This is a genomic window from Burkholderia stagnalis (genome assembly GCF_902830275.1).
Classification (GTDB): Bacteria; Pseudomonadota; Gammaproteobacteria; order Burkholderiales; family Burkholderiaceae; genus Burkholderia; species Burkholderia stagnalis.
This window is the reverse complement of sequence record NZ_CADESW010000018.1, coordinates 1-57671: the sequence shown is the minus strand read 5'-3', so window position 1 is coordinate 57671 and position 57671 is coordinate 1. Positions and strand designations below refer to the sequence as shown.

Here is a 57671-nt window from a genome sequence, read left to right as displayed (position 1 = left end):
AATAATCTTTTAGAGCCGTAGCTGATGAGCGTGCGGACGCGACGTTCAACGCCGGATAAAGGGGATATTCGCTTGCGCCCAATAAAACGACGCATGACTTCACTGACATCGGTGTCATGACTTGTCCGAGTTCCCCCGCCTCGTATCAAGTTGCATCTGAATGATATCTTTAACGTCCTCAGGAGAAACACCTGACACATGAAATCCATTAACGGTCACATCGGCACTATTATTGCGCAACAACCACGCATGCAACGTTTTAGCCATCTCGACAGCAAACTGCGTGCCGATTATTGCGACTATCGTCGTGCCCAAGTCGAGAGAATCACCATCATCTTTCCTCCGCGAAAGCTCAATTCCACGAACGTTGTGATTTAACTGATCCTCGAGATTCGAACACAGGAGATTCGCCTCGCGTGATGTCGCACCCTTTACGGAGATCACCAATGTCGACTTATCCATACCGAACGCTCCTATGACGTGCGGCCTCGGAGACCGCAAGCAAGATCGACCATGCGATTGCGGACAACGTTTAATCGTACCTATCCTAATGGTGCGAGCGCAGCAATATGTGTGTCGGGGCCCATTTGCCCTCCCATATCCGCTCGCGCATCCCACGAGGCGAGGTGCGAACGGATGGATTTGCTGAGTAATCAGGTGAGCATTGAGCAGTATAACCGACTGGCGGATGCGATACAGGGATGTCGAGTATGGTCCATTTACTCTTATCGGTTAGCGGGCGGGTTCCGGAGTGAACTAGATATTGGAGTGACCATTTTCAATGTTGCGCGATCGGCAACTATTGGCCGATTTCCCCAACCGGTCCGGCCATTCGTCAAGCCACATGCTTACCCGTCACGATCCTATACGACCCGCGCTGCCCCCTGACTCACCACCCTCATTTCCCACCCCCACGCCCCGCCATATACCCCAAATACCCCACAATCAAATCAATCTCCCGATCGCTCAACTGATCCTGCGAAAACGCCGGCATGATCCTCCCGGGCCAATCCCGAACCGCCGCCGGATTACGGATATACCGATGCAGCGCCGCAGGCTGAAAATACTCGACCGGATTCATCGGCGAGTTGAGATCCGGTCCGCTATCCGAGCTACCGGCCCCATTGAGCCGATGACAAGCCAGACACTGCGTAATGAACAGCCGCTGCCCCGCCCGAACCGGATCCGTCGCCGACAATTCCGAACCTACAGCAAGCGCCGGCCACCGTGCCACAGGCGACTTCTGCGTCGCGAACTGCACGATCTGGAAAGGCCACTGCTCATTACGCACCGATGACACCTCCTTCCCGACCCACACCAAATAGAACGCCCCCGCGCTGACCGCCTTCCCCGGCAGTTTCGGCCAAGGCTTCGCGGGATCCTCGATCGCGAGCCACGCAACGGCGCCATCAGGATTGCGATTGCGCACGAGGTCCATCGGCAGCTGCGCGGCGAAGCCGTCGGCCGCGCGCGTTTCGAGCACATCGTCCACGGGCAGCGACGCGATGTCGAGCAGGTCGGCCAGCGGCACGGCGCTGAAGGTCATCGGCCTGCCGTATGCGACGTCGCGCGGCAAGTGAACCTCCGCCAGATCCGATCGCGCGAGCAGCGCCTGCCGGGTATACGTCCAAATCTCTCCGCCCGTCCTGAATTCAATCGTGGGCTCGGCGAACGCATGTTGCCCAATCAGACTGACCGTCAACAGCAAAAGCAAAGAAAACGCGCGTTTCAGCATTCATTCTCCATTCATTGTCGTTATCTGCGGCGGCGGCGACATGACTACCGCCGCCTCTGCCGCGCATGAGCAGGCGCCAGTGTATCCGGCTGGCGGATACCCTGGAGCCGACGATGTCCCGGATTTCGCGAAGGGCAGTGCGGTCGCAGGGCGACGGCCGGCGCGTATCTGGCGGTGGTAGGATGCCCGCGCATGGCATGACCCCGCAGCACTGACAGGTAAAACTTCATCAGAAATGCTGCATAATAAATAAGCGTTGCGCCGGAAATAATATGTCTGAATTGATAATTGAATAATGTAATTTGGCCAGCGGATATTGTTTATGTTGGTTGGGTTGCTTGAATAATTTTACGTTGCGCGATTAAGTGTAAATCACGGCATTCCGGTAAATCGTTTATTCCAGAGTGTCGACTGCCGCAGTGAATTTCGGTGGGGCCCCAGCGAGAGTCTGCGATCACAGAATTCTGGCGCGGACGCGGGTCATCCGTCAAACAACCAAAACAACCTAAAACGACCTAAAAGAAATCAGGGAGACATGATGCAACCCAGCATGATGAACGTCGGCCCGACCCGAACGATGGCCGAAACAGTACAAATACTCGAGAAGACAACCTGCGCCGTACCGCCCACCGGCACAATAATGTCCGGACGCGTCATCCTGCTAACCGATCGCGCCCACGACGCCCTGCCTCCCGCCATGCCCCCGGCATGACGCAGCGGAACCCCCTTCGAAACGGAACCGAGCCGCATGTATTCGATCCTGCCCGCGTTTGTGTCCGCGCTCTTTCTCGGCTTCGGCGTCTACGTCTGGCTGACCGAAGGCGTGACGCGCCGCTCGACGCCGTTCGTGATGATGTGCGTCGCCACCTTCTTCTGGCAGGCGACCTGGGCCTTCCTGTTCCAGACCACCCGCCCGGACATCGCCAACGTGCTCGCCAAGGTCGGCTACCTGTCGATCGTGTTCCTGCCGACCACGTTCTATCACTTCGTCACGGAAGTCGCCGGCCGGCCCGATGAGCGCCCGCTGCTGCTCGCGTCATACGGGATGAGCCTCGTGCTGGCGGTGTTGCTGCTGGCCGGCAAGGAAGTCGTCGACGGCGTCGGGCATTTCTATTTCGGCGACTATCCGCGGGCAGGGCGCCTGCACCCGGTGCACGTGGCGCAGACGATCGTCGTCGCCGCGCGCAGCGCGTGGCTGCTGTTCGTCGCGCAGCGCCGCACGCGCACCCCGGACCAGCGCAAGCTGCTGGATTTCTGCCTGCTCAGCCTCGGGCTGTATTCGCTCGCCGCGGTCGATTACGCGGCGAACTACGGCTACCGGTTCTATCCGCCGGGCGCGATCTTCATCGCGATCAGCCTCGGCATTCTCGCGATGACGATCGTGCGCTATCGGCTGATGCGGCCGTTCCTGGCCGCCGCGACGGTCGCGCACGAGGTGGCGACGCCGCTCGCGGCAATCGGCATGTATGTCGGCGAACTCGGCAGCGCGATGCCGGCATTGCTGCGCAGCTACCAGCTCGCCGTGAAGCACCGGCTGATGGACGACACCCTCGATCCCGAGCAGCTCGAACGCCTGCCGTCGCTGGTGTCCGCGATCCATCGCCAGGTGAGCAGCACGCATGCGGTGGTCGACATGTCGCTGGCGATGTTCACGCTTGACCGCGTGGATCGCCAGAGCTTCGCGCCGCATTCGATCCGGCGCTGCATCGACGTCGCGCTCGATTGCTATCCGTTCGCGATCGGCGAGCGCGAGCGCATCGACGTCATGCCGATCGACCCGCGCCTGCAGTTCTACGGGTCCGATTCGCTGATGCTGTTCGTGGTGTTCAACCTGCTGAAGAACGCGCTGCAGGCGACGATGGGCGGCGCGACGAGCCGCGTCGAGATCGTCGCCGATCGCGACGGCGGATGCTGCGTGCTGCGTATTCGCGACACGGGGCCCGGGATTGCCGCCGACGTGCTGCCGTATATCTTCGATCCGTTTTATTCGACCAAATCGCACGGGCGCGGCGCGGGCCTCGGGCTGGTGTTCTGCCGCCGGGTGTGCGAGGTGTTCGGCGGCCATATCGACTGCGAATCGGTGCCCGGCGTGCTGACGACCTTCACGCTCCGGCTGCCAGAGCCGGGCGCGCCGGCGTAGCGCGCCGGGCGGTTTGCCTGCGACGCCCGACACGGGCGTGTCGGGCGAGGCGGTTGCTTAGTTGTCGGACGACGGCAGGTTCAGTTCATATTCCTTGACCCGCTCGACGATGCCGGCCGGGAAACGCCGGATCCGCTTGTCGGTGCCCGCGAAGATGATCTGCTGGTAGCCGAGCGACACCGGCCGCCCGTCGATGCAGAAGCGGAACAGCAGATAGGCCGAGCACTGGCGCACCTGCCACGTATTGAGGTAGCAATCGACGCGCTGGAACGGGAAGGTTTCCTGGATGTATTCCTGGTGCGCGCGCTTCGTGACGAACGAGCCGCCCGCGGCCAGCAGGTTGTCATGAATGCACTCGTGGAACCACCGTTCGCGGGTCACGCCCTGCCATTCGAAATAACGTGCAAAGTAGGTGTTCATGAAAGCATTCGAATCCTTGAGATAAATGTCGATGACGTGGTGAAACGTCTTTTTCGATGTCGCCGCATCGATATCGGACGACAGCAGCAGCGGGTTGCGGGACAGAATTTGCGGAATGGTTTCTCGCGTCAACATGGACGACTCCAGAAAAAACAGCTGCATGCGGCAGCCACGCACGCCCTTTTCATAAGGGCGCGCCTTATTTTGAGATGTCGCTGTTTTTTGCAGGCATCGAGTAAATCCGCACTTGTTTGCGCGAGCGGATTTTTCGTTGGCGCGAAATACCCGGGCAGTTGCCGGCGGTTGCCGGGATGCCCGATAATCGTGCGCTCGTATGCGGGCCACTGCCGGAATGCGGAATGGCCCGAATTTCCGATTCACGTCATTCGGGGCCGCTATGCGCCGTTTTGTCAGCCAGCCGGTGTTTTATCCAGCGCCGATCGTATTCGTCGACGATCACCCGGGGTTTCTCGACGCATTGCGCGGGACCTTTCGGGACGGGCGACTGAACCGCTTTTTCAACACGCCGCATGAAGCATTGCGCTTCGTCAAATCGCACGGCCGGCGCGCAACCCCGGAGCGGCTGGCGGGGGCCGGCTATTCCGATTTCGAAAAGAAGGGCTCCAATGCGCTCGGCCGCGACCCGCTGACCGACGCCGCGCGTTTCGAGGAAGTGGCGGCGGTCGTCGTCGACTACGAGATGGCGCAGATGAACGGCGTCGAATTGCTGACCGCCCTCGACGACATCGCGTGCACGAAAATCCTGCTCACCGGCGTCGCGACCGAGCGGGAGGCCGTCGACGCGTTCAATGCGTCCCTGATCGACCTGTACCTGCGCAAGTCCGCGCCGGACATGACGGCGAAGCTGGGCGCCGCGCTCGCGGAAGCGAAGGCGCGGCACTGCGCGCACCGGGGGCAGGTGAGCGTGCACGGCATCGGCGCGACGTACAGCGACCCGCGCATCCTCGAGGTGATGCAGGCCGTCGTCGAGCGCGAGCGGATCGTCGAGTACTACTGGCGCCCGGAGCAGAACGCGGTGCTGATGTTCGACGCGGCGGGGCAGCCGAGCGTGTTTCTCGCATGGGACGAGGAAGAGTGGACGTTCCAGTGCGACGTGGTGGCGGACGAAGGCGGCGCGGACGAAATACGGCACGCCATGGCGTCGCGCCGCGCGATGCCGCTGTTCTGGCCGTTCCAGGCCTATCGCCCCGGCATGACCGACATCCGCTCGACCGAGCCGCTGCCCGTGCCGGGATGGGACGGCGCGTTCTACGGCTGGAGCCGGCTGGACACCGCGGTGCTCGAGCCCGACATGTGGACCTTCGCGCGCTGGCGCAAGGCGAACGGCGGCGACGCGCGCCAGGCCGGGGCCTGACGCGCGCCCGGCGCGTTCCGCGCAGTCCTGTTAGGATTTCCCGCGTATTCGACATGTGGCGCACGCGGCCGCCACGTCTTGCCTGGCCCAATCCAACAGGAAGGAACCCGACATGAGCTCGACCCTCTACGACATCCCCGTGAACGCCATCGACGGCTCGCCGACGTCGCTGCGCGCGTTCAAGGGCAAAGTGCTGCTGGTGGTGAACGTCGCATCGAAGTGCGGGCTGACGCCGCAATACGAAGGCCTCGAGGCGCTCTATGAAGACAAGCGCGAGCGCGGGCTCGAAGTGCTCGGGTTTCCGGCGAACAACTTCAAGGGCCAGGAGCCGGGCACCGATGCCGAAATCCAGGCGTTCTGCACCGGCACGTTCGGCGTGAAGTTTCCGCTGTTCTCGAAGATCTCGGTGGTCGGCGGCGATCAGCATCCGCTCTATCGCGCGCTCACGCAGGCGCAGCCGGTGACCACGGGCGACGGCCCGTTCCGCGAGCGTCTGAAGGGGTATGGCATCGAACCGAATCCGGCGCCCGACGTGCTGTGGAACTTCGAAAAATTCCTGGTGAGCCGTGACGGCGAGGTGGTGGCCCGCTTCGCGCCGAACACCGGCTCGGACGATCCCGCGCTCGTCGCCGCGATCGACGCGGAACTCGCGAAGGGCGCGTAAGCGTATCGCCGAAGCAGGCCGGCGCGTCGGTGCGGGGCATTGCCCGCCGCCGCCCGGCCTGCGGTCACACCAGCGCGTCAGCGCTTCGACGTGAGCCGGTTGATCATCGCGTTCACGGCCACCATCTGCGAGCCGGATTTCATTGCGTAGTTCTGGCCCGTGTAGCCGAACCAGTCCCAGCACCCCTGCGGGTTGTACGGCACGCTGGACGCATTGACCTGCGGGTACAGCACCACGATGTTGTTCGCATCGGCCCAGCTGTTGTAGCTGGTCTTCTCGTAGAAATCATCCCCGACGACATTGGCCGATTGCTTGCAGCCATGGAACGCGACGTGCACCCGGCACGCGGTGCCCTGCGCGCACGACTGCGGCACGTACGCATAGGCGTCGTCGGCCATCCCGGTCGAGGCGGCGGCGAATTCGCGCTGATTGAACGTGATGATCTTGCCGCCGAGCTGGCTGGCCGGCGGATTCAGCGAACCGTAGATGAACGACAGCAAGGCGCCCGGCTGGTCGTAGCTCTGGTTCGACACCGTGCAATGGCTGATGTACGGGGCGGCATTGGCCGGGCAGTCGTTGCCGAACGACGGCGTGATCAGCGCATGGCCGGCCGGCACCGTGTTCACGTACGAGATGTTGCCGCCCGGCACGCCGGCCTGCTTGAAGAACGACACGGTCGCGTCGACGGCCTGCTGGTACACGATCGTATCCTTGGTGCCGCTGAACACGTAGATGCGGCCGCGCTGCATGCCGTCCAGCGGATCGATCTGGCCGTTCGACGCGAAGCGCTTGGCGGCGCTCACCATCAATGCGGGGTTGGGCGGCACGAACGGCACCTGCCCCATGCAGATGCCGGTGTTGTACAGGCTGCCGGCCGCGCAGTAGTACGGGCCGCCTGCCACGACGCCGGCGCCGACCACGGAGCCCGAATAGGCGACTTGGTACTGGACGGCCATGAAGGCGCCGGACGAAAGGCCCGACACCGACGTCTGGGCCGGATCGGCCCCGAGGGCGGGCAGCGGATCGGCGGCCCAGGCGAGCGGGGAACACAGTGCGGCGCCGAGCACGGCGGCAGCCAGGGTGCGGTGGAATGGCATGGCAAGACTCCTGTTTCGTCGAGGGTTCGAATGCACGAAGCGTCTGTGGACAGGGACAGCGAATGCCTGACTGCGGCGTGTTGCATGGTGCACGTTGCATGCTGCGTATGACGGGCGCACGACGGCCGCGCGCGGACGTCCGCAACATCGCAGCGCGAATGGTCGCGGACGTCCGCAACTGTGCCCGAAGAACGTCCTGAAATGCACCTGCGTCATTTGCTAGGTGCGCGGGCGGCGCGCAGCCCGCGCGCACCGCTTGCGCCGGATCAGTGCGCGCCCGACGCGGCGTCCGGGCTTTCGCCCTTCGCGGGCCGCATCGATCTCCCGCAGCATGCGGCCCATGAACGGCGACAGCGGCACCGTAAAGATGCCGACCGGCGCGGTGACGAGCCCCGCGTCGAGCGCGCGACAGGGAAAAGACCATGACCTGTTCGGCATGCTCCCGGTCAGCGCGGCCCGCGCAGCGTGGGCTGCCGCACGCTTTCGCTCGCGGCGGCGACGCTCGAACGCCCGTCGGTCGCGCCCGTCGGCGCTTCGGCGAGCGACCGGTAACGTTCTGGCCGCCCGCCCGATGCATCGGCCTGCGGCGCGTCGGCCAGCGCGTGGAAGCCGGTGCTGCGCGCGAGCGCGGCTTCGCGCGCCAGCCCGCCCCAGCCGGCCGCCGTCAGTGCGAGCGACACGCCCATCATCGTATGCGATGCCCACGCGGGCACGTCGTCGGCGAAGGTCGACACGAACTGGCCCGCCACGCCCTGCGCGCGGGCGGTCACGTCGATCGCGGTGCGCGCGACGGCGAGGTTGCGGGCCGTCGTCGACACGACGCCTTTCGATGTGCCGGCCACCTTCGATGCCGCGCCCGCCACGCCGTTCGCGGCCGACGCGACGCCGAGCCCGAGCGACACCCAGCCAAGGATGCCCGATGCCTGCTCGTCGCGCTCGGACAGCGCCGCCGCCGCGATCGTCGTCGCGCCTTCCGCGAGCCCCGCCACGCCGGTCGCGACCGACACGACGCCCGACACCGTCATCGACGGCACGGTCGCGATCGCGCCGAGCATGCCCGTCGCAGGCACGACGCCCGCCGCGATCGCCGCGCCCGCGCCCAGCGACACGACGGTGAGCGCGATCGCGACCGCGCCGAGCACGATGCCGAGGATCGCCTGCCAGCTCAGCTGGCCGGTCGGATCGACGCGGTTGATCGGGTCGCCGAGGCAATAGGCGTACGCATTGAGGCCGCCGCCGTCGAACGGGCTCAGCATGTCAGGCCGGTGAAAGCGCATCAGCATCGGGTCGTACAGGCGATGGCCATTGCCGAGCAGATAGCTGCCGGTGAGCGGTTCGAGCGGCTCGCCGTTGAAGCCCGGCAGGCCGGGCCAGTCGGTGCCGGTCGCGCGATACCCGTAGGGCGTATATGCGAGATCGCGGCGTTCGCCGCCGGACGCCGCGAGCAGCACGCTCTGCTGCTGATCGGCGCCGTACAGCACCGTTTGCGCCTGCGTGCCGTCGCGGCGGTGCGCGAGCAGCCGCTCGTCCGCGCGCAGGTAGCCGATGCGGTCGCCGTCGCGCAGCTCGCTCACGATGCGCGCGTCGCGATAGGTGCGCCGCACCGCGACGCCGTCGGCGCCGCGAATCGCGACGAGGCGGTCGAGCGCGTCATACCCGTATTGCGCGCTCACGCTGCGCACGGCATCGGCGATCCGGGTCAGGCGGCCGAGCGGGTCGTACTGGTAGGTCCGGCTGCCGTCGTCCACCAGATTGCCGTCCGCGTCGTAGCGCAGTTCGAGCGTGGGCGGGTAGTCGGCGTGGCTGTGGGTCATGCGCGTGAGCTGGGTCGGATCGGCGGCGTTGTCGTAGGAGAAGCGGGCGACGTTCCGCGAGCCGTCGCCGAATTCGGTCGTCAGTGAAACGATGTTGTCGACGCAGTCGAACGCGTAGTACTGCGACGCGATCGCGCGGCCGTACGGATCGTGCGGCGGCCGCGTGCCGGCGCACTGGTACGCGACGAGCCGGCCGCGGGCGTCGTATTCGCAGGTCTCGTCGCGGACAACCGCGCCGCCGGCCGACAGCGTGCGCCGCGCGAGCTTGTCGGCCGGCGTATGGGTTTGCGCGAGCACGACGGGCGGCGCGCCGTCCTGCTCGATCCGGCGCTCGGTTTCGCGGCCGAAATCGTCGTACGCGAGCGTGACGGTCAGCGCGCGGCCCGCGTTCGTGTCGCGTGTCGTGCATTGCCGCAGCCGGCCGAACGCGTCGTATTGCAGGCTGGCGTCGAGTGCGCCGCCTTGCACGCGCTCAAGGCGGCCGGCCGCATCGTAGCTGTTCGTCTGCGTGTCGCCGAAGCGGTCCGTGTAACGGAGCAGGCGGCCCTCGAGCGACGCGGCGTGCGACGCCTGATGCGCTGCGCCGTCCTCGCGCCATTGCTCGTGTCGCAGCTGGCCGGACGGCAGGTAGTCGAGCGCGTATTCGTCGTCCGTTGCGGCGCTGCGCGCGCGCACGAGCTGCGCGTGCACGGGGTGATACGTGTAGTCGTCGTCGAGGTCCGCCACGCTGCGGCGGATCGGCTGGCGCGTCAGGCTGGGCGCATACGCGTACCGGATCGATGCGCCGGACGGCGTGGTTTCGTGGTCCGGCTGCGGATGGCCGCCCGCATAGGCGAACGTGCGCACGCGCCCGCCGGCCGCGCGGCGCGCGAGCCGGCCCAGGCCATCGAAGCTTTGCTCGCCGGCCACGATCGTCCGGCTACCGCTACCGCTACCGCTGCCGTCGGCCACGCCGATCCGGATCGGCAATGCCTCGCTGTCATGCGCCGCATACGCATGTTCGATTGCGGCGCCGTCCGCCAGCACGTTGCGCGTGAGGCGGCCGAACGCGTCGTAGGCGAACGTCGACACGTTGCCGGCCGCATCCGTGCGGCGCACGCAGCGGCCGAGCCCGTCGTATTCGTTGACGGTCTTGCCGGCCGGCGCGTCGCGGGTATCGAATCGTTCGATCGACACGGGCTTGTCGAACGCGTTGCGCGTCGTCACCGTGCGGCCGGTGCGTGCGCCGGCGCCATCGGCGAGCCACTCGGTTTCGGTGCGCCGGATCGGATCCTGCACGCGATACGCATCGACGCCGTCCGGCCGCGTCGTGCCGTCCCGCTCGCCCCAGTCGTCGTGGCGATGGCGGCTGACGAGCGCGAGCGGTTCGCCGTCGAGCCAATCCGTCTGCGTTTCCTCGACAAGCTGCCCGAGCGCGTCGTAACGCGCACGGTAGGTCGTTCGCATCGGCTCGCCCGCGTGATCGACGTCCGCGGTTTCGGTGCGGACGACGCGATTCAGGCCGTCGTAGGTGGTTCGGGTCGTGACGCCGAGCGCGTCCGTCACGCTCGCGTAGACGGGATCGTCGGCCGTCGCCGCGAGCCCGTACGCATGCCGCCGCGTCGCTTCGTATTCGGTGCCGGGCGCCGTCGTCTCGGCCAGCACGCGGCCCAACGCGTCGTAGGCGTAGCGTAGGGTCACGCCGGATTCATCTTCGACGCGCACGTCCTGGCCGGTCGCGAGCGCGCGCCATGCGTTCGATGTGCGCGACGTGCCGTCGAAGCCGGTCACGGTCGTAGTGGTGCGCAGCGTGTCGTTCTGCAACGCATACGCATACGACGTGGCGGTCGCGCGTCCGTCTAGCGTTTTTGTTTCCGTTGCGATGCGACCGTGCAGCATGGCGTCGGCCGGCGTGTCGAACCATGTGCGGGCGATGCGTTGCAGTTCACGCGATTCGTCTTCCCTGTGTTCCGACAGCACCTCGTCCGCAACGACCACATGCGGCGGGCCGTTCGGCCGCAACGACGGCAGGGCGACGTACGTATGGCGTATCTCGCGCGTCGGCGCCGCGACAGGTGAGGGCGCGGGCGTTACGCGCTTCGTCCTGACGAAGCGGCGAAAGCCGAGCGGGTCCGCCGGGCAGCCCGTGTCGCCTTCGGCCGGATAGTAGTCGTATTGCTCGTCCGTGCCGGTCGCGTCCACTCGTTCGAGCAGGTTGCCCCAGTCGTCGAACCGCGTCGTGACGACTTCCTCGCGCGTCGTGCCGGGCGCGGCGCTCAGGTACCACGATTTCGTCGTGCGCAGCGGCAACTGGCATTGCGGCGATTGCTCGCTGAACGGGCGGCCCGGTTTCTCGTCGTATTCGGTGCGCTGCAGCGCGACGTGTCCGCGCTGGTTCGTTTCCTCGGACACGAGCAGGTGAAAGCGGTTGAAGGTGCGGCGGATCACGCGCACGGCCTCGGTCGCGTCGCCTTCGCCCGTCACGTGCGTTTCGTCGGAGCCGTAGCGATAGTCGTCGAGCACCTTGTACAGGTTGTCCTCGCCGTCCTTCCATACGAGGCCCGTCGCGCCGCGCCCCATGAAATTGTTCGGCGTGTAGCGGTAGAGGCTGCGCAGCGGCGGCTGCTCCGCGCGCGGCATCCGGACGTGCTCGATCGCATACGGCAGGTAACGCAGCGGCGCACCGGCCGGCAATTCGTGCCCTTGCGCCTGATAGCGGACGGTCTCGACGCCCCCCGTCGGCGATTCGACCTGGCTGATCAGCGTCAGGTCGCCCGCGGTCTCGTACTGCAGGCGCCACGACGCGCGATTGTCGACCGGCAGGCGGATTTCCGCGACGCGGTCGTTGCGCAGCACGAGCGTGAAGGTCGCGGCGTCCGGCGCGTCGGGCCGCAGCGTGATCGCGGCCTGCGTGGCCGTGCGTTCGAGCGCGAGCAGGCGCCGGCTGTCGTCGCTGACCTCGCTCAGCAGCCGGTGCCCGCGGAACATCGTATAGCGCAGCGACAGCGCGCGGCCCTCCGGCGAATGGATGGCCGACGGCAGGTACACGTCGTGCGTGCCCGCATTCGACAGCCGCTCGGCGACGCCGCTCTTGTAGACGACGAGCAGGTCGCCGTCGATCTTGTCGACGCGGAAGTTCCGCAGCTTCTGATCCTCGACGACGATGCGCGGCCCCGTGTCGACCGCGCGATACGTCTCGCCGGTCGACAGCCGGAGCTGCTTCGCGACGCGATCGTATTGCGACACGCGCAGCGACCAGCCGATGCCGACGCCGCGATCGTCGGTCTGCAGCGGGTTGAACGCGAGCGACATCGGCAGCGCCGGGCCGGTCAGCGCGTTGGCCATCACGTTCGGCAGCGCGATGCTGAACGTATAGAAACCGGTGCGGGGATCGACGCCCGCATCGACGAAACTGAGGAAGTTGAACGCGTTCGAATGGACGGCAGCGGACGGCGACGCGGCGAGCGAATCGGGCGTACTCATGGACGGACTCCAGCGGGTAGAGGGGCGTGACGGCGAAGCGCGCACACTGCGCGCTTCGGCCGTAAGTGGGAGTGGGGCGACCGACGCCCGCTCAGCGCTCGGTCAGCACGAGCTCGTTTCGGTTCGCGGACGACTTGAAGCTGACGCGCAGCAGGTGATCGGTGCCGAATTCGTCGCGAGCGACGACGTTGATCGGCGGCGGTTTCGTGTCGTTGCCGCTGTCCTGGCGGATGCCTTCGTGACGGACCAGCACGACGACGCCCTGGCCGCGCCTCGGCTCCAGAATCCGCCGATGCGTGCGGCTGGTGAAGCGCGACGGCACGACGTACGTGGCGGCGTCGCTGCCGGGCGCGCCCACGCCGGTGAAGCTGAACAGGTCGCTCGCGGGGTTGCTGCTCTCCCACTGGAAGATGCTCGGCGGCGACGCGTCGAACGTGAGCAGCGCGATGCGGCTGCCGTTGATCGACAGGCCGCAATAGTAGTAGTCGACGGTGGTCAGGTCCCATTCGTTCGAGCCGCCTTCGATGCGGCGCGAATCCCATGGGTAGGTGACCGAGCGCGTGCCGTCGGCGCTCGGCAGCCGCTCCGGAAACAGTTCGACGGACTCCTTGTATGCGTCGTCGTTGGACTTGAACACGACGCCGCCGTCGCGCGTCACCTGGCAGCCGAACCGCTTCGGCGATGCGTCGACGGTCTGTGCATACCGGACGAAGAATTCGTAGCCCGACGCCGCCGTTTGCGACGCCGCGGCGGCGCGATCGCCCGGATAGAACGCGAATTCGTTGCGCTCCGCCGTGGTGCCCCACCCGGTCGTGACCGTGCCCGACGCGGGCACCGGCGCAATTTCGACGCCGCTGTTGTAGTCGATCAGGCGCACGCTCGCGCGTTCGGTCTCGCTCAGCGGCACCGGCCGGTTGTCGACGTCGGTCGCGCGCAGCTTGATCGTGACTTCCGCTTGCTGTCGGCCGTTCCGATAAAGCCGGTTGCTTGGCGATGTCACCTCCATGTCGAACACGAGGGCGGTCCAATGCAGCGGCGTGTCTTTACGTGAATCGTTCATCGCCAAGCTCCTCCGTCACGGAAAATATGTCGATGCAATCGCGAATCGGCGCTTATTTCGGCAATATCTGCATCGCTTCGCTGCTGCGCATGCCCGTGACCTTCAGGCATGACACCTTGCCGTGCAATTGCCCGCCGCCGGAAGCGCCGCCCGAGCGCAGCGAATCGTGGATCAGCGTGCCGCTCGACAGCCCGCGGCTTGCGTCGACGGCCGTGATGCGGATGTTGCCGCTCGCGTCGCCGTTGCCCATCTTGTAGGTCGCGTAGCTCTCGTTGGTGCGGCAATCGGGGTTGTTGTAGATGCCGAATTGAACGCCGTCCTGCGCGCCGGAGACCGAGAAATAGTAGTCGTCGTCATTCGTGCACGCGTTGCTCGAGCTCTTGAAGTTGACGGTGCCGTTGCCCATCGTGATCCGGCAGTCCACGTTCGATTCGCCTTGCTTCTTGTAGAACGTGATGACGGGCGCGGCGAATGCGTGGCCGGCCATCGCGACGCAGACGAACAGTGCAAATACGATTTTTCGCATGATCTCGATCCTTGAAAAAAAGGTTTTTTTGAACAACGAACGAGAAAAACGGAAGCGTTGATCGAATCAAATCGGCATCAATTCACGTAAGCATTGCAAATGAAATGGATATTCCGGAATCTCATTTGCATTGCGGATTATAGGAATCGTATTTCGCAAATTGAATAAATTTCGTTAATCGAAATGCCGGAGAAAATCATTGCGATCACACAATGGGCGCCCGGTGCGGACCGCATCGCGGGCGCGCGTCGTGGCGCCCGGCGGGAGGGGGGGCGATCCGGCCTGTCGTCGCTGCGGATCGCCGTGCCCGGCAGCAGGCTCGCGGCCGGCCCGGGCGTCAGGAAAGCGTGGTCTGTTGCATTCGCCGCGCGCTCGCGTGCGAAACCCGTTTAGTGGTTATGGCCGCTCGGGCCTTGTCGTAGCCGCTTGTCGCGCGGCGCATGCCATCAGTAAATGACGCCGAGCAGCACCGCCTTGACGATGGCCTGCGTCTTGTTGACCGAGTTCAGCTTTTCCATGATGTTCTGCATGTGGAAGGTGATCGTGCGCTCCGAGATCGACAGGATCGACGCGATCTCCAGCGCCGTCTTCCCGTCGGCGGCCCACTGCAGCACCTCCTTCTCGCGCGCGGTGAACTGGCTCATCTGCATGCCGGGCGGCGGCACCGCGGCGAGCCGCGAGCTCGCGGCATGCGCGGCGTGCGCCAGGTAGATCAGCCGGCTCTCCGTCGCGGACAGCTCGAGATCGGAAATCGGCTCGGCGCTGCGCGCGAAGCTCCACATCGCGATGCGCCCGTGCTTGTCGCGAATCGGCTGCGACCAGCCGGTCGCGAGCCCGTGCGCCTTCGCTTCCTCCCAGAACGCCTCGTCGGCGCGCGCATCCACCGGCCACACCAGCGGCGACGTATAGACGAGCCCGTAGCGCACGACGGGGTCGCGGGCGAAATAATTGCCCTCCAGATAACGCCGCTGCCAGGCTTCGGGGTAGGTGTTCCGCGTACTGAACGTGGGCCGGGTGACCGGCAGCGGATCGCGCGCCCCGAACGCGCTCATTTCGAAATTGAGGGATTGTGCGCAGGTGGCGACGATGTTGAAAATCTCGTCGAAATTCCTTGCGCGTGACAACGTCGTCATGACGTCTTCTCTCCATGCGTCCACAACATTCTCCAAGTAGCCCGTAATGTCAAACGCATGCGTGTCATGCCCATGAGGCGGTGCATGCGTCCGCGACATGTTCGCCGCCATGCCGAACGAACGACACACCGGAGTCGAATTCCCGCACGCTCGCGCGTGCGGCCCCTTGTCCGATCGTTCCGCGCGGTGCCCGTGTCGAGACGGGCATGCGCGGTGGACTGTGCCTGCGGCTGAAATGTTGTCGACGACGGCCTTGCGCCCGTGTCGTGCCCGCCGCCCGGGCGTTTGTTGTGTTGGAATTTCGCCTGCAACCCGCGGAAGTCGGGCCACCACCGTTCGGCGGCGCCGCGGGGCGCGCGCCCGGCGCGCGGCATCGCCGCGGCGGGAAGCGGGCTCGCGGCTGCCGTACCCTGCCGTCGGCCTCCCGTTCGGAGGCCGGTCGCGTCGCTACACGTTCGCCGGGCGAAGCGCTTCGTTCGGAGGCTGCCGATGGAGGGGCATTTCAAGCCCTGAGTGGAAGTTGTTCCTCATCGGTCCAGCCGTCGTCACGACCGGCGGCAATGCACGAGGCGATGCCGCTTGTCCGCCCGCTGCGCCAGCCTGCCACGACGACGTGGCCCCGTCGTCGCGTCTCACTTGCAGGCTGGCGCCGGCGCGAACTCAATCCATCCAGATCGGCACGATCGATAACGCGAGCAGGAGCCCGAGCGCGCCGTTCGCGACGCGCCAGTGGAACTCCGTGCGCAACGCGCGGCCGAGCAGCACGCCGGCCGTGCACCACAGCGCCAGCGAGACGATCGCAGCGATGCCGAATGCGCTGCCGAGAATCGCAGCGAGATGCAAGGGGTCGGGCGTCAGCGCGGCGAACGACGCGGCTGCGCCGAGCGCCATGGTCCAGCCCTTCGGATTGAGCCACAGCAGCAGGGCGCCGCCGAAGAAGCTGGTGGGCGACTGCGCGGCGTTCGCGCTGGATTTCGGCGCGCCGCTCGCCGCGATCTTCCACGCGAGCCAGAGCAGGTAGGCCGAGCCGACGAGCTTCATGATCAGCTGCAGCGCGGGAACGGCATGCAGCAGCCCGGCCAGCCCGGCCGCCGCGATCGCGGCGAGCGATGCGAGCCCGAGCGCGATGCCGCCCAGCAGCGGGACGCTGCGCCGGAACCCGAACTGGGTACCCGACGCCGTCGCGAGCGTGGTGGCGCCGCCGGGCGTGATGGTGGCGACGATCACGAACACGATCAGGGAGAGCAGCGTCTGTGACATGACTCGACAACCTCCGGTAGGGCGCCGACATCTGGCGCGTACGTGTCCCGACGGGAATCGGGCCGACATGTGTCAAAACTCTAAAAGTCTTTCGCATGCCAGGGTATGGAATGTTTATAATGGGCGCCATTAGCGACGCTAATGATCTCCATCCCCATGCCCCGTAATCTCGACACGAGCCTGTTGCGTACGTTCGTCACCGTTGCGCGCCGTTCGAGCATGACGGCGGCCGCGCATGCGCTGCATCTCACGCAGGGCGCGATCAGCCAGCAGATCAAGCGCCTCGAGGAGTGTTTCGGCCAGAAGATGTTCGACCGCGCCCAGGGCCGCCTGAAGCTGACCGGCGCGGGCGAGCGCCTGCTCGAACAGGCCGAGCAGCTCGTGCGGCTGAACGACCGGATCTGGACCGACATGAACGGCGCGGCGTTTTCCGGCGTCATTCGCGTCGGCGCGCCGTCCGATCTGGTCGGCACCTACCTGGCCGGCATCTTCAAATCGTTTGCGCAGCGTTTTCCGCACGTCGAGATCGCGCTCGTCAGCCTTCCGTCGATCGAGCTGGCCGCCGCGCTCGCCGACGGCCGGCTCGATCTCGCGGTGATCGAGCAGCCCGCGAGCGAGCCGGGCGGCGAATGCCTGCGCACCGAACGGCTCGTCTGGGTCGGCGCGAGCGGCGGCAGCGCGTACATGAAGCGGCCGCTGGCGGTGTCGATCGTCAGCGACGCATGCGTGTTCCGGCCGGCGCTGTTCGATGCGCTGACGAAGCGCGACATCGCATGGCGCACCGTGTTCGAGAACGGCGATATCGAAGCGACGAAGGCGACGGTGCGCATGGACATGGCCGTGACCGCGTGGCTCGCGTCGACGGTGCCCGCCGATCTGCAGATCGTGCCGTCGCCGATGGGGCTGCCCGGGCTGCCGGATTTCGCGATCACCCTGCACGTTTCGCCGTCCGGCGCCACGCCGCTGGCCGAGGAGATGGCGAACCTCATCCGCCAGGGTTTCCTGGCCGCCACGCCGATCTATGCCGGCGCGCGCGGTGGCCGCGGCGATCGCGCCGCGTGAGTCGCGCGAGTCGCGCGGCCCACGCACGCGCCGCTGCGTTTTTCCAGTGATTTTTGCCTGTAGGTCCTTCCAGTATCGCCGCCTGTGGCCGGGCGATAGGATCGGTGACGACATCCGGTGGGCGAGCGCGTGCCGCGACGGCTGCCCCCACGAACCGGTCCGACTTTTCCGAGGCATTTCATGACTATCTGGTTGCTGCAACTCGTGCTCGTCATCGCGCTATGCAACGTCTGCGGCAGGGTCGCGGAGCGGCTCGGCCAGTGCGCGGTGGTCGGCGAAATCGCGGCCGGCCTGCTGCTCGGGCCGTCGCTGTTCGGTGCGATCGCGCCTGGGTTCTACGACATGCTGTTCGGCCCGCGCGCGCCGGCCGGGATGGGGCAGGTGGGCGAAGTGGGGCTCGTGCTGCTGATGTTCCAGGTCGGCCTGCACCTGGAGTTCGGCGCGACGTTTCGCGACAAGCGGTGGCGCACGCCCGTCGCGGTCGCGGCGTTCGGCCTGTGCCTGCCGGGCGCGCTCGGCATGATCGTCGCGATCGTGTCGAAGAACACGCTCGCGAGCGAAGCGCCGACGCTCGCGTACGTGCTGTTCTGCGGGGTCGCGCTGTCGGTGTCGGCGGTGCCCGTGATGGCGCGCATCGTCGACGATCTGCGCCTCGGCGCGATGGCCGGGGCGCGGCACGCGATGTCGGCCGCGATGCTGACCGACGCGCTCGGCTGGCTGCTGCTCGCGACGATCGCGTCGCTGTCGAGCGGGCCGGGCTGGGCGTTCGTGCGCATGCTCGGCAGCCTGCTTCTCTACCTCGCCGCTACCGCGCTGCTCGCGCGTTTCGTGATCCGCCCGCTGCTCGCGCGGCTGGCGCGATCGGCCCACGCCGCGCGCGACCGGCTGGCCGTGCTGTTCTGCTTCGTGATCGCGTCGGCGCTGGCGACGTCGCTGATCGGGTTCCACAGCGCGTTCGGCGCGCTCGCCGCGGCGCTGTTCGTGCGCAACGTGCCGGGGCTCGCGAAGGAGTGGCACGACAACGTCGAGGGCTTCGTGCGGCTCGTGCTGATGCCGGTGTTCTTCGCGTACGCGGGGCTGCACGCGTCGCTCGGCTCGATCGACGATGCGACCGGCTGGCTGTGGTTCGGCGTGTTCCTCGCCGGCGGCTTCATCGGCAAGTTCGGCGGCAGCTATCTCGGCGCGCGCGCGACCGGCCTCGCGCCGCACGATGCGATGCTCGTCGGCTCGCTGATGAATACGCGCGGGCTGATGGAACTGATCGTGCTGTCGATCGGGCTGCAGATGCAGATCCTGCCGACGCGCGTCTATACGATTCTCGTCGTGTTCGCGCTCGTGACGACGGCGCTGACCGCGCCGCTGGTGCGGTTCACGCTGCGCGTGCAGTCGCGCGCGACGCCGGCGATCTCGGTCGCGAGCAAATAGGCGGCGCCGGCCGGAAGCGGCCGGCGTTGCGTCAGGTCAGTTCCCCGCGATCGCATCCCACGCGCGCTTCAACCGCCGCGCCGCTTCGCCGGCATTCTCGTCGCTGAGCATCGAATACGACACGCGCAGCGTGTCCGGTTCCGGATCGCTCGCATAGAACGCCTTGCCTGGCACGAACACCACCTTCTCGCGAATCGCCGCCTCGAGCACGCGCTCGGCCGGCACCTGCCGGGCGAAGCGGCACCACAGGAACATGCCGCCGTCCGGCTCGTTGAACTGCAGGTCGTCGCCGAACGCATCGCGCAGCGCGTGCGTCAGCGCATCGCGGCGCTTGCGATACGCGGCGCGCAGCACGTCGAGCCGGCCGGCGAGGCGGCCGGACGCGAGATAGCGCGCGACGATGTTCTGCGTGAGCGTCGACGTGTGCAGGTCGAACGCCTGCTTGGCGACGGCGGTCGGCGGCCGCAGCGCCGGCGGCAGCACGATCCAGCCCACGCGCACGCCCGGCGAGAACACTTTCGAAAACGTCGACAGGTAGCAGACGGTGCGATTGCCGCCCGGCTGCGCCGACGCGATTTCGAGCAGGCTCGGGATCGGTTCGCCGCTGAAGCGCAGTTGTCCGTAAGGATCGTCTTCGATGATCGCGCACCCGTGGCGCAGCGACAGCTCGACGAGCGCGATGCGCTGCGCGAGCGGGATCGTGTAGCCGGTCGGGTTCGCGAAGTTCGGGTTGATGTAGATCGCCTTGACGCCGCCGCGCCGCAGTTCGCGCTCGACCTGGTCGAGATCGAGCCCGTCGGGGCCGCCGCGAATGCCGTCGACCTGCGCGCCGACGAACTGGAACACCTGCAGCGCCGCCACGTAGGCCGGCCGTTCGACGAGCACGCGGTCGCCCTGGTCGAACAGCACGCGCGCGACGAGGTCGAGCCCTTGCTGCGACCCGGACGTGATCAGCATCGATTCGGCCGGCGCCGGGATGCCGAGCGTGCCGGCCCACCGGGCGATCTGCTCGCGCAGGTTCACTTCGCCCTCGGTGAGGCCGTACTGGAACAGGTCCCGATGTTCGTCGCGCAGGATCGCTGCCAGCGCTTCGTCGATTCCCTCCATGTCGAACAGGTCGGACGCGGGAATGCCGCCGGCCAGCGAGATCACGCCGGGCATCTTGCTGTATTCCAGCAATTCGCGCACTGCGGAAGACTTGATGCCACGCGCGCGCATGGCGAGCACGATATCGTTCATGTGATTGCCTGTGACTGTGATGGTTGAAGCCGGCGCACGACGGGCCGCCGGATGCGAAAAAGGCCGGCAGGCTCGTGGTGCCTGCCGACCGAAAAAATGGCCGAAAGCGTCGCGCGCCGTGCGCGCGCGCGGTCGTTCAATCGAACAGGCGCCAGCCGTCCTCCTGATGGATCAGGAACAGGCCCATGGTGCGCCGGGTCGACGTGCAGCGCTCGATCGCATGCAGGTTCTTGCTCTGGAACAGCGTGAGCTGGCCGGGCTGCGGCTTCAGCAGGATCTTGCGGGCCTGTTCCAGCTCGGCGATCGCGCCGGTCTCGCGATACTCGGCATGCATCCGGTCGAGCGCGTCGCGCGAGTCGGGCCGGTTGTCCCACATCACCATGCCCGCGTCGTTCGCGGCGCCCTGGATCGTCAGGAAGCCGCCGAGCTGCCGCGAATACGAGCGCTTGAGCGGCCAGTTCACGGTGTCGCGCCCGTAGCTCACGTCGTCGCAGTGCGGCGCGAAGTTGAACGGCGCCTCGAACGGCTCGTACACGCGCCGCGTCGCGAGCAGGAACTCGACCTCGTAGTCATGGCCGATCGTCAGCGGCTTCGCGTCGAGCGCGTCGACGAACAGGCGCACGAAGCGCGTCTGCCGCAGCCCTTCGTTGACCCGGCACGCGACGCCGAAATATTCCGCCGCCTTCGACACGAGCTTCTCGCCCTGTTCGCGCTGCAGCTGCCCGAGCGTCACCGACGTCGCGACGATGCCGGCGTGATGCGCGTTCTTCGTGAACGGCGAGCTCGAGAAGCCCGCATCGTCCCACCACGCTTCGCGTTCGCCTTCGGGCACGATATCCATGACGATCGCGTCGGCATCGTCCGCTTCGAGCGCGCCGATCGCCGCGGCGAGCGTCAGGCGCTCGCCGCGCGGAGCCGCGCCGAAGCGCATCACATGAGCTGAGTAGGTATCCTGCATGATGCCTCCACGAATTCGGGGAAATCAGGGTTGCGGCACAAGGCAGTCGCCTTTGCCGAGCTCCGACAGCGCCGGCTGCCGCAACAGGCGGTAGAGCTCGCCCGGCTTCGGCTCCGCGTCGGAACGTCGATACTTCGGAAACAGCAGCAGGCCGCCCGAGCCGGCCACGATCGGCGCGCCGTCGTGCACGCCGAGGCGCTCGCCGGCCCGGATCGGCTGGAAATTCCGCAGGCCCGCGTCGAGCCTCACGTCGCCGTCGGGGTAGGGCACGATGTGCGCCCACGTGTAGATCGGGTTCGCGCACGCGTGCACCGGCGGCAGCGGCGCGCCGCGCAGCACGCCGTCGATCGCGGCGATGGTCTCCAGGCACACGCGCACGCCCGCGGCGATCTGGTAGAGGCCGAAGCCCTTCTGCCCGAGCTCGATGCTCAGCGCGACGCCGCCGGCCTGCTGGATGAACTCGTCTGACGTGCAGCCGCCCGCCGCCGCGGCCGAGAACGGCCGGCCCCAGTGCGTGACGACGGGCGTGTCCGACGCGATCACGTGGGCGAGCTGCAGGCTCGACGCCATGTAGTTGAAGACGAAGAACGGCGCTTCGGACGGCTCGATCGTCTGGTGCAGGTCGAGGCTGTAGCGGGCGCGCGCCATCACGGGCTCCATGTCGCGCGCGCGCCGGTCGTCGAGCGTATCGCGCTGGCTGCGGCCGAACGTGCGGTTCAGGTCGCGCTCGACGAAGCGCGTGCCTTGCCGCGCGGCGTCGACATTGCCGAGCAGGAAGCCGATCGACGCGGCCGGCGCGAGCACGCCGGCCGCGAAGTAGCGGCACAGCGCGTTGAGCACCGGCAGGCCCGCGTATTCGTTGCCGTGCGTGAGCGCGATGAACAGCAGGTCGATCGGCTGCCCGGCGGCCGGCCGCGCGCCGCGCGGATGCACGACGAAGCCGAAGCGCTCGACGCGTTCGACGCGCGCGCCGCCGATCGCGCTCGACGCAGCGAAGCGTTCGAACGCGGCGAGTTCGGCGTCGAGCCGGCTGCGCGCCGGGTCGGCGCCGTGGGGGGCAACGGGGGTCGTCATCAGTGAAACATCCGCCATTGGCCGTCGTGCCACACGAGGAACGAGCCGAGCGTCCGGCGCACCGTCCTGCATTGCTCGACCGCATGCATCACGCGCGTGTTGAGGATGTTCAGCTGCCCGGGCCGCCCCTTGATGGTGACGCTGCGCACCTGCTCGAGCCGCTCGATGCGGCGGGTGCGGGTGAATTCGCTCATCAGCTCGTCCAGCTCCACGCGTGTCGCGGGCCGGTAGTCCCACATCACGAGGCCCGCGCTGTTTTCCGCGTCCTTCACCGACAGGAAGATCGAGATCTGGTCGTAGCCCTCGTCGTAGCCTTCCTTGATCGGCCAGTTGTGCGGCTCGCGGCCGAAGTGGATCGCATCGCAGTGCGGCGGCACGCTGTACAGCCCGTTCTCGACCGGCTGGTATTCGCGCTTCGACACGAGCGGCAGCTCGCCCCATGCGCCTACCTGAACGGCGCCCGCGCCGAGCTCCCGCGCGCACAGCCTGACGAACTCGGTACGGCGCAGCGCCGCGTTCGCGCGGCCCGCATACGAGAAGTAATCGATCAGGCCGGGAATCAGCTGCTCGTTCACGAGCCGCTGCGTCGGCCCGATCGCCAGCCCGGATTTGCCGGCGCCCGCAAAGCTCTGGTGCTGCGTGATCGGCGGAAACGCGTCGTCGTTCCACCATGTGTCGAGGTCGCGCGGTTCGACGAGATCGACCAGAACGGCGGCCGCCTGGCGATCGCGAATCAGCAGCGTGGCGTCGGCAAGCGTGAGATCGGCGCGTTCGACCTGCTTGTCGAAATCGTAGATTTCGGCGCGATAGTGCTTGTTCAAGGCGATTTCCTCCTGCATGGCATGGCAATGCCGGACCCGCCGCACGGCCTTACTGCGCGGCGACGTTCATCGATTCGGCGAGCTTTTCGCTGAAGATCCGGAGACACGGGTTGTCGAACAGCAGGCGCAGCGGCACTTCGTGTCCGAGCCGCGCTTCCAGCTGCGTGCTGACCAGCGCCGCCGAAATCGACGAGCCGCCGAGCACGAAGAAATCGTCGTCGGGCCCGACGTCGTCCCGGCCGAGCACGGCGGCCACGACGGACGCGACGACGTGGTCGATGCGCTGCACATGAGGTATCTCGAGGGGAGGGTTCATGATGTTCGGATCGCTCGAATGGCGAACGGCGCAGCAGCGCCGTTCGCCGATTGCAGGGGCCGCGGGTGCGGACGGTCAGGGTCAGGCAAACGACGGCTGCTGCGCGAAGCTGAAGCCGCGCGCGTTCTGCTCGACGCGACGGTTGTGCCCGTATTTGTCCTCGCCGGACACGAGCACGACGCCGAACTTCTCGAGCGAGATCTTGCTGCCGTATTCGTCGACCGTATCGGTGCCCGGGTAGACCTGCACGGCGGCCGGCACGTAGCGGCTCGCATAGCCGAGGCGGGTCTTGTCGGTCGTCGAGTTCGGGAACGACGAGTGCATCAGCGTCGACCAGAAGATCACGAACTCGCCGGGCTTCATCACGAGCGACACGGCCTTGCTCTCGTCGGGCTTCCAGTTCGCGTCCTTCTGCAGGCTGCGGTAGTCGTAGCCGAAGAAGCCGCGCTTGATGCCGTCCTTCTCGAGCGCGTTGATGTTGGTCGGGTCGAACGCCATCTTCTTCGACTCGTCGTAGAACATCTCCTCATGCGTGCCGGGCACGAAGCGCAGGCAGCCGTTCTCCTCGGTGGCGTCGGTCAGCGCCGTCCATACCGTGATCGCGCCGCCGAAGCGCTGGTCGCCGGGCCAGATGATCTGCGGCTGGCCGGACGCATGCGCGAACGTGTCCGCCTGGTGCCAGTCGGTGCCTTCGTCGCCCGGATACTTCGGGAACATCTCCGAGCGCCAGCAGATCACGTCGGGCCCGAGGATCGAGTTCACCCGCTGGACGATCTCCGGGCGGCCGATGTGCTCGCTCAGCAGGTTCACGTCGAGATGGCGGTCGTAGTTGGCGATCGGGCTCGTCGGCGGCAGGTCGTACACCGCGAACTCGCGGTCGAACAGCTGCGCGCGGATCGCCTTGTAGCGCTCGCGCGCCTCTTCCGGCGAATAGAGCGTGAACGGGCCGATATAGCCCTGGGCGCGGAAGGTCGCGATCTGCTCGGGCGTCAGTCGAAAGTTCTGCATCGAAATACTCCTGGTCGAATCGACAAGATGGTCCGCTCCGAAGGGACGGAGCGGCGTTCGGTGAATGCCCGCGCGCTCAGACGAGCTCGGCGGCCGCTGCCTCGTAGATGCCGGTCCAGCCGCCGATCGACGGCGCCGCCATCAGCTTGCTGGTCGGCACCCGGATCTGCAGCTTCGTCTCCACCTGGATCTGCAGCTCCACGATCGTCAGCGAGCTCGCGCCGCGGTCGAAGAAATCCTCGTCGGGCGCGAGGTCGGCGAAGCCGAGCGTGTCCCGGCAAGTCGACGCGATCGTGTCGGGGATGGCGATCTTTTCAGTCATGACGTTCTCCACGTGTCAAAGTTGGGCCTGCGAGTCGATTCCGGTCGACCTTGCCGTTCGCGTTCAGCGGCAGCTGCGCGCAGACGGCGATGGTGTCGGGGATCATGAAAGGCGGCGCGAGCTTGCGCAGTTCGCCGCGAATGAAGGCGGGCAGGTCGTCGCGCGGCTCGCGCGCCTGCACCGTGGCCGTGAGGAGCTTGTCGCCGTTCGCATCCTCGCGAACCTGCACGATGCACTCGTCGACGCACGGGATGCGCGACACGAGCAGCTGCACTTCGTCGAGGCTGACGCGGTAGCCGCGGATCTTCGTCAGCCGGTCGCGCCGGCCGACGAATTCGAGCGCGCCGTCCGGGCGGCGGCGCACGACGTCGCCGGTGCGATAGAGCAGGCCGCGCCCGGACGGATCGGGCACGAACGCCGCGCGCGTCGCGTCGGGCCGGTTCAGGTAGCCGAGCGCGACGCCGTCGCCGCCCGCATACAGTTCGCCCTCCTGCCCATCCGCGACGGGCGTCGGATCGTCGGCGGCGCCGTCGAGGATATGGATCGACGTACCGGTGATCGCGACGCCGATCGGCACCGAGCCGGCCGGCCGGTTCGCGCGCGTCATCGCGTGGCAGCAGGTGAACGTGGTGTTCTCGGTCGGGCCGTAGCCGTTCACCACCGTGATGCCGTCGAACGCGTCGAGCACCGTGTTGACCGCCTCCGGCTTCAGCACGTCGCCGCCCGCGAGCAGCACGCGCACGCCGTCGAGCATGCCGAGGTTGCGGCGCACGACGAGGTGGAACAGCGCGGCCGTCAGCCACAGCACGGTGACATGACGTTCGCGGATCAGCGCCGCCACGGCGTTCGGATCGAAGATCGCGTCCTCATACACGACGAGCCGCGCGCCGTTCAGCAGTGCGCCCCAGATCTCGAACGTCGACGCGTCGAAGGTGATCGGCGACAGCAGCAGGAACGCGTCGTCCTCGCGGATCGTGATGTAGTTCGGGCGATCGACGAGCCGCACGACGCCGCGATGCGGCACCACGACGCCCTTCGGCTTGCCGGTGCTGCCCGACGTGAACATGATGTAGGCAGGCGTGTCGCCGTCGTGCGAGGCGGGCGGGGGCGCTGCGTCGTCGGCGCGATCCGCCGCGAGATCGGCGACCTCGACGATTTCCAGACCCGTATCGCGCAGCGACGCGTCGCCGGCCGCGACGAGCGCATGCCGCGCGCCGCTGTCGTCCGCGTACGTGCGTTTGATCGCGTCGGGGTAGTGCGGATCGATCGGCACGAAGGTTGCGCCGAGCTTCACGACGGCGAGCATCGCGATCACGGCGTCGACGCTGCGCGGCAGGCTCAGCAGCACCGCGGCGCGCGGCGCGACGCCTGCGCCGGCGAGCCGCGCGGCCAGCCGGTTCGCGCAGCGGTCGAGCTCGCGATAGGTGAGCGACGCGCCCGCGCCCGCCAGCGCCACATGTTCGGGCGTGCGGCGCACCTGTTCGGCGAAACGGCCATCGATGGTCATCAGGGTCATGACGAAACTCCCGATCGGGCGGACTCTGTCCGGAAGAACTGCAGCAGCGCGTGCGTCATGTCCGGATGCGCGCGGCACAGTTCGTAATGGTCGCCGTCGAATTCGTGCACGCCCGTCGCGTCCGTCAGGTGCGACAGGATGATGTGCGCGCTGTCCGGCGTGACCTGGCGGTCGCTGCGCGTTGCGATCACGAGCGTGGGCTGCGTGACCGCGCGCGCCTCGTTCAGGAAGTCGACCTGCCGGTACGCGACGTAATTCAGCCCGTAGCGATGCAGATGGGCCGCGCTCGAGAACGGCACGGAAATGAAGTCGTGGAACTCGGATTGCGGTGCGCTGCGCCCCGACGAAATCTTGTCGAACAGCACGCTCGCCATATCCTTGCTTGCGGCGGCGGCGGGCAGCAGCACGTCGACTTCGCGCTGGAAGCTGCTCGGCCGGCATACCGACGGCTTCAGCATGAACTCGCCGGACACCAGCGCGAGCCGGCGCACGGTGCCCGGATGGCGCGCGGCGGCCAGCAGGCTGATGCCCGCGCCCGAGCAATAGCCGATCACGTCGGTCGCGCCCGCATGGCCGGCGCGCGCATTCGCGTGCGCGGCGACCTGCACGAGATCGCGCACGTGGTAGTCGACGTCGAAATCGTCTTCGCGCGCATCGTCCTGCAGGTCGAGCACGAAGCGGGATTCCCACGTGACGAGATTGACATGCGGCGCGAGCGCCTCGCACAGGCGTGCGGCCATTGCATGGCGCACGCCGAACGGCAGCACCAGCATCAGGTTGCGCCGCTCGGGCGAGAACCCGGAATGGAAGACATTCAGCGGCCGACCGTCAAAGCCGGGAATGATCTCTCTGTGCATGTGAATGGCCCGGATCGTGTGGGGGGAGAGGGCGCAAACGCAACCTGCGCCGCGATGTGCCGCGATGCGTGCGCGATCAGCTCGGCGTCGGGCCGCACGGCTGCTCGACGTCGAGCGCGGCGCAGGTGATTTCATCGATTTCGATCCAGCACGCGAACACGGGCTTGCCGTCGATGAACTGCGGCGGCGCGGCGCGGTGCGCGTGCACCTTCAGGCGCTTCAGCAGGCGTTCGACGCCGAGCGGCGACACCGTGATCAGGCGGCGGACGCCGCGCTCCACCGCGAAGCGGACGATATCGGCCAGCAGCGTGCGCGTGTTGCCGTGCGCGCGTTCCAGCGCCGCGGAATCGGCGCCGAGGATGTAGGACGAAAACCGGGAGAGTTCCCAAATATCGGGTGCGTTCGGGATCGGCGCGGCGCCCATCAGCGACGGAAAGACCTCGCTCAGCAGGTAGGGCTGCGTCGTCGGCAGCAGGCGCGCGCACGAGCAGATCGCGTCGTCGTCGTCGCGGCCGAAAACGTAGACGGTGTCCGGCCGATCGAACTGATCGAACTCCTGATTATCGACCACCGGCAATTGCCAGCCGAGCTTTTCGATAAAGATTGCGTGTCGGTACGATGCGAGCGCGGCGAGGCTTGAAACGGATAACTGCGACGCATTTCCGATAGTGGTCTTTTGCATGTGCGAGCTCCAATAGACCTACGCATTTAATGCGAAATGGAGGACGCGTCGAAACTGCAACTTATTACAGGTCTGTTAATGGAACATATGCATGGATACTGGCGCTCCACGGCAACGTGATAATCCACTCTTCGAGAAGCCGCATCGTGTGTTCGGGGCCGAGGTCATACCCTTTCGCGCACACGATCATCACGTTGGCCGTCACGCTGTTCGGCAGCATCCGATACACGTGGTGGCGATCGGCGAGCCAGCACCAGCCGAACGTGATCGGCGGGCGCCAGTCGGTATCGATCCATTCGCAATAGCCTGCGTGGCACGCGGGCATGCCGTGGTCCCACGCGTCGTTGAGCACCTGCGCGTCGCAGCCGGCGTAGAGCAGGCCGGGGTTGACGGCCGCGAGCTGGCTGACGGACAGGCGAACGTATCCGTCGTGAGGCGCAGACGCGCCGAGGCGGGCCGGCGTCGCGCTGGCGTCCGATTTCAGATCCAAGATCAACCTCCTTGTTTGTGTGGCCCGGGCAGCATGCGGTTACGACGCGCGCATGACGACCGTTACTTTCAAACATGGGCGGATGGCTGTCCGGGCAGCCGCGCGATGGCGGACCGGAACCGGGATGACGTCGATGCGGAACGAATCGAATCGCGCGACGGCACGTGGCCGTGGGCGGTGCGATGCGCGGTGTGATGCCGGGCGGATGAGCCGGCTGCCGCGCGGCCAACCGGACGGATCGGACCGGATGGCAAAAGGGGCCACGGAAGCGCGGATCATGTCGCCGTGACACGATGCCGGTCAAACCGTCTTCGATGGCCGAATTGGACAGTATTCCGGGGAGATATTGCCTGACACGCAAACAAATTCAACCTGCAAGAAATTGCAGCTTCGCATCCGGAATGATTATCTGCATCATGGCATCCGATAAAACATTAACCGGCTCGAATTCGGCGCGATGCACGAAGCGCCTGATTTTTCCATCGCCGGAAACAATGCGGCGACGGAGCGGAGAGAGGCGTGATCGAGATAGCGGATATCGGCATACGGGATTTCAGTCACGCTGACATCGACGGATTCATCGCGTACTGGTACGACGGCGGCGACAGCCACCTGGCGGCGATGGGCGTCGATCCGGCCCGGCTGCCGGGCCGCCGGCAGATGCGCGACATGCTCGCGCTGAATCTCGAGCGCGAAGCGCGCGCGGGCACGCCGCAGAACGCGATCTTCAGCATCACGCTGCACGGGCAGACCGTCGGCGTGCACGAACTCACGCACCTCGAGCAGCGCGCCGGCGGGCCGCCGGGGCGCTACGCGAGCGGCGTCATGCATGCGCATATCTGGCAACCCGCGCATCGCCGGCTCGGCATCGGCGTGGTGTCGTACGTGAAGGCGATGGCCGCGTTCTTCGAGCGTTTCTCGCTCGACGCGATCCGCTTCGAATCCCCGGCCGACAACGTCGGCGCGAACCGCGTGAAGGCGCACCTCGGCATCGCGCCGCAAGGCGAAGGGCTGTTCGAGCTGCCGATCCTGCGCGCGCCGCTGCGCACCGTCCGCTACCGGGTGACCCCCGACCAGATGCCGGCGATCACCGCACGCATGGAAGCGGTGTGGGACACGCGCCGGCACGCCGACGCGCCGTACTGATCCGACCGTCAAGCCAGCGAGATTTCCCCACCGATGAATTCGAGTTCAGCCGGGATGGCCACGAAGGCGCCGTCGAGGGCGCAGTCCTCCGCGCAGTTGAAGATCTTCGCGCCGGTGCCGGCACCGCGCCTGCGGATGATCTGCTGCGCCTACGCGGGCGGCAGCGCCGCGGTGTTCCGCGGCTGGCACGAACGCCTGCCGCGCGACGTCGAGGTGTGCGCGGTCGAGCTGCCGGGGCGCGGCGCGCGCTTCCGCGAGCCGCCGCTGCGCACGATGCGCGCGCTCGCCGACGACACGATGGTCGGCCTGCTCGACTGCGCCGACGCCGACATCGTGCTGTTCGGCCACAGCATGGGCGGGGTGCTGGCGCTCGAGCTGGCGAAGCGGCTCGTCGATGCGGGGCGCCCTCCGCTCGCGCTCTTCGCCTCCGGCTGCGCGGCGCCGCACCTGCCGTCGCGGCGGCACCGCCGCCTGCACGACCTGCCGCGCGACGAGCTCGTGCAGGAGCTCGACCTGCTCCAGGGATTGCCCGCGGGGATGCTCGACGCGCAGGCGTTCATCGACATGTTCCTGCCGACGATCCGCGCGGACCTCGAAAGCCGCGAGACGTGGCGCACCGAGATTCGCGCGCTGCCGGTGCCGATTCACGTGCTGAGCGCCCGCCACGACGCGCTGGTGTGGACGCCGGACCTTGGCGAATGGCAGCGGTATTCGGAATTGCCGTTGAACGTGCGCCTGTTCGACGGCGAGCATTTCTTCATCGACACCCACCGGCCCGACGTGCTGGCGCACCTGAGCGGCGTGCTCGATGCGCTGCCGGCCGTTGCGGGGGCAGCGGCGGATCGCGCGGCTGCGCCCATCGGCCAGTAAATCATTCCCGTCGACCCGCGACGAAACACAACGAACTACAACGAAGGAGATCACCCGTGGAAACCTCACAAGCAGCGCAGTCCCCCTTGCTCCACAAGAACCAGGTCAGGACGCCTGAAGACTTCCGCAACATGCCGGAGGAATACCGGTCGCTCGCGACGCACCTGATGATGGTCCATACCGAAGGCGAGCTGACCGGCGCGGACGACTACACGCAGGTGTTCTACAACCTCGCGCCGAACGCATACGAGAAGTTCGTCTGCTGCGAGCGCGCGGCCGAGGAGGTGCAGCATTACGAGCTCAGCGCGGAAGTGCTGGCCGGCCTCGACGTCGATACGAGCGGCATGCTCGCGCAGCATTTCCAGCAGCGCCCGTACTACGCGAACGAACTGGTGCGCGGCGTGCGCAACTGGATGGAGCGCGGCATCTTTTCGTTTCTCGGCGAAGCGGTCGTGCTCGAGCACCTGCTCGAGTTCCAGGAGTCGAGCTACGAGCCGTTCAGCGAGATCTTCGTGAAGCAGATCATCAAGGACGAGCACGTGCACGTCGCGCACGGGTTCCGCATCATCCGCGACGCGTGCGGCACGGACGCCGGCCGGCAGGACGCGCAGCAGGCGCTGGACCGCCTGTGGCCGCACATTCTCGGCCTGTTCGGCCGCGACGAGTCGAAGCGCTCGGCGCTGTACGTGAAGTGGGGGCTGCGCAAGACGACCAACGGCGAACTGCGCCGTCACTTCGTGCGCAAGATCCTGCCGAAGCTGAGCGCGCTCGGGCTCGTCGTGCCGGAAATGGCTGTGCTTGCCGCGGAGCAATCATGATCGAGACCCGCGAAATCAAGACCCGCCGCAAGGCGCTCATCGCCGAACGGCTGCCCGACCTGCTCGCGCTGGATCCGGCGCTGGCGCAGCGCTTCAACGAAGTGCGGCGCTTCTCGTCGCTCGTGCGCGCGTCCGAGTACCACCTGACCAATGCCTGCAATATCCGCTGCAAAGGCTGCTGGTTCTTCGAGTTCGGCCATGACAAGCACGCGCAGGAGGCCAAGTCGATCGATGCGTGGCGCGCATTCATCGCGGCCGAGCGCAAGCGGCGCGTGAACTGCGCGCTGTTGATCGGCGGGGAGCCGACGCTGTTCCGCGACCGGATCGAGGCGTTCGTCGACGGGATGCGCTACGTGTCGATCTCGACGAACGGGCTGAAGCCGCTGCCGAACGTGGCGCCGTTCGAGAACGTGACCGTGTTCATCTCGCTGTTCGGCGGCGGCCCGCTCGACGACGAGCTGCGCGCGATCCGGCCGGGCGGCGGGCGCTTCGAAGGGCTGTTCGACACCGCGCTCGACAACTACCGGAACGACCCGCGCGCGACCTTCGTGTTCGCGGCCACCGAGGACGGGCTCTCGTATATCGAGCCGACGGTGCGGCGCATCCGCGACAACGGCAACGTCGTCACGTTCAACTTCTACAGCAAGTACGACACCGGGCACCCGCTGCGGATGGAAAACCAGCGGCGGCTGCTGGCCGAGATGCTGCGCGTCGCGCAGGCGTACCCCGACACTGTGCTGAACCACCCGGCGCATATCGAGGCGATCGTCACCGGGCGCGCGTGGTGCGGCGAGTTCGGCTACGACGTGTGCCCGAGCGTGAGCCAGGATCATCCGGGCAACGCCGAACGGCTGACCAACGGCAACGCGGCATTGCCGATGTTCAACACGTGGAAGCCGGACCTGCAGACCGTCGAGCTGTGCTGCACGTCCGGGCACTGCAACGATTGCCGCGACAGCCAGGCGGTATACAGCTGGCTGATGGTGAGCCTCGACAAGTCGCTCGACAGCCTCGACGCGCTGCGCACGTGGGTCGGCGTCGCGGAAAGCTACTGGAAGCAGTTCATCTGGTCGCCTTACCGGCAGACGATCGGCGCCCGCGCGCCGGAGGCCGGCGTGCTGCCGGTGGCCGACGAGCCGCAGGTGGAAGAGGTGCGCGCATGACGGCCATCCCGGCCTGGGCGTCCGACGCGCTCGACCTGCCGGGCGACGAGGCAGACCGCATTCGCTGGGAGGCCTGCCTCGGCGCGATGCCGATTCTCGCGCATCTCGGCGCGTCGCTCGACCTGTCGCACCGGCGGATCGTGCGGCTCGCGCTCGTGCAGCGCACGCAGGCGCATGCGGGCGGGCTCGGCACGGACGCGCTCAACGGCGCGATCATCGCGGGCCTGATCGATTGCGCGATGTCGGTGACGGGCGTGCTGCACTTGCGGGGCCGCACCTGCGGCACCGTGCAGTTGTCGATCCAGTTCATGAAGCCGGTGAAGGCGGCCCGGCCGGTGGTCGAATGCGTGGCGGTGCGGCGCTCGTCGGGCGTCGTGTTCGTCGAGGCCCGGCTGACGGAAGGCCGCGGCCGCTGCAGCGTGCTCGCGACGGGCGTGGTCGGCGCGGCCACGCTCGCCGCGCGCGATTCGGGCGGCGACGGCCGCAGCAACTGGCTGGACAAGGTCGTGGCCGAGCCGTCGGTGCCGTCCGTGCCGGAGGCCGCGTGAAGCGCCGCCGCAATGGAGAATCCGCATGAGCGAGACCGCGTTTCCTGAGTCGTTCCATCTGCCCACTGCGTTCGATGCGGTGGATGACTGGTGGTCGCCCAAGATCGTCGCGCAGGTCAACGACCAGTACGTCAAGGTCGCGAAGATCAAGGGCGAACTGGTCTGGCACAAGCACGACGGCGAAGACGAACTGTTCTACGTGGTGCGCGGGCATCTGCACATGCAGTACGAAGGCGGGCGCGTCGTCGAGTTGCCGGAAGGCAGCATGCACGTGGTGCCGAGGAATACGCTGCACAGCCCGCGCGCCGACGACGAATGCTGGATCGTGCTGATCGAGACGGTGACGACCAGGCATACGGGCGACGTCGAATCACCGCGCACGAAGTCGATTGCGGATCAATTGGCGTGACGGCGCGCGAATTGAAGAATTAGCGATCGATATCGGTATTTTGCCGGCAATTATGTCGATTTTTAATCATGGAGGACACCATTGCCGGCCTATGCGCGATTGCACGGCGCGTGCTGCCGCGCAAGCATTCGTGACAATAGAGCGTCAATTAAATTTGTTCACTTGACATCAGTCCCGGCCGCGTGAGATTTGTGATTATGCCGGCGCCGTTCCTAAAACTATATTCGGCGTGAATCGGCAATCATCGAGACGACAATCAAACCGTCTCCCACTTGATTAGGGAACCTCTGATGAAGCAAAAGAATGCACCCATGCTGCGCAAGCATGTGCTGATTGGTGCCGCGACGATTCTTTCGGCCGTCGCCGCGACTGATGCGATGTCCGATCAGACTGTCAGGATTGGCAGCGTCGAGCCGCTGACGGGCGGTATCGCCCACCTCGGCAAGGACAACGAGAACGGTGCGCGTCTCGCCGTGGAGGAGATCAACGCGAAGGGCCTGACGATCGGCGGCCAGAAGGTCACGCTGGTGCTCGACGGCCAGGACGATGCAGCCGACCCGCGCCAGGCCACGCAGGTCGCGCAGAAGCTCGTCGACAACAAGGTCGTCGCGGTGATCGGCCACCTGAACTCGGGCACGTCGATCCCGGCCTCGAAGATCTACAGCGATGCGGGCATCGTGCAGATCTCGCCGTCGGCGACCAACCCCGTCTATACGCAACAGGGCTTCAAGACGACGTTCCGCGTCGTCGCGACCGATGCGCAGCAGGGCCCGGCACTCGCGTCCTATGCGCAGTCGAAGGGCATCAAGACCGTTGCGGTGGTCGACGATTCGACCGCGTACGGCCAGGGCCTCGCGAACGAGTTCGAGAAGAAGGCGAAGGCGCTCGGCCTGAAGGTCACGTCGCACGATGCGACCAACGACAAGGCCGTCGACTTCCGCGCGATTTTGACCAAGATCAAGGGCGAGAACCCGGACGCGATCATGTACGGCGGCATGGACGCCACCGGCGGCCCGTTCGCGAAGCAGGCGAAGCAGCTCGGCCTGCGCGCGAAGATCTTCTCGGGCGACGGCGTGTGCACGGAGCAACTGTCGAGCCTCGCGGGCGATGCGTCCGTCAACGTGATCTGCTCGCAGGCCGGTGCGGCGCTCGAGAAGATGCCGGGCGGCACCGCGTTCGTCGCGAAGTACCAGAAGCGCTTCAACCAGGGCATCAAGTTCGATGCGCCGTTCGCGTATGACGCGGTGTACATCGTCGTCGACGCGATGAAGCGCGCGAACTCGACCGATCCGGCGAAGATCCTGGCCGCGATCCCGGCGACGAACTACTCGGGCGTGATCGGCACGACGTCGTTCGACGCGAAGGGCGACCTGAAGCACGGCGTCATTTCGCTGTACGGCTACAAGGAAGGCAAGAAGACGTTCATCGACGAAGTGAAGATGTAATGGCGTGAGCCGCGCGATTCGCTGTGCGTGGCGCGGCGAATCGCGCTCGGCTCGCCGTCGTTTGACGGGCGGCCGATATGGTCGCCGCGACAGAATCGATCCCCATGACGATCATCGTCCGTGACGCCGTGGCCGCGGATGCGCCGGCCTTGCGCGAACTGTTCCTGCGTTCGAGACGCGCGACCTTTGTCTGGCAGCCGGACGACGCGTTCGCGCTGACGGACTTCGACACGCAGACGCAAGGCGAACGGCTGCGCGTGGCCGAGGATGAAGCCGCACGACTCGTCGGCTTTGTCGCGGTGTGGGAGCCGGACCATTTCATCCATCACCTGTATGTGGACACGCCGCAGCTGCGGCGCGGCATCGGCCGCGCGCTGCTGCATGCGTTGCCGGGCTGGCCGGCAACGCGCTACCGGCTCAAGTGCCTGCGCGCGAACGAAGCGGCGCTGGCGTTCTATCGCGCGTGCCGCTTCGTCGAGGTCGGCGCCGGCTGCGCGGACGACGGAGAATATCTGTTGCTGGAGTCGGGCGGCGAGGGGGGGGGGAACGCGCCAGGCGGGCTGCGCAAAGGGGTAGCCGACGACCAACAGCGTCGACGTGCACGCGAATGGTTTGAAATACTTCAAAAGTCCTCGTAGGTTGGTTCATGCGCGTATCCGTGTTTTCCCTTATGCAGGAAAGCCGCCGCAAGCCGATGTTGCAGACAAGGCGTGAAAAACCAATACGAGGGCCATCATGACGACGCCGGAAACCAGCGGCAGCAGTCTCACCCCCGATGCAACAGCCGACGCGACGCAGCCGGCCGACGGCGTGCCCGCCGCGCCCGTGATCCTGCTCGTCGACGACGAGCCTGCCGTGCTGTCGGCGCTCAGGCGGCTGCTGAGGCCCGCGCGCTACGAGGTGCTGACCGCCGACGGCGGCGAGGCGGCGCTCGAGATCCTGGCGTCGACCGAAGTCGACCTGATCGTGTCGGACATGCGCATGCCGCACATGAGCGGCGCGGCGTTCCTCGCCCGCACGCGAGAGCTGTATCCCGACACGATGCGCATCCTGCTGACCGGCTATTCGGAAATCGACTCGGTGGTGCAGGCGATCAACGAGGGCGGCATCTATCGCTACCTGAACAAGCCGTGGGACGACCACGACCTGCTGCTGACGATCGAGCAGGCGCTCGAGCAGCGGCGCCTGCGGCACGAGGCCGCGCGGCTCGCGGCGCTCACGCAGGCGCAGAACGAAACGCTGCGCCAGTTCAACGCGGAACTCGAAACCCAGGTGCGTGCGCGCACCGAGGAACTGGGGCAGACCGTGATGTTCCTCGAGGCGGCGCAGCGCGACCTGAAAAGCAATTTCACGGCGATGGTGCAGGTGTGCGCGAGCATGATCGAGATGCGTTGCGGGGCCGCCAGCGGGCAGTCGATGCGCATCGGCGAAATCGCGCGGCATCTCGCGCTCGCGTCCGACATGTCGAGTCTTCATGCGCAGGACGTCTACTACGCCGGGCTGCTGCACGGGATCGGCAAGCTGTCGCTGCCCGATGAATTGCTGCACAAGCCGCTGACCCGCATGACGACGGACGAGCTGCGGCTGTTCCTGCAGCATCCGCTGCGCGGGCAGATGGTGCTGACGCCGGTCGCGCAGCTTCATCAGGTCGCGTTGATCGTGCTGCACCAGTACGAACGGTTCAACGGGCGAGGCACGCCGAACGGCCTCGTGGGCATCGATATTCCGCTCGGCGCGCGGATCGTCGCGGTCGCGCGCGATTTCGAGGCGCTGCGCCTCGGCGAGATCGGCCCGCCGCATTCGGTCGAGCAGGCGCTCGACGCCATCACGTCGCAGGCCGGCGTGCGCTACGACCCGCAGATCGTCGAACGCTTCGTGACGCTGATGCGGGAGCCCGCGACACTGGGCATCGCGTCGTCCGTGTCGGAAGTGAAATCCGGCCAGCTGCGCGAAGGGATGCAGCTCGCGGACGATCTGCGCACGCATCGCGGCGTGCTGCTGATGACGAAGGGCAGCGTGATCTCGGCGCATCAGATCGACCTCGTGCGCCGCTTCGAAGCGCGGGAGGGCACGCCGTTCGACATCCTGGTGCTTGCCGCGAGCGCGCCGAAGCCCGCGCCGCCGGCGGGCGACGTGGCCGGTTAACGGCGGCGCGGCACGGTCGCCGCGACGCGCGACTGGCCGCGCGGCTTGGCACAACCGCACTTTCACCTGACCGGGTGCGACCATGCACGGCACTTACCAACTGTCGCTCGTCCTGCTGTCGCTCGCGATCGCGACGCTGGCTTCGTATACGGCGCTCGATCTGGCCAGGTTCATTTCGCTGCTCGACAAGCCGAGGCTCAAGCGCGCATGGCTGGGCGGCGGCGCGGCCGCGATGGGCACCGGCATCTGGTCGATGCACTTCGTCGGGATGCTGGCGTTTTCACTGCCGATTCCGCTCGGCTACGACCTCGTCGACACGGGGATCTCGCTGGCGATCGCCGTGCTCGTGTCGTACTTCGCGCTGAGCGTGGTGACGCGCGCGACGCTGCCGCGGCTCCGGCTGCTTGCCGGCGGCGTGCTGATGGGCGGCGGGATCGCCGGCATGCATTACATGGGTATGGCCGCGATGCACATGCAGCCGGGCATTCGCTACGATGCCGCGCTGTTTGCCGCGTCGATCGGCATTGCGGTGCTGGCGTCGACCGTCGCGCTGTGGCTCGCCCAGACGCTGCGCACGCGGAACACGGGGTTCGCGAGCGCGCGACGCGCGGGCGCGGCCACGCTGATGGGCGTCGCGATCAGCGGCATGCACTACACGGCGATGGCGGCCGCGCACTTCGCGCCGGACGCGCGCTGCGGCGCCGCGAAAGGCATCGATGCGCCGTGGCTGGCGACGACGGTCGCGCTGTTCACGCTGGCGATCCTGGTCGTGACGCTGATGCTGTCGCGCTTCGACGCGCGCACGATGTTCCTGAGCGGCATCGCCGACATGCTCGACGACCTGGTGCAGCGGCGCACGGCGGAGCTCAAGCACGCGCTGCGCCGCTACGAGCTGACGACCGAGCTGCTGCAGCGCACCCGCGCGCACATGGCGCGCGAGATCGAGGAACGCAAGGCGGCGCAGGCGCGCCTCGAACAGGAGAAGGACGAGCAGCGGCGCCTGCTGCATGCGCTCGAGGAAACCCACGTGCAGCTGCTGCAGTCGGAAAAGCTGGCGTCGATCGGCCAGCTCGCGGCCGGCGTCGCACACGAGATCAACAATCCGATCGGCTTCGTCAGTGCGAACCTCAATACGCTGAAGACCTGGGTGCGCGGCCTGCTCGACGTGGTCGCCGCGCACGAGGCCGCGATGGCGAGGCTCGATGCCGATACGCGCGACGCGCTGGCGGCCGCGGGGCGCGCGGCGGATATCGATTACATCCGCGACGAGATCGCAACGCTGATCGAGGAATCGATCGACGGGACGATGCGGGTGCGGCGCATCGTGCAGGACCTGCGCGATTTCTCGCGGCCGGGCAGCGACGAGTGGAGTGTCGTCGATATTCACGCGGGGCTCGAGAGCACGCTGAACGTGGTTCACAACGAACTCAAGTACAAGGCCGATATCGTGCGCGAGTATGGGGACGTGCCGCAGGTCGAGTGCTTGCCTTCGCAGTTGAACCAGGTGTTCATGAACCTGCTCGTCAATGCGGCGCAGGCGATTTCCGGGCGAGGGGTCATCACGATTCGCACGACGAGTGATGGCGACCACGTGACGATCGCGATCAGCGATACGGGAAAGGGCATGTCGCCCGACGTCGTGCGCCGGATCTTCGATCCGTTCTTCACGACCAAGCCGGTCGGGCAGGGGACCGGGCTCGGGCTGTCGGTGTCGCACGGCATCGTCGAGCGTCATCGCGGAGTGATCGAGGTGACGAGTGAACCGGGGTGGGGGTCGACGTTTTCGGTTCGGTTGCCGGTGCGGCGGGTGAGGGATGAGGTGGGGGTGGAGGCGTTGCGGGATGAGGCGTGAATGCGTCGGTAGTACCGCTTTCGATCGCAACTAACGGTCTAGCCCGCGTGGATCCGCCGAGCGCGCCCCGGTATCCCGGGGCGCGGCAAGGGCTTACAGGCCCGCGACGCGGATTGTCGCCGGAAAAGGCTAGGCCGGCAGCGGCCGAAAATAAGGGCCGGTATTCCAGCCCTTATGGCAGGCTCGCATGCTCGCCTTCTACCGGCGCGCCGTGTGTCAACGTTCGAAAATTACAACTTCATCGACACGTGGATTGGAGGGTCAGGTGTATCCACTCCCATCCCCTGGATGACACGGTAGAGTTCCACGAGGGCTTTTTCCTTTTCTACGTCGTGTCCACCGACGACATGGGTCATCTGGGAAGCAGACAACTCGTCCTCCTGATGCAGGTCAACAATAGTCAGCGAGTTCATTTTGAATCTCCATTCAAAAGAAGCTTGGTAGCAAGGTTCGAGCAGTTGTCATTTACTGCTCGCTCACTACCGTGCACGATCTGCGCCAACTCGCCGTTGCGGCGTAACGTACTGTTTAATATAGAAATTTCAAACCTCTCGCTTCTATATCGGCGATTCGGGGTATGCGACATGTTGGCTATATTCCAACACGCGACAATCTTCTGTTGGTTATTCAAAAACAGTGCTTACCGACCGATACTGTCCGATCGATCGCCGACAGCCTGCCCCGCGTTCCCCGAAAATCCCCGAAGAGCCAAAAAGATTGCCGGGGAACGCGGCGCGGATCTTGAGGAGGATGCATTCGTCGTCGCGATACCTGTAAGCACGGCAACAGTCGAAGTATGCTGTGACCCGATTAGCTGGAGAAAGAGGAAGCAACAACCATGATCGCTCTGCGTTCGCTGACTGCGATGCTTTCGCTGCTGGCGCTGGTCGCGTGCGCCAGTCTTCCGCCGCAGGGCGACCGCGCACCGGCGCATGCGCTGACCGACACTGCGGACACGCGCCTCGGCATCGCATTCGCGCCGCTGGCGAAAGCGCATCCCGGGCAGGACGCGTTTCATCTGCTGCGCAACCCGGTCGACGCGCTGGACGCGCGCGTGCTGCTCGCCGATCGCGCTGACCGCTCGCTCGACCTCCAGTACTACATCTGGCACGACGACCTGACCGGCCACACGCTGGCGGACGCGGTCATGCGCGCCGCGGACCGGGGCGTGCGGGTGCGCGTGCTGCTCGACGATCTCGGCACGAACGCGGACGACCGCAAGCTGCTCGAGATCAGCGCGCATCCGCACATCGAGATCCGGCTCTTCAACCCGGTTGCCGCGCGCACGTTCAAGAAGATCGGCGCGGCGCTCGAGTTCTCGCGCGTGAACCGGCGCATGCACAACAAGGCGATGATCGCGGACAACCAGGCCGCGATCGTCGGCGGCCGCAACATCGGCGACGAATATTTCGGCGCATCGTCGATGCTGGAGTTCGGCGATCTCGACGTCGTCGTGCATGGCCCCGTCGTGACCGACATCTCGACCGAATTCGATGCGTTCTGGAATTCCCCGTATGCGTATCCGATCGACGCGCTCGTCGGGCACGAAGCGGCGCCGGGCGGCCTGGACCGGGAGCGCGAGCGGCTGCGCGACTACATGCGGGCGATGGAAGACAACCCCTACGTGCTCGAGGCCAGGCAACGGCTCGACCAGATCGTTCATGGTCAGGGCACCGAATGGTCGTGGGGGCGCGCGACCGTCCTGTACGACGATCCTGCGAAGATCGCGCATGCACCGAACGACAGCGAAGGGCACCTGATGCCGAAGCTGCGGGCACTCGCGCTGCAGCCCGAGCACGAACTGCTGATCGTGTCGCCGTATTTCGTCCCCGGCAAGGACATGATCGAGCGGCTGCGCGCGCTCATCGCGCGCGGCGTGCGCGTGACGGTGCTGACCAACTCGCTCGCTTCCACCGACGTGGCGGCCGTTCATGCCGGCTACCGGCGCTATCGCCGCGATCTCGTCGAGGCCGGCGTGCGGCTGTACGAGCGGCGGCCCTCCGGCGACAAGAGCATCTCGAAGCAGGTCGTGTTCGGGTCGTCGCGTGCGTCGCTGCACGCGAAGACGTATGTGTTCGACCGCAAGGGCATCTTCATCGGCTCGATGAACCTCGACCCGCGCTCGCTGAAGCTCAATACGGAAATCGGCGTGTATTGCGAGAACCCCGAGATCGCGTCCGATGTCGCGACGGATCTGGAATCGAGGCTCGACGCGATCGCGTGGCGCGTGGTGGCAACCACCGATCCGGCCGGGCACGGGCAGCTCGAATGGATTCAGACCCATGCGGACGGCACGACGACCCGACTCGACACGGAACCGGAAGTCTCGGCGGCGCGCCGGATGCAGATCTGGCTGCTCGGGCTGCTGCCGATCGAGTCGCAGCTCTGATCGCACAGGCATCAGAAAATCTGATTGAAGCATTCAAAACAACGCGTTGGCCCGATCGTCGAACGGCTTGCATACTGGCTGCATTCATTCATGCGGCCGCACGCGCGGCGGGGACGACATCATGCCGACCACCTACGATGCATTCCGACAACTGGGCATGCGGCTCGACATGTCGCGCGGCAAGCCCGCGCCCGAGCAGCTCGACCTGGCGAGCGCGCTGTTCGCGGCGGCCGGCGACGCGGGGCATTTGTCGCGAGACGGCTTCGATTGCCGCAACTATGGGCATGTGCTCGGGTTGCCGGAAGCGCGTGAGTTCGGCGCGGCGCTGCTCGACGTCGATGCGGCGCAGGTCGTCGCGGCCGGCAATTCGAGCCTCGCGCTGATGCACGACGCGCTCGCGTTCGCCGTGTTGTTCGGGGTGCCCGATGCACCGGCGTGGCGTACGCAGCGCGATGTCGCGTTCCTGTGTCCCGTGCCCGGCTACGACCGGCATTTCTCGATCTGCGAGGCGCTCGGCATCCGCATGATCCCGGTGCCGATGCGCGACGACGGCCCCGACATGGCCATCGTCGAGGCGCTCGTGCGCGACGATCCGTCGATCAAGGGCATCTGGTGCATGCCGTTGTACAGCAATCCGAGCGGTGCGATCTATTCGGCCGACACCGTCCGGCGGCTCGCGTCGATGCCGGCCGCGGCGGCCGATTTCCGGCTGCTCTGGGACGACGCCTATCGATTCCATCACCTGACCGACGTGCCGCATGCGACGCCGAACGTGATCGACGCGTGCGCGGCATCCGGATATCCGGATCGCGCGCTGGTGTTCGCGTCGCTGTCGAAAGTGACGTTCGGCGGCGCCGGCGTGGCGTTTCTCGCGTCGTCGCGACGCAACGTCGACTGGTGGCAGCGGCATCAGTCGATCCGCACGATCGGCCCGGACAAGCTGAACCAGCTGCGCCACGTTCATGCATTGCGCGATCGCGCGGGGCTCGACACGTTGATGGCGCGCCATCGCGCGCTGCTGAAGCCGAAGTTCGACGCGGTATATCACGCGTTCGGCGCGCATTTTGCGGATCTGCCCGACGTGTCGTGGACGCGGCCGGAAGGCGGCTATTTCATCAGCCTGTTCGTGCCGCCGGGGCATGCGAAGCGCACGGTCGCGCTCGCAGCCGCAGCCGGGCTCGTGCTGACGCCTGCCGGCGCCGCCTTCCCGTACGGCGACGATCCGGACGACCGGCATCTGCGGATCGCGCCGTCGTTTCCGTCGCTCGACGAGGTGCGGCGCGCGGCGGACGGCATTGCGCTGTCGGCGCGGCGGGCGATGGAAGCGGGTTGAGTCCTCAACCCGTCCCGGTCGGTCGGGCCGTCAGCGCCGGAAGCATTGCGCGATCCGTGCGCCCGCGACGTCGAACAGGCGCCGGGCGCCGGGCGTCAGCCCGCACATGTGGATGCACGCGTGAAGCATGCCCGGCAGCCATTCCATCTGTACCGGCACGCCGGATTGCCGCAGTTTCTCCGCATAGGCTTCGGCCTCGTCGCGCAGCGGATCGTATTCGCAAACCAGCAGTGTCGCCGGCGGCAGGCCTGCGTGTGTCGCCGCGCGCAACGGCGACACGTAGGGCGAGCGGCCGTCGGCCGGATCGGCAAGGTACGTGTCGAAGCAATAGCGCATGACATCCGACGTGAGGTAATGGCCTTGCCCGTATGTCCGGTAGGACGCCGTGTCCATCGACGCATCCAGCGGTGGGTACAGCAGCAATTGATGCGCGATCGGCGGGCCGCCCTCGTCACGCGCGACCAGGCATGCCGCCGCCGCCAGATTGCCGCCGGCACTGTCGCCGCCGACGGCGATCCGCGCCGGGTCGATGCCGAGGCCGGCCGCATGCGCAAACACCCAGGCCAGCGCGTCGCAGACATCCTCCAGCGGCACGGGGAATGGATGTTCGGGCGCGAGCCGGTAGTCCACCGACAGCACGACGCATTGCGTCGCGTTCGCCAGCGCATGGCACGGGTTGTCGTAGAGCGCGAGCGTTCCCAGGCACCATCCGCCGCCATGGGCATACACGATCGCCGGAACCGGCAATGCGCTGTTGTCGATGGCCGCCGGCCAGTAGCCGCGCACGCGTATCGATTGCCCGTCGCGCACGGGCACTGCGTACGTTTCGGTGCGAGCCACGGTTTCCAGCGGGCCATGCAAGGCCCGTAACGACGCATCCGTTGCCGCGCGCAATTCGGCGAGCGACGCGGGCGAACCGGCGGCGGGCAATTGATCGAGCCATGCGGCAAGTCGCGGGTCGAGCGGCATGTTCAACGGCTCCGTTCGAGGAAGGGCAGCAGGTGGCCGATGAACGCATCGGCCGCTTCTTCCATGATGAAATGCCCGCAATCCGGCACGACGATACCCTGCAGGTCGACGGCGTGATCGCGCAACGTGATCAGCGGCGCATCGTGCGTCGCGTGCTCGGCGCCGATGGCGAGCACGGGCATGCCGAGCTTGCGCTCCGCGCGCGCGAGGTTCTGGCGGATCGTTTCGGGAATGGCCCGGTAATAGGCGAAGCCGCCGCGCAGGCCGCCGGGCGCCGCATACGCTTGCGCGTAAACATCGACGGCCACGCAGTCGCGCCGGAACGACCAGCGATCGAACATGAAATCGAGGTACGCGCGCTCGCGCCCGGCGATCAGCGTCTCGGGCAGGTCGGCGAGCTGATTGAACATGAAGTGCCAGAGGAAGATGTTGTCCTCCGGCGGCACGAAGATCGGCGGCGCGGGAGCCAGGCCCGGAATCACCGCCTCGGTGAGCGCCAGCGCGCGCACCGCGTCGGGCCGGTCGCTGGCCAGCGCATACGCGACCCACATGCCGACGTCGTGACCGGCCACCAGGTAGGTGTCGAAGCCGAGCTGCACCATCGTGCGATGCAGCGTGGCGGCGGTATGGCCCGTGTCGTAGCCGGCATCGGGGCGGTCGGAATAGCCCGTGCCGGGCAGGTCGACGGCGATCGCCATGAAGCCCTGTTCGGCCAGCGCATGCATCACGTGACGCCATGCATACCAGGTCTGCGGCCAGCCGGGAATCAGCAGCACCGGGGTGCCGCTGCCCGCGGTGACGCAATGGATGCGATGGCCGTCGATGCGTACGTATTGATGAGCGAAGGCGGCGGATTGCGATGAGTTCTGGTTCGACATGGATAGTTATCCGTATGAATGAGGTCTGTCAGGCGATGCCCAGCATCGCGTCGATCTGCTGGCGGTTCACCGACGCGCCGGCGAAGTCGTCGAAGATGCGCTCGGTCACGCGGATGATGTGGCGGTTGATGAATTCGACGCCTTCGCGCGCGCCGTCCTCCTGGTTCTTCAGGCAGCACTCCCACTCGAGCGTGGCCCAGCCCGCATAGTCGTATTGCGCAAGCTTCGAGAAGATCGCCTTGAAATCGACCTGGCCATCGCCGAGCGAGCGGAAGCGCCCGGCGCGCTCGACCCACGACGCATAGCCGCCGTAGATGCCCTGTCGGCCGCTCGGCACGAACTCGGCATCCTTGACGTGGAACATGCGGATGTGTTCGCGGTAGATGTCGATGTAGTCGAGGTAATCGAGCTGCTGCAGCACGAAGTGGCTCGGGTCGAACAGGATCTTGCAGCGCGCGTGCTGGCCGACGCGTGCATGGAAGCGCTCGAAAGACACGCCGTCGTGCAGGTCTTCGGCCGGATGGATTTCGTAGCAGAGGTTGACGCCGTTTTCGTCGCACGCATCCAGAATGGGCCGCCAGCGGCGGGCCAGTTCGTCGAAGGCGGCGTCGATCAGGCCTTCGGGCCGCTGCGGGAACGGGAACAGGTACGGCCAGGCGAACGAGCCCGAGAACGTGCCCATCTCCGTCAGCCCCAGCCGGCGCGACGCGCGCGCCGCGCGTTCGAGACGATCCAGCGCCCACGCCGTGCGCGCGGCCGGGTTGCCGCGCAGCGCCGCCGGCGCGAAGTTGTCGCACATCGCGTCGTATGCGGGATGCACCGCGACCAGCTGGCCGAAGATGTGCGTGGTCAGCTCGCTGATCACGAGGCCATGCTCGGCCAGCATGCCCGTCACGTCATCGCAATAGGCCTGGCTGTCCGCGGCGGTGGCCACGTCGAACAACCGCGTCTCCCACGCGGGAACCTGCAATGCCTTGAAACCTTTGTCCGCGGCCCATTGCGCCACGCCGGCCAGGCTGTCGAACGGCGCGACGTCGTCGGCGAACTGCGCGAGATGGAGACTCGGGCCCTTGATGGTACGCATGTTCAACTCCTATTATTTGTCGAGCGACAAAGAATAGGGCGAGTGAATATCGCGTGTCAACCGCGTCGCGCGATAAAATCCGGGCGAGTCGAAATCAGCGAACAGGAGAGGTGATGGCAGGACGGCCGAGAGAATTTGATCGCGATCTTGCGCTGAAACGGGCGATGATCGCGTTCTGGCGGCGCGGCTACGAAGGCACGTCGATGTCCGATCTGGTCGATGCGATGGGGATCGCATCGGCGCGCATCTACGCGGCCTTCGGCAGCAAGGAAGCGCTGTTCCACGAGGCGGTGGCGCTCTATGAGAAAGGCGACGGAGGTTTCGCCGATCGTGCGCTCGCCGAGGAGGCCGGCATTCGCGCCGCGATCGAACGGATGCTGCGCGATGCCGTTGCCGCCTATACGAAGCGCGGCCAGCCGCATGGCTGCATGGTGGTGTCAGCCGCCACCAACTGCACGGCCGAGAACGACGGCGTGATGGAGTGGCTCGCGGCGCTTCGACGCGCCCGCACGCAATCGATCGTCGCGCGCCTGCAACAGGCGATGGAGCAGGGGCAGCTCAAGCCCGCGACCGACGTGAAGGCGCTGGCCGACTTCTATGCGACGCAGTTGCACGGCATCTCCGTGCAGTCCCGCGACGGGGTGTCGAAGGATCGTCTGCTGGCGTCGATCGGCCCGGCGATGATGCCGCTGGAGATGGCCGTGCGCGAGAAGGCCTGAGTCGCATCGAACGCCCCGGCCCGATGTGATCGGCCAGGGCGCATTCCGGTTGAAGGGGGGCGATTCGTTCAGGCATGGGTCATGCGCGCATACGACACGATCATCGTCGCCAGTTCCTGCGCAACCGGCGTCAGCGGGACGCTGGCGCGTTGCAGGACGCTGACGCTGGATTCCGCCGCCCGCTCGGCGATTGCAATCGACTCGAGTTCTCCCCCGAACAACCGATATCGTGTGACGATTGACGGCTCCAGCGACAGCCAGTCCGTTTCGCTCACGAGATGCAGCGTATCGAATAGCGCCTCGGTCGTTACGACGATATTGGGCGGTGCAAGTCCGTGTTCGGCAAACAACGTTGTCAGCCGGTTCACGGGTGGCGCTGTCGACGAGCCCGGCTGGCGGGTGGCGATCCACTTGCAGTCGGCGAGCTCGGCGAGCGTTGTCGCATGCTGAAGCGGATGCCCGCGTCGGCATACGACGACAGGATCGGATCGGTACAGTGGCGTCACCGCCAAGTCATGCGTATCGGTTGCGGGGCCGACCAGTGCGACCGCAAAGTCCAGTGCCCCATCGCGCAGCCACGAGATCATTTTGCGCGACGTCCCGTTGAGCAGGTGCACCGACACCTGCGGAAAGCGCGTGCAATACTGTTCGAGCACGGGGGCGAGTGTCTGGATCATCGGTTCGGTGGTCATGCCCAGGACCACGCTTCCGCCAAAGTCGCCTCGCAGCTGCCGCATTTCGCTATCGGCGCGATCGCACTCGCCGAGAATCGCGCTGGCGCGCGCCAGAAGCCGCTCCCCATACTTGGTCAACACGATGCCACGATTCGTGCGCTCGACAAGCGGTACCCCCAGTGCAAGTTCGAGATTCTGCAGCTGCTGCGTGACGTTGCTTTGAGTCACTTTGAGTGCGCGCGCCGCGCCACGCAGGCTGCCATGCTCGATGATCGCGGCGAACACGCGCAACTGAGTGAGGGTCATGATCGTGTGGCCCGATCAGTAAAAGCGATCATGATAATCGAAATGATGCTTCGCAGTGCTTCTCTTGCACACTAGGATAGCGAGGAATTTTTCAAGAGAAACGCGATCGTGAAGAAATTCCTGCATGTCATGATGATCGGAATGACGGTCATGAGCCTGCTCTGCACCGCGCCCGGCGCGCGTGCGAACGATAAGGGCATGGTCCGGTTCGGCATCGATCCCAACTACCCGCCGATGGAGGCGAAAGCCCCTGACGGCAGCATCCGGGGCTTCGACGTCGATCTCGGCGACGAAATCTGCAGGCGCATCCGCGCCCATTGCAAATGGGTGGAGCTGGAGTTTTCCGGGATGATCCCGGCGCTTCAGGCGCGGAAGATCGACGCGATCCTCTCTTCAATGGCGATCACCGAGAAACGCGCCCAACAGATTGCGTTCTCGTCGAAGCTCTATCAATTCAGGTCGCGCATCGTCGCGCGCAATGGGGCGGGGCTTGGCAGCGACACGAGGTCGCTCTCCGGCAAACGTATCGGGGTGCAATCCGGAACGCAGTTCGAGAGTTATGCGCTGGCACAATGGGTTCCGCACGGCGTGATCGTCGTGGCATATAAAGGCCAGGACGAAGTGTTCGCGGATCTCGTCAACGGCCGTATCGACGGCGCATTGCTCGGCACGGTCGAAGCCGATCAGGGATTCCTGAGCACGCCGAGAGGAAAGGGCTTCGGGTTTGCCGGCCCGGCACTGTCGATGGGCGACAAGGGCGTCGGGATCGGCATGCGCAAGAGTGATCTCGCGCTCAGGGAATCGATCGATGCCGCGATCGCGTCGATGCTCGCGGATGGAACATATACGCGCATCGCTCGTCGCTATTTCTCGTTCGATACCTACGGCGACTGACCTGGCACGATGATTCGACAGCGTCCCCCTTACCGTCTTTCTCCCCATGCATGCGCAATCGACTTTTCTGATCTCACCCGCGATCGGCACGCGCCGTGAACTCGTCAGCTTTCATTTCGGCCCCCGAGAGGCGGAGGGTACGCGACAAAAGATCTATATCCAGGCGGCCCTGCACGCCGATGAAACGCCTGCAATGCTGGTTGGCGTGATGCTCAGGCGTCGTCTCGAGGAGATGGAGGCTGCCGGCGAGCTCGACGCGCAGATAGTCGTCGTGCCGGTGGCGAACCCGGTGGGACTGAACCAGCACGTGCTCGGCCAGTTCATCGGTCGATACGATCTCGCCAGCGGTCGGAATTTCAACCGCAACTTCCCGGCATTCGACAAGCTGGCAGACCAACTTGACGGCAGACTCGGTGCGGATGCGAAGCAAAACGTCGCCATCGTGCGAACCTGGATGCGCGAAGCGCTCGCGCGACACGATCCACGTACCGAGTTTGAATCGCTGCAGCATGTGCTGCTGTCGTTGTCATTGGACGCCGACGTCGTGATCGATCTGCACTGTTCGCTCGAAGCGACGCTGCATCTGTATACAAGCGATGCGGCATGGCCGCAGTTCGAGCCGCTCGCCCGCTACCTGGGGGCGCGGGCTTCGTTGATCGCGACGGAGTCGGGCGGCCAGTCCTTTGACGAGGCGCACAGCCTCCCCTGGTGGAGGCTGCAAAAGCGGGCTGGATGCGCGGCCTCGCTACTGCCGGGAACGATCGCCGCAACGATCGAATGCCGCGGGCAGCGTGACGTGACCTACGAAACCGCCGCGCGTGACGCGGAAGCGATCATCGAATTCTTGCGGTCGCGGGGGGCATTGAGAGGCAACGCAAGGCCGCTTCCTCCGCTCGTGCACGAACCCACCCCGCTGGCCGGCAGCGAAGAATTCCATGCACCCGCGAGCGGCATTCTGATCCACCACGCGGCACCGGGCGACCACATTCGCGCCGGCGCGCCGCTCTTCGACATTGTCGATCCGCTGACGAACAAGACGATTACGGTGCGCAGCAATACTTCCGGAATCTTCTACATGCGCCGCGGGATTCGATTCGTAACGGCGGGCGCGCCACTCGGGCGCGTGACCGGCACGCGCGCTTTCCGCACCGGCATGCTGCTCAATGCCTGACCCAGTGCGTCGTTCCATACTGCGGTTGCTCAAGCATTCCGACTCCCGCCCGGCCAAGCGCGGGCGGTGTCGATTGCCCTGGCGGCGGGCGTCGATTGTCTGAGGATATCGCCCGATAGGCAACAATGAAACCGCTTCCGCAGTTCGTCGGAATGGGCGAACACCGTCGAAGCGCACAAGCGTGCATGCGCGATCAGGATGGTCAGAAGCACCGGCGGTTCGACCGCAAGCCGGCTCGGCACGACCGTGCGCGCGCCCGATGCGAATCAGGTGAGGGCGCGCGTCGGCGTCATGCTCCGGTTCCGACATGCCAAGCTATTCGTCAAGCAATCCTGATCTGAATTCGCGCACGACAAGGCACGCGGGAGCCGAGGGGGCCGGATGCCATGGCTCATGGGCCAAGCGAGCAGACCTGTTTCGGACGACACGGCGCGGTCCCGCCACCTGATCATGGTTTTCTAGGATTGCGTCTTTCGCCCATCTAGTTAATATATTAATTATTAGATGGACGAACCGGCCCGGAGACTGGCTGGCCACATTATTCGTAAGAATCACAGGAGGTTGTTGCACAATGCGAACCCCGTCGACGCTCGAGCCCGTCAAACCCGCCGTCGGAGCGATCCACGCCGAGAACGACCAGTCCCTGGAGGTATTCGAACAGCACGTCGTCAGAAAGGTGTCGAGGCGACTGATCGGCTTCCTGTTCATTCTGTTCGCGTTCTCCTTCCTTGATCGAATCAACATCGGCTTCGCCGGCTTGACGATGGCAGCGGACCTCAAGCTGACGGGCACCATGTTCGGGATGGCGGGGGCCGTGTTTTATGTGACATACGTGATGTTCGGCATACCGAGCAATCTGGCGCTCGGCAAGATCGGAGCACGGCGCTGGATTGCCACGATCATGGTTGCGTGGGGACTCGCGTCCGCCTGCACTGCGTTCGCGCACGACGCGTCAAGCCTGTATCTGCTGCGCGCGCTGGTCGGGATGTGTGAAGCCGGCTTTCTCCCCGGGATGCTGGTCTACCTGACGTATTGGTTTCCGCGCGCCTACCGAGCCCGAGCGAACGCATTGTTCATGATCGCGATGCCGGTGACGACCGCCCTTGGCGCCGCGGCCTCCGGCTATCTGTTGCGTCTGGACGGTGTACTGGGCCTGGCCGGCTGGCATTGGCTGTTCGTCGTCGAAGGATTGCCGGCCTCGCTGCTCGGCGTCGCCGTCTGGTTCTATCTGGACGACAAACCGGCAGATGCGCGCTGGTTGACGGAAAAGGAAAAGCGCACGCTGCAGGCTCTCTTGAGCGCGGAAGCGTCGCCTGTTGCGGCGGACGGCGGCGCTGCGCAATCGCGGGAATCAGGCGGGGTGATGCAACTCGCGACGCTCAAATTCGCCGTCGCCTACTTCTGCCTGGTCAATTCTCTGAGCCTCGTTTCGATGTGGGTGCCTCAGATCGTCAAGAGCTTCGATGTCTCGAACAGTAACCTCAAGGTCGGGCTGCTGAGCGCGCTCCCGCAAATCTGTACGATTGTCGGCATGTTGGCTTGGGGCGCACACTCGGATCGTCGCCAGGAACGACGATGGCATCTTGTGTTGCCCATGCTTTTCGCCGCTGCAGGCTGGACGCTCGCAGTTGTCGGTGAAGTCCCCCAGATGAGGTTGACCGGCATCGCGATGGCTTCCACGGGGGCCTATACGGCAATGGCCATTTTCTGGACCATGCCCGACACCGTGCTCTCGCAACATGCCAAGGCGATCGGCATCGCGGTGATCAACGCAACCGGCAACATCGGTTCGGCGTTGAGTCCGCTGATCGTCGGAATGTTGAAGGACGTCACGCATAGCTTCGCGGCCGGGCTGCTTTATGCGGTGGCCACGCTTCTGATTGGAAGCGTGATCGCATTGTCGTTGCCAGTCATCAAACTCGCCAAGGGGGGCACTTGAGATTTGTGTCGGCGTGCGGCTAACGGGAACAACCGATTTCCGATTCGCACGACACGGTTCAAGGCAACGACGAGGCAATGGATATTGGTTACGCTCGAGTATCAACGGATGAGCAGCATCTGGATTTGCAACTGGCCGCGCTGGAAGGTTACCGATGCGACGCGATCTATTCCGACCAAGGCGTGTCGGGCGCGAGCATCGACCGCCCCGGGTTATCGTCCGCCATGACGGCGCTCACGCGCGGCGGTACATTGGTCGTATGGCGGCTGGACCGGCTCAGTCGGTCGATTCGCCATCTCATCGACGTCATTGCATGGCTCAATGACAACGGCGTCCGGCTCGTTTCGCTCACGGAATGCATCGATACGCAATCGCCGACCGGGCGCTTCACGTTTCATATGATCGCGGCCCTCGCGGAGTTCGAGCGCTCGCTGATCAGTGAGCGAACCCGTGCGGGTCTGCAAGGCGCCCGTCTGCGCGGCAGCAGGCTGGGACGGCCCCCGGCGCTGGATGCGACGCAATGCGCTCGCGCACAGGAGTTGTTGCGGACACAATCCGAAGCGGAGGTCGCCAAAATGTTCGACATTCATATTCGGACGCTGAGGCGTCATTTGACCCGACACGCGCAGCGGCACCAATAACGAGAAGTCGCCTCGGCCCGCGATACAGCCGGGATTGACAGGGCTGCGCGATGTGACTTCGTGATCGCAATGAGATCACTCCAATGGAGTTTCGCGCGCTTGCTCCACCATCAGCAACCGCTTCAGGGTGCGCGGGTGCACCTTGAAATACCGCGCGACCTCGGCGACCGGTTGACGTTTCACCATATCCAGCGCCTGCTTTCTCTGCGTTTCGTCGAGCGCCGGCTTGCGTCCGAGCGGGCGGCCTCGCGCGCGCGCGGCGGCCAGGCCGGCGCGCGTGCGCTCGCTGATCAAGCTTCGTTCGAACTGGGCCAGCGCGGCCATCATATGAAAAATCAATACGCCGCCTGACGAGTTGGTGTTGATGGACTCCATGACAGAAACAAATTGAATGCCGCGTTTCTCGAGATGCGTCACCAGGTCAATCAACTTGCTCAACGAGCGGCCTAATCGGTCGAGACGCCACACGATCAACGTGTCACCCGTTTTCGCCTGCTTCAACGCGGCATCCAGCCCCGGGCGCGAAAATTCGCTTCCGGAAATACCGTGGTCCGTAAATATTCGATCGCAACCGGTTCGTTTGAGTGCGTCCAGTTGCAACTCGAGACTCTGCTCGTCCGTGGAAACGCGCGCATATCCGATGTTCACGATCGCCTCCGCGTCTCGCACGGGAAGTGGGACGGATATCGATAAAACTCGGTTATGTCTTCAAGAAGCGGAGAGGCGGGATCCCTTTTTTGCGGGTCATCACCGTGTCGCTGGTTAAGCGTGATCATATTTTGCCTCGACTAAATGTCTGAATCGTCAATCTGTGGCGTGACGATGCGCAGTTATCGGGAATCTCCTTTTGAGTGATTCCGTCGTGTGAATCAAATTTCCCGTGCCGCGAATCCTTTGTATTTCCAAATCATGCGAAACATCTATTTCCGGATGTTTTGATTGGCGAAGATCGGAAATTCCAGTTGATCGCCCTCGAGCAGCCGGGAAGCTGTCAAGCCAGCGATTGGAAATCGCTTTCGTCCTACAAAATGGATGCGTGCTGCGCGTTGGGTAGACGCTCGTTGCGCTGTTGTTACATTGTAAAGAATGGTCAAAAGTGGAAAATGCGGCTCGATTGTACTGGACAAAAACGTTCGTTTTTGTCGGGTAAATCTGCACTCCACTAAGCCCTTGTCGCAAAAGGAAATGTCGCTCAAGAGCCCGCTTGAGATCGAATTTTATAGAAATGAACGTTTTTGTTCAGGCCCTTAATGCGCGGGGCGACTAGTGGCGAGAAGGGAGGTTTCCGTGTCAACGGGATAGCCGGCGTAGACCGATCATTGCAGGCCACATTGTCCTGGCGGTGCGATGAAGGGAAAAGGGATCTTGTGGGAGTCATATGTGGTGACACCGCGGCTCACCTGCAACAAACGGACATGACGAGCTTCGCTTGCCGACGGGTGTCGTCAGATTGAATTGAGTGATGACGATAACTGAACGCGATGTGATAGCGATGGCAATGAATCCGAGAGCTGAAATTCGATGGATCCGAGAGGATTTTATTGGGGCGAGTATGTTGAAATTGATGCATGCAGAGTGAGGCGAAATGAGGAGCTCGATGAAGTGCCTCTCGATCCAGGATTATGAGTCTGATACCGATGATTCGTCCGATCGATTGGTGGCCTTGTTTCCCGAGATAACCAATTCCACGCGTGTGAATGATGTCGATATCGACGCTAGAGCCATCGAATCAATTGCTTGTCAATTGATCGATCCGAATATTGGTAAGAGCTTGAAGGATGCTGCGCGGCTTGCTTATCGAATCGGCATGACGTCCGGCATCCGAGGAGAGACCCAATTCGCCGTGAGCTTTGACGATTAGGTTTGTGCCCGCGATGTGCTTCCGATTATCGAGAGGATTCGGCTGGCCGGATTCAGTCACGGGAGATTCATCTGGCAGTGTGCCAGCGACAATCCTGTATTGAGGCGTGAATTGGATGAACGATCGGCGATCAAGAATAAAAATAGTCCGTCGCGGGCGTGGAAGTCGCCGGAAAAATACGCTTAAAGATAACCGTCGTGGCAGCTGTAATTCGCACTGCCACAAAATAAGGCCGATACGAGCAGCGCAGTAATACGCGTGAGACGTGACGCGCGCCGATGAGGTAGATCAGATGAACAAGTCATACCGAACCATTTGGAATGAGGCGCTTGGCGCGTGGGTTGCGGCTTCGGAACTGGATTCGGCGCGGGGCAAGCCGAACAAGTCGGCGGTTGCTGCGGTTGCTGCGGTTGCTGCGGCGATGCTTGTGGTTTCGCCTTATGTGTCGGCGCAGTATTCGGCGGGTGCGGGGACTACGCCCGGGAACCAGGCTGGTTCGATATCAATCGGTGGCAATGGATCGAGTCCACCGGTTGCAAGTACGCAATTGAGCATCGCGATCGGCAATGCTGCAGTCGCTAATGGTGGAAATGCGGCGACTGCAATCGGGAATCAGGCTACAGCCACCGGGGGGAACGCGACTGCCATTGGCGGTGGGGCGCAAGCGTTGAATCTCCAAGCAACTGCGTTGGGGGCGCAGTCAATAGCAAGTGGTGTTGCAGCAATAGCAGTTGGCAACCAGACGACAGCATCTGGGGTCCACGCAATGGCATTGGGATACGTGACGACTGCATCGGGCCAAAGCAGTGTTGCCCTCGGTGATACGGCTTCCGCGATTGCAACGAACGGCGTCGCGTTGGGCGCGAGTGCGAAAGCGAACAACGCGAACGATGTCGCACTGGGTTCCGGCGCGGTGACGGCTGCCGCCAATCCGACAGCGACGGGTACTGTCGGCGGCGTGACGTACAGCTTTGCGGGGACAACACCGTCGAGCGTGGTGAGTGTTGGTGCGGCAGGTGCGGAGCGCCAGATTACGAATGTCGCTGCCGGCCGTGTAACAGCAGCTAGCACGGATGCGATCAACGGCTCGCAGTTGTTCGCGACGAACACCGCGATCAACAGCCTGTCGACTTCCACGTCCACTGGCATCAGCACGGCGCAAAGCGGCGTGAACTCGCTGTCGACCGGGCTTTCGACGACCAACAGCACCGTCACGTCGCTGTCGACGTCCGCGTCGACCGGCATCAGCACGGCGCAAAGCGGCGTGAACTCGCTGTCGACCGGGCTTTCGACGACCAACAGCACCGTCACGTCGCTGTCGACGTCCGCGTCGACCGGCATCAGCACGGCGCAAAGCGGCGTGAACTCGCTGTCGACCGGGCTTTCGACGACCAACAGCACCGTCACGTCGCTGTCGACGTCCGCGTCGACCGGCATCAGCACGGCGCAAAGCGGCGTGAACTCGCTGTCGACCGGGCTTTCGACGACCAACAGCACCGTCACGTCGCTGTCGACGTCCGCGTCGACCGGCATCAGCACGGCGCAAAGCGGCGTGAACTCGCTGTCGACCGGGCTTTCGACGACCAACAGCACCGTCACGTCGCTGTCGACGTCCGCGTCGACCGGCATCAGCACGGCGCAAAGCGGCGTGAACTCGCTGTCGACCGGGCTTTCGACGACGAACAGCACCGTCACGTCGCTGTCGACATCCACGTCCACTGGCATCAGCACGGCACAAAGCGGCGTGAACTCGCTGTCGACCGGGCTTTCGACGACCAACAGCACCGTCACGTCGCTGTCGACGTCCGCGTCGACCGGCATCAGCACGGCGCAAAGCGGTGTCATTTCGTTGTCGACGGGGCTGTCGAGCACCAACAGCACGGTGGCGTCGCTGTCCACGTCGGCCTCGACCGGCATCGGCTCGTTGTCAACCGGCCTTAGCACAACCAACAGCAGCGTCGCTTCTCTGTCGACCTCCACGTCGACGGGCTTGTCGTCGGCGAACAGCTCGATCGCATCGTTGTCGACGTCCGCTTCGACGGGCATCAGCACGGCGCAGAGTGGAGTCAATTCGTTGTCCACGGGGCTGAGCACGACGAATAGCACGGTGGCGTCGTTGTCGACGTCTACGTCGACCGGCATCAGCACGGCGCAGAGTGGAGTCAATTCGTTGTCCACGGGGTTGAGCACGACGAATAGCACGGTCGCCTCGCTGTCCACGTCGACGTCGACCGGTATCAGCTCGCTGTCGACCGGCTTGAGCACGGTTGTCTCCACCACCAACAACCTCGGCAACAGCACCGCTGCTGCACTTGGTGGCGGCGCGACCTACAATTCGGCCACCGGCTCCGTCTCCGCGCCGTCGTACACGATGTACAACGCGAACGGTACGACGAGCACCGTCAACAACGTCGGTGCCGCGATCGACAGCATCAACAGCCAGGGCATCAAGTACTTCCATGCGAACTCGACTGCACCGGACAGCCAGGCGCTCGGCGCCAACTCGGTCGCGATCGGTCCGAATGCCGTTGCGAACAACGCCGGCGATGTCGCCCTCGGCTCCGGTTCAGTCACCGCTGCAGCCAACCCGACTTCAAGTGCGACCATTGGCGGCGCGACTTATTCGTTCGCCGGCACGCTGCCGGGCAGCGTCGTCAGCATAGGCGCACCGGGCGCCGAGCGGCAGATCACCAATGTGGCAGCAGGTCGTGTAACGGCAAGCAGCACGGATGCGATCAACGGCTCGCAGCTCTATGCGGCCAACACGGCGATCAATACGTTGTCGACGTCGGCCTCGACGGGCTTGTCGTCGGCGAACAGTTCGATTGCGTCGCTGTCGACGTCCGCTTCGACGGGTATCAGCACGGCCACCAGCTCGATCGTTTCGCTGTCCACGTCGACCTCGACCGGCATCAGCTCGCTGTCGACGGGCCTGAGCACGACCAACAGCACGGTGACGTCGTTGTCGACCTCGGCTTCGACCGGCATCAGCACGGCGCAAAGTGGCGTCAATTCGCTGTCCACCGGGCTGTCGACCACCAGCAGCACGGTTACTTCGCTGTCGACCTCGGCTTCGACCGGTATTTCCTCGGCCAATAGCGCGATCGCATCCTTGTCCACGTCGACCTCGACCGGTATCGGCTCGCTTTCGACCGCGCTGAACGCATCGAAAACACACTACTACAGCGTGAACGACAACGGCACGCAGCAGGGCAACTACAACAACGACGGCGCGACCGGCATCAACGCACTGGCCGCAGGCACGAACGCAACGGCGGCAGGCGCGAGCAGCGTGGCGGTCGGCGACGGCGCGAATGCGAACTCGGGCGGCGCGGTCGCGATCGGCCAGAGCGCGATGGCGACGGGCGGCAAGGCGGTATCGATCGGGGTCGGCAACACGGCGTCGGGCGACGGCGCGGTCGCGATCGGCGATCCGAACGTGGCATCCGGCACGGGCGCAGTGGCGATGGGGGCGAACAACACGTCGAACGGCCAGGGCGCGGTCGCGCTGGGCAACGCCAACGTCGCGACGGGGACGGGCTCGGTCGCGCTCGGCAATACGTCGACGGCAGCGGGCGCGGGTTCGATCGCACTGGGCTCGAGCGCCGTGGCCAACAACGCGAACGACGTGGCGCTGGGCTCGGGCTCGGTGACGGCGGCGGCGAACCCGATGGCGTCGGGCACGGTCGGTGGCGTGACGTACAACTACGCGGGCACCAACCCGACGAGCGTCGTGAGTGTGGGCGCGCCCGGTGCCGAACGCCAGATCGCGAACGTTGCAGCGGGCCAGGTGACGGCGACGAGCACCGACGCGATCAACGGCTCGCAACTGTTCGCGACGAACACGGCAATCAACAGCCTGTCGACGTCCACGTCGACGGGGTTGAGCACAGCCAACAGCACGGTGACGTCGTTGTCGACGTCCGCTTCGACAGGAATTTCGTCGGCCAACAGTTCGATC

At 65.5% G+C, this 57671-nt stretch carries 50 protein-coding genes and 1 pseudogene (1 of these 51 running past the window's edge); 24 read left to right on the top strand and 27 right to left on the bottom strand.

Going from position 1 to position 57671, the window contains the following annotated elements; all coding sequences use genetic code 11:
• From HWY45_RS26610 to HWY45_RS26600, 3 genes are all read right to left on the bottom strand, one after another.
• Nucleotides 1–118, bottom strand: partial view of a hypothetical protein gene (locus HWY45_RS26610; protein WP_150998617.1) — the start only. 317 nt of this gene lie to the left of the window's left edge; 118 of the gene's 435 nt are visible here — the first part of the coding sequence; it begins with the start codon at nt 116–118; the stop codon falls past the left edge of the window.
• On the bottom strand, nt 115–462 hold the full coding sequence (locus HWY45_RS26605; protein WP_150998620.1) for a hypothetical protein: 348 nt from the start codon (nt 460–462) through the stop codon (nt 115–117). The genes HWY45_RS26610 and HWY45_RS26605 overlap by 4 nt, the downstream gene beginning before the upstream one ends.
• Nucleotides 463–898: 436 nt before the next feature.
• Nucleotides 899–1735, bottom strand: a complete 837-nt coding sequence (locus HWY45_RS26600) for a c-type cytochrome (protein WP_059883328.1) — start codon at nt 1733–1735, stop codon at nt 899–901.
• A gap of 748 nt (nt 1736–2483) precedes the next feature.
• On the opposite strand from HWY45_RS26600, the gene HWY45_RS26595 reads away from it, so the two are divergent.
• Nucleotides 2484–3875: a sensor histidine kinase gene (locus HWY45_RS26595; protein WP_059564898.1), complete on the top strand. Its 1392-nt coding sequence runs from the start codon at nt 2484–2486 to the stop codon at nt 3873–3875.
• Nucleotides 3876–3932: 57 nt separating this feature from the next.
• Here the strand turns inward: HWY45_RS26595 and HWY45_RS26590 are convergent, their stop codons facing one another.
• Complete coding sequence (locus HWY45_RS26590) at nt 3933–4430, bottom strand: acyl-CoA thioesterase (protein WP_059883413.1); 498 nt, start codon at nt 4428–4430, stop codon at nt 3933–3935.
• A 262-nt stretch (nt 4431–4692) separates the two neighbouring features.
• Between HWY45_RS26590 and HWY45_RS26585 the strand changes: the two genes are divergently transcribed.
• Together HWY45_RS26585 and HWY45_RS26580 are read left to right on the top strand one after the other, a co-directional pair.
• On the top strand, nt 4693–5670 hold the full coding sequence (locus tag HWY45_RS26585; protein ID WP_059883324.1) for a response regulator: 978 nt from the start codon (nt 4693–4695) through the stop codon (nt 5668–5670).
• A 112-nt stretch (nt 5671–5782) separates the two neighbouring features.
• Nucleotides 5783–6334 (top strand): glutathione peroxidase, encoded by a 552-nt coding sequence (locus HWY45_RS26580; protein ID WP_059883322.1) that lies wholly within the window; start codon nt 5783–5785, stop codon nt 6332–6334.
• Nucleotides 6335–6411: 77 nt separating this feature from the next.
• On the opposite strand, the gene HWY45_RS26575 is transcribed toward HWY45_RS26580, so the two are convergent.
• The 6 genes from HWY45_RS26575 to HWY45_RS26550 all read right to left on the bottom strand — a co-directional run bounded on the left by HWY45_RS26575 (nt 6412) and on the right by HWY45_RS26550 (nt 16686).
• Nucleotides 6412–7431: an extracellular catalytic domain type 2 short-chain-length polyhydroxyalkanoate depolymerase gene (locus HWY45_RS26575; RefSeq protein ID WP_059564895.1), complete on the bottom strand. Its 1020-nt coding sequence runs from the start codon at nt 7429–7431 to the stop codon at nt 6412–6414.
• Between the two features lie 446 nt (nt 7432–7877).
• Nucleotides 7878–12707: an RHS repeat-associated core domain-containing protein gene (locus HWY45_RS26570; protein ID WP_059883320.1), complete on the bottom strand. Its 4830-nt coding sequence runs from the start codon at nt 12705–12707 to the stop codon at nt 7878–7880.
• 91 nt (nt 12708–12798) lie between these two features.
• Nucleotides 12799–13767, bottom strand: a complete 969-nt coding sequence (locus tag HWY45_RS26565) for a hypothetical protein (protein WP_059883318.1) — start codon at nt 13765–13767, stop codon at nt 12799–12801.
• A 52-nt stretch (nt 13768–13819) separates the two neighbouring features.
• A complete protein-coding gene (locus HWY45_RS26560; protein WP_059806408.1) occupies nt 13820–14293 on the bottom strand; it encodes a hypothetical protein in 474 nt (157 codons plus the stop codon).
• Nucleotides 14294–14739: 446 nt separating this feature from the next.
• Nucleotides 14740–15426, bottom strand: a complete 687-nt coding sequence (locus HWY45_RS26555; RefSeq protein WP_059806404.1) for an autoinducer binding domain-containing protein — start codon at nt 15424–15426, stop codon at nt 14740–14742.
• A 660-nt stretch (nt 15427–16086) separates the two neighbouring features.
• A complete protein-coding gene (locus HWY45_RS26550; RefSeq protein WP_059806400.1) occupies nt 16087–16686 on the bottom strand; it encodes a LysE family translocator in 600 nt (199 codons plus the stop codon).
• A gap of 156 nt (nt 16687–16842) precedes the next feature.
• Between HWY45_RS26550 and HWY45_RS26545 the strand changes: the two genes are divergently transcribed.
• Nucleotides 16843–17748, top strand: coding sequence for a LysR family transcriptional regulator (locus HWY45_RS26545; protein WP_081063016.1), 906 nt, complete (start codon nt 16843–16845; stop codon nt 17746–17748).
• A 180-nt stretch (nt 17749–17928) separates the two neighbouring features.
• Nucleotides 17929–19173, top strand: coding sequence for a cation:proton antiporter (locus tag HWY45_RS26540; protein ID WP_059883316.1), 1245 nt, complete (start codon nt 17929–17931; stop codon nt 19171–19173).
• Between the two features lie 36 nt (nt 19174–19209).
• Here the strand turns inward: HWY45_RS26540 and HWY45_RS26535 are convergent, their stop codons facing one another.
• The 11 genes from HWY45_RS26535 to HWY45_RS26485 form a co-directional block, all read right to left on the bottom strand.
• Nucleotides 19210–20412: an aminotransferase-like domain-containing protein gene (locus HWY45_RS26535; protein WP_059883313.1), complete on the bottom strand. Its 1203-nt coding sequence runs from the start codon at nt 20410–20412 to the stop codon at nt 19210–19212.
• A gap of 136 nt (nt 20413–20548) precedes the next feature.
• Nucleotides 20549–21370 (bottom strand): hypothetical protein, encoded by an 822-nt coding sequence (locus HWY45_RS26530; RefSeq protein WP_059883311.1) that lies wholly within the window; start codon nt 21368–21370, stop codon nt 20549–20551.
• Between the two features lie 24 nt (nt 21371–21394).
• Nucleotides 21395–22444 (bottom strand): succinylglutamate desuccinylase/aspartoacylase domain-containing protein, encoded by a 1050-nt coding sequence (locus HWY45_RS26525; RefSeq protein ID WP_059883309.1) that lies wholly within the window; start codon nt 22442–22444, stop codon nt 21395–21397.
• Nucleotides 22444–23265 carry a hypothetical protein gene (locus tag HWY45_RS26520; protein ID WP_059883411.1) on the bottom strand — a complete coding sequence of 274 codons (822 nt, stop codon included), beginning with the start codon at nt 23263–23265 and terminating at the stop codon, nt 22444–22446. The genes HWY45_RS26525 and HWY45_RS26520 overlap by 1 nt, the downstream gene beginning before the upstream one ends.
• Nucleotides 23266–23314: 49 nt before the next feature.
• Nucleotides 23315–23581 carry a phosphopantetheine-binding protein gene (locus HWY45_RS26515; protein ID WP_059883307.1) on the bottom strand — a complete coding sequence of 89 codons (267 nt, stop codon included), beginning with the start codon at nt 23579–23581 and terminating at the stop codon, nt 23315–23317.
• An 81-nt stretch (nt 23582–23662) separates the two neighbouring features.
• On the bottom strand, nt 23663–24589 hold the full coding sequence (locus HWY45_RS26510) for a chlorinating enzyme (protein ID WP_059564883.1): 927 nt from the start codon (nt 24587–24589) through the stop codon (nt 23663–23665).
• 76 nt (nt 24590–24665) lie between these two features.
• A complete protein-coding gene (locus tag HWY45_RS26505) occupies nt 24666–24911 on the bottom strand; it encodes an acyl carrier protein (protein ID WP_017335653.1) in 246 nt (81 codons plus the stop codon).
• Nucleotides 24904–26427 (bottom strand): amino acid adenylation domain-containing protein, encoded by a 1524-nt coding sequence (locus HWY45_RS26500; RefSeq protein ID WP_059883305.1) that lies wholly within the window; start codon nt 26425–26427, stop codon nt 24904–24906. Before HWY45_RS26500 ends, HWY45_RS26505 begins: the two co-directional genes overlap by 8 nt.
• Nucleotides 26424–27284, bottom strand: coding sequence for an alpha/beta fold hydrolase (locus tag HWY45_RS26495; protein WP_059883303.1), 861 nt, complete (start codon nt 27282–27284; stop codon nt 26424–26426). Before HWY45_RS26495 ends, HWY45_RS26500 begins: the two co-directional genes overlap by 4 nt.
• 76 nt (nt 27285–27360) lie before the next feature.
• Nucleotides 27361–27966: an acyl-homoserine-lactone synthase gene (locus tag HWY45_RS26490; protein ID WP_059564880.1), complete on the bottom strand. Its 606-nt coding sequence runs from the start codon at nt 27964–27966 to the stop codon at nt 27361–27363.
• A gap of 64 nt (nt 27967–28030) precedes the next feature.
• On the bottom strand, nt 28031–28456 hold the full coding sequence (locus HWY45_RS26485; RefSeq protein WP_059806373.1) for a DUF4902 domain-containing protein: 426 nt from the start codon (nt 28454–28456) through the stop codon (nt 28031–28033).
• Between the two features lie 519 nt (nt 28457–28975).
• On the opposite strand from HWY45_RS26485, the gene HWY45_RS26480 reads away from it, so the two are divergent.
• The 10 genes and pseudogenes from HWY45_RS26480 to HWY45_RS26435 all read left to right on the top strand — a co-directional run bounded on the left by HWY45_RS26480 (nt 28976) and on the right by HWY45_RS26435 (nt 38852).
• Nucleotides 28976–29602, top strand: a complete 627-nt coding sequence (locus tag HWY45_RS26480; RefSeq protein ID WP_059883301.1) for a hypothetical protein — start codon at nt 28976–28978, stop codon at nt 29600–29602.
• Nucleotides 29603–29635: 33 nt separating this feature from the next.
• On the top strand, nt 29636–30472 hold the full coding sequence (locus HWY45_RS26475) for a thioesterase II family protein (protein ID WP_230946953.1): 837 nt from the start codon (nt 29636–29638) through the stop codon (nt 30470–30472).
• A gap of 56 nt (nt 30473–30528) precedes the next feature.
• Nucleotides 30529–31290 (top strand): Phenylacetic acid catabolic protein, encoded by a 762-nt coding sequence (locus HWY45_RS26470; protein ID WP_230942583.1) that lies wholly within the window; start codon nt 30529–30531, stop codon nt 31288–31290.
• Complete coding sequence (locus tag HWY45_RS26465) at nt 31287–32453, top strand: radical SAM family protein (protein ID WP_059883295.1); 1167 nt, start codon at nt 31287–31289, stop codon at nt 32451–32453. The genes HWY45_RS26470 and HWY45_RS26465 overlap by 4 nt, the downstream gene beginning before the upstream one ends.
• Nucleotides 32450–33001, top strand: coding sequence for a PaaI family thioesterase (locus tag HWY45_RS26460; protein ID WP_059883293.1), 552 nt, complete (start codon nt 32450–32452; stop codon nt 32999–33001). The genes HWY45_RS26465 and HWY45_RS26460 overlap by 4 nt, the downstream gene beginning before the upstream one ends.
• Before the next feature lie 25 nt (nt 33002–33026).
• A complete protein-coding gene (locus tag HWY45_RS26455) occupies nt 33027–33410 on the top strand; it encodes a cupin domain-containing protein (protein ID WP_059883290.1) in 384 nt (127 codons plus the stop codon).
• 290 nt (nt 33411–33700) lie between these two features.
• The gene (locus HWY45_RS26450; protein ID WP_059564872.1) at nt 33701–34855 is read left to right on the top strand and encodes a branched-chain amino acid ABC transporter substrate-binding protein; all 1155 of its coding nucleotides are present in this window, start codon (nt 33701–33703) and stop codon (nt 34853–34855) included.
• Nucleotides 34856–34959: 104 nt separating this feature from the next.
• Nucleotides 34960–35412: pseudogene (locus HWY45_RS26445) on the top strand (N-acetyltransferase family protein); the annotation flags it as partial.
• Nucleotides 35413–35590: 178 nt separating this feature from the next.
• Entirely contained in the window at nt 35591–37000 is a 1410-nt protein-coding gene (gene nosR, locus HWY45_RS26440; RefSeq protein ID WP_059883288.1) for a response regulator c-di-GMP phosphodiesterase, NosR family, read from the top strand.
• A gap of 82 nt (nt 37001–37082) precedes the next feature.
• Nucleotides 37083–38852 carry a histidine kinase gene (locus tag HWY45_RS26435; RefSeq protein ID WP_059806352.1) on the top strand — a complete coding sequence of 590 codons (1770 nt, stop codon included), beginning with the start codon at nt 37083–37085 and terminating at the stop codon, nt 38850–38852.
• Nucleotides 38853–39082: 230 nt separating this feature from the next.
• On the opposite strand, the gene HWY45_RS26430 is transcribed toward HWY45_RS26435, so the two are convergent.
• Complete coding sequence (locus tag HWY45_RS26430; protein WP_059806349.1) at nt 39083–39265, bottom strand: hypothetical protein; 183 nt, start codon at nt 39263–39265, stop codon at nt 39083–39085.
• Nucleotides 39266–39690: 425 nt separating this feature from the next.
• On the opposite strand from HWY45_RS26430, the gene HWY45_RS26425 reads away from it, so the two are divergent.
• Both HWY45_RS26425 and HWY45_RS26420 read left to right on the top strand, forming a co-directional pair.
• Nucleotides 39691–41241, top strand: a complete 1551-nt coding sequence (locus tag HWY45_RS26425) for a phospholipase D family protein (protein ID WP_059883286.1) — start codon at nt 39691–39693, stop codon at nt 41239–41241.
• Between the two features lie 121 nt (nt 41242–41362).
• A complete protein-coding gene (locus HWY45_RS26420; RefSeq protein ID WP_059883284.1) occupies nt 41363–42574 on the top strand; it encodes an aspartate aminotransferase type Ic in 1212 nt (403 codons plus the stop codon).
• A 30-nt stretch (nt 42575–42604) separates the two neighbouring features.
• Here the strand turns inward: HWY45_RS26420 and HWY45_RS26415 are convergent, their stop codons facing one another.
• Genes HWY45_RS26415 through HWY45_RS26405 form a run of 3 tightly spaced genes read right to left on the bottom strand, consistent with a single transcriptional unit; the run spans nt 42605 to nt 45505 of the window.
• A complete protein-coding gene (locus HWY45_RS26415) occupies nt 42605–43543 on the bottom strand; it encodes an alpha/beta hydrolase (protein WP_059883282.1) in 939 nt (312 codons plus the stop codon).
• 2 nt (nt 43544–43545) lie between these two features.
• Nucleotides 43546–44421, bottom strand: a complete 876-nt coding sequence (locus tag HWY45_RS26410) for an alpha/beta fold hydrolase (RefSeq protein WP_059883279.1) — start codon at nt 44419–44421, stop codon at nt 43546–43548.
• A gap of 28 nt (nt 44422–44449) precedes the next feature.
• A complete protein-coding gene (locus HWY45_RS26405; protein WP_059883408.1) occupies nt 44450–45505 on the bottom strand; it encodes a sugar phosphate isomerase/epimerase family protein in 1056 nt (351 codons plus the stop codon).
• A gap of 113 nt (nt 45506–45618) precedes the next feature.
• Between HWY45_RS26405 and HWY45_RS26400 the strand changes: the two genes are divergently transcribed.
• Nucleotides 45619–46224, top strand: coding sequence for a TetR/AcrR family transcriptional regulator (locus tag HWY45_RS26400; RefSeq protein ID WP_059564865.1), 606 nt, complete (start codon nt 45619–45621; stop codon nt 46222–46224).
• Between the two features lie 68 nt (nt 46225–46292).
• On the opposite strand, the gene HWY45_RS26395 is transcribed toward HWY45_RS26400, so the two are convergent.
• The gene (locus HWY45_RS26395) at nt 46293–47204 is read right to left on the bottom strand and encodes a LysR substrate-binding domain-containing protein (RefSeq protein WP_059883277.1); all 912 of its coding nucleotides are present in this window, start codon (nt 47202–47204) and stop codon (nt 46293–46295) included.
• A 129-nt stretch (nt 47205–47333) separates the two neighbouring features.
• Here HWY45_RS26395 and HWY45_RS26390 point away from each other — a divergent pair, with 129 nt between their 5' ends.
• The 4 genes from HWY45_RS26390 (at nt 47334) to HWY45_RS26375 (ending at nt 51849) form a co-directional block, all read left to right on the top strand.
• Nucleotides 47334–48098: a transporter substrate-binding domain-containing protein gene (locus HWY45_RS26390; protein WP_059883406.1), complete on the top strand. Its 765-nt coding sequence runs from the start codon at nt 47334–47336 to the stop codon at nt 48096–48098.
• 46 nt (nt 48099–48144) lie between these two features.
• Nucleotides 48145–49269, top strand: a complete 1125-nt coding sequence (locus HWY45_RS26385) for a succinylglutamate desuccinylase/aspartoacylase family protein (RefSeq protein ID WP_059883275.1) — start codon at nt 48145–48147, stop codon at nt 49267–49269.
• A 571-nt stretch (nt 49270–49840) separates the two neighbouring features.
• Nucleotides 49841–51208, top strand: coding sequence for an MFS transporter (locus HWY45_RS26380; RefSeq protein WP_059564862.1), 1368 nt, complete (start codon nt 49841–49843; stop codon nt 51206–51208).
• A gap of 77 nt (nt 51209–51285) precedes the next feature.
• Nucleotides 51286–51849 carry a recombinase family protein gene (locus HWY45_RS26375; RefSeq protein WP_059883272.1) on the top strand — a complete coding sequence of 188 codons (564 nt, stop codon included), beginning with the start codon at nt 51286–51288 and terminating at the stop codon, nt 51847–51849.
• Nucleotides 51850–51924: 75 nt separating this feature from the next.
• On the opposite strand, the gene HWY45_RS26370 is transcribed toward HWY45_RS26375, so the two are convergent.
• Nucleotides 51925–52497: a recombinase family protein gene (locus HWY45_RS26370; protein WP_059564965.1), complete on the bottom strand. Its 573-nt coding sequence runs from the start codon at nt 52495–52497 to the stop codon at nt 51925–51927.
• Nucleotides 52498–53446: 949 nt separating this feature from the next.
• On the opposite strand from HWY45_RS26370, the gene HWY45_RS26365 reads away from it, so the two are divergent.
• Both HWY45_RS26365 and HWY45_RS37470 read left to right on the top strand, forming a co-directional pair.
• Nucleotides 53447–53710, top strand: coding sequence for a hypothetical protein (locus HWY45_RS26365; protein ID WP_150998622.1), 264 nt, complete (start codon nt 53447–53449; stop codon nt 53708–53710).
• 292 nt (nt 53711–54002) lie between these two features.
• Nucleotides 54003–57671, top strand: a 3669-nt coding sequence (locus HWY45_RS37470) for an ESPR-type extended signal peptide-containing protein (RefSeq protein ID WP_425129126.1), incomplete at its 3' end; no start/stop codon positions are given.

Bases quoted from the DNA above. Each gene is read 5' to 3' on its own strand.
- HWY45_RS26605 (WP_150998620.1), bottom strand. From the start codon at position 462: ATGGATAAGTCGACATTGGTGATCTCCGTAAAGGGTGCGACATCACGC.
- HWY45_RS26600 (WP_059883328.1), bottom strand. From the start codon at position 1,735: ATGCTGAAACGCGCGTTTTCTTTGCTTTTGCTGTTGACGGTCAGTCTG.
- HWY45_RS26595 (WP_059564898.1), top strand. From the start codon at position 2,484: ATGTATTCGATCCTGCCCGCGTTTGTGTCCGCGCTCTTTCTCGGCTTC.
- HWY45_RS26590 (WP_059883413.1), bottom strand. From the start codon at position 4,430: ATGTTGACGCGAGAAACCATTCCGCAAATTCTGTCCCGCAACCCGCTG.
- HWY45_RS26585 (WP_059883324.1), top strand. From the start codon at position 4,693: ATGCGCCGTTTTGTCAGCCAGCCGGTGTTTTATCCAGCGCCGATCGTA.
- HWY45_RS26580 (WP_059883322.1), top strand. From the start codon at position 5,783: ATGAGCTCGACCCTCTACGACATCCCCGTGAACGCCATCGACGGCTCG.
- HWY45_RS26575 (WP_059564895.1), bottom strand. From the start codon at position 7,431: ATGCCATTCCACCGCACCCTGGCTGCCGCCGTGCTCGGCGCCGCACTG.
- HWY45_RS26570 (WP_059883320.1), bottom strand. From the start codon at position 12,707: ATGAGTACGCCCGATTCGCTCGCCGCGTCGCCGTCCGCTGCCGTCCAT.
- HWY45_RS26565 (WP_059883318.1), bottom strand. From the start codon at position 13,767: ATGAACGATTCACGTAAAGACACGCCGCTGCATTGGACCGCCCTCGTG.
- HWY45_RS26560 (WP_059806408.1), bottom strand. From the start codon at position 14,293: ATGCGAAAAATCGTATTTGCACTGTTCGTCTGCGTCGCGATGGCCGGC.
- HWY45_RS26555 (WP_059806404.1), bottom strand. From the start codon at position 15,426: ATGACGACGTTGTCACGCGCAAGGAATTTCGACGAGATTTTCAACATC.
- HWY45_RS26550 (WP_059806400.1), bottom strand. From the start codon at position 16,686: ATGTCACAGACGCTGCTCTCCCTGATCGTGTTCGTGATCGTCGCCACC.
- HWY45_RS26545 (WP_081063016.1), top strand. From the start codon at position 16,843: ATGCCCCGTAATCTCGACACGAGCCTGTTGCGTACGTTCGTCACCGTT.
- HWY45_RS26540 (WP_059883316.1), top strand. From the start codon at position 17,929: ATGACTATCTGGTTGCTGCAACTCGTGCTCGTCATCGCGCTATGCAAC.
- HWY45_RS26535 (WP_059883313.1), bottom strand. From the start codon at position 20,412: ATGAACGATATCGTGCTCGCCATGCGCGCGCGTGGCATCAAGTCTTCC.
- HWY45_RS26530 (WP_059883311.1), bottom strand. From the start codon at position 21,370: ATGCAGGATACCTACTCAGCTCATGTGATGCGCTTCGGCGCGGCTCCG.
- HWY45_RS26525 (WP_059883309.1), bottom strand. From the start codon at position 22,444: ATGACGACCCCCGTTGCCCCCCACGGCGCCGACCCGGCGCGCAGCCGG.
- HWY45_RS26515 (WP_059883307.1), bottom strand. From the start codon at position 23,581: ATGAACCCTCCCCTCGAGATACCTCATGTGCAGCGCATCGACCACGTC.
- HWY45_RS26510 (WP_059564883.1), bottom strand. From the start codon at position 24,589: ATGCAGAACTTTCGACTGACGCCCGAGCAGATCGCGACCTTCCGCGCC.
- HWY45_RS26505 (WP_017335653.1), bottom strand. From the start codon at position 24,911: ATGACTGAAAAGATCGCCATCCCCGACACGATCGCGTCGACTTGCCGG.
- HWY45_RS26500 (WP_059883305.1), bottom strand. From the start codon at position 26,427: ATGACCCTGATGACCATCGATGGCCGTTTCGCCGAACAGGTGCGCCGC.
- HWY45_RS26495 (WP_059883303.1), bottom strand. From the start codon at position 27,284: ATGCACAGAGAGATCATTCCCGGCTTTGACGGTCGGCCGCTGAATGTC.
- HWY45_RS26490 (WP_059564880.1), bottom strand. From the start codon at position 27,966: ATGCAAAAGACCACTATCGGAAATGCGTCGCAGTTATCCGTTTCAAGC.
- HWY45_RS26475 (WP_230946953.1), top strand. From the start codon at position 29,636: ATGAATTCGAGTTCAGCCGGGATGGCCACGAAGGCGCCGTCGAGGGCG.
- HWY45_RS26465 (WP_059883295.1), top strand. From the start codon at position 31,287: ATGATCGAGACCCGCGAAATCAAGACCCGCCGCAAGGCGCTCATCGCC.
- HWY45_RS26460 (WP_059883293.1), top strand. From the start codon at position 32,450: ATGACGGCCATCCCGGCCTGGGCGTCCGACGCGCTCGACCTGCCGGGC.
- HWY45_RS26455 (WP_059883290.1), top strand. From the start codon at position 33,027: ATGAGCGAGACCGCGTTTCCTGAGTCGTTCCATCTGCCCACTGCGTTC.
- HWY45_RS26450 (WP_059564872.1), top strand. From the start codon at position 33,701: ATGAAGCAAAAGAATGCACCCATGCTGCGCAAGCATGTGCTGATTGGT.
- nosR (WP_059883288.1), top strand. From the start codon at position 35,591: ATGACGACGCCGGAAACCAGCGGCAGCAGTCTCACCCCCGATGCAACA.
- HWY45_RS26435 (WP_059806352.1), top strand. From the start codon at position 37,083: ATGCACGGCACTTACCAACTGTCGCTCGTCCTGCTGTCGCTCGCGATC.
- HWY45_RS26430 (WP_059806349.1), bottom strand. From the start codon at position 39,265: ATGAACTCGCTGACTATTGTTGACCTGCATCAGGAGGACGAGTTGTCT.
- HWY45_RS26425 (WP_059883286.1), top strand. From the start codon at position 39,691: ATGATCGCTCTGCGTTCGCTGACTGCGATGCTTTCGCTGCTGGCGCTG.
- HWY45_RS26420 (WP_059883284.1), top strand. From the start codon at position 41,363: ATGCCGACCACCTACGATGCATTCCGACAACTGGGCATGCGGCTCGAC.
- HWY45_RS26415 (WP_059883282.1), bottom strand. From the start codon at position 43,543: ATGCCGCTCGACCCGCGACTTGCCGCATGGCTCGATCAATTGCCCGCC.
- HWY45_RS26410 (WP_059883279.1), bottom strand. From the start codon at position 44,421: ATGTCGAACCAGAACTCATCGCAATCCGCCGCCTTCGCTCATCAATAC.
- HWY45_RS26405 (WP_059883408.1), bottom strand. From the start codon at position 45,505: ATGCGTACCATCAAGGGCCCGAGTCTCCATCTCGCGCAGTTCGCCGAC.
- HWY45_RS26400 (WP_059564865.1), top strand. From the start codon at position 45,619: ATGGCAGGACGGCCGAGAGAATTTGATCGCGATCTTGCGCTGAAACGG.
- HWY45_RS26395 (WP_059883277.1), bottom strand. From the start codon at position 47,204: ATGACCCTCACTCAGTTGCGCGTGTTCGCCGCGATCATCGAGCATGGC.
- HWY45_RS26390 (WP_059883406.1), top strand. From the start codon at position 47,334: ATGATGATCGGAATGACGGTCATGAGCCTGCTCTGCACCGCGCCCGGC.
- HWY45_RS26385 (WP_059883275.1), top strand. From the start codon at position 48,145: ATGCATGCGCAATCGACTTTTCTGATCTCACCCGCGATCGGCACGCGC.
- HWY45_RS26380 (WP_059564862.1), top strand. From the start codon at position 49,841: ATGCGAACCCCGTCGACGCTCGAGCCCGTCAAACCCGCCGTCGGAGCG.
- HWY45_RS26375 (WP_059883272.1), top strand. From the start codon at position 51,286: ATGGATATTGGTTACGCTCGAGTATCAACGGATGAGCAGCATCTGGAT.
- HWY45_RS26365 (WP_150998622.1), top strand. From the start codon at position 53,447: ATGAAGTGCCTCTCGATCCAGGATTATGAGTCTGATACCGATGATTCG.